The sequence below is a fragment of the Pedococcus sp. P2_E5 genome, assembly GCF_056403895.1.
Map to the genome: position 1 here is coordinate 1 of NZ_JBFUEP010000015.1, position 56210 is coordinate 56210.

The 56210-nt window shown below is 70.8% G+C and carries 56 protein-coding genes (1 of these 56 running past the window's edge); 22 read left to right on the forward strand and 34 right to left on the reverse strand.

All coding sequences use genetic code 11. The features are described from left to right. Positions 1 to 961 (forward strand): 1,4-dihydroxy-2-naphthoate polyprenyltransferase (locus tag AC1DVZ_RS06665; RefSeq protein WP_477617395.1); only part of this gene is annotated, 961 nt, incomplete at its 5' end. A 9-nt stretch (positions 962 to 970) separates the two neighbouring features. Here AC1DVZ_RS06665 and AC1DVZ_RS06670 read toward each other — a convergent pair. Genes AC1DVZ_RS06670 through AC1DVZ_RS06705 form a run of 8 tightly spaced genes read right to left on the reverse strand, consistent with a single transcriptional unit; the run spans position 971 to position 7920 of the window. Then, on the reverse strand, positions 971 to 1267 hold the full coding sequence (locus AC1DVZ_RS06670) for a DUF4229 domain-containing protein (RefSeq protein ID WP_477617396.1): 297 nt from the start codon (positions 1265 to 1267) through the stop codon (positions 971 to 973). A gap of 14 nt (positions 1268 to 1281) precedes the next feature. Further along, positions 1282 to 2277, reverse strand: a complete 996-nt coding sequence (ccsB, locus tag AC1DVZ_RS06675) for a c-type cytochrome biogenesis protein CcsB (protein WP_477617397.1) — start codon at positions 2275 to 2277, stop codon at positions 1282 to 1284. Next, entirely contained in the window at positions 2274 to 3941 is a 1668-nt protein-coding gene (gene resB / locus AC1DVZ_RS06680; RefSeq protein WP_477617398.1) for a cytochrome c biogenesis protein ResB, read from the reverse strand. The genes ccsB and resB overlap by 4 nt, the downstream gene beginning before the upstream one ends. A gap of 1 nt (position 3942) precedes the next feature. Continuing rightward, positions 3943 to 4695: a cytochrome c biogenesis CcdA family protein gene (locus AC1DVZ_RS06685; protein ID WP_477617399.1), complete on the reverse strand. Its 753-nt coding sequence runs from the start codon at positions 4693 to 4695 to the stop codon at positions 3943 to 3945. Positions 4696 to 4728: 33 nt separating this feature from the next. Then, positions 4729 to 5331 (reverse strand): TlpA family protein disulfide reductase, encoded by a 603-nt coding sequence (locus AC1DVZ_RS06690; RefSeq protein ID WP_477617400.1) that lies wholly within the window; start codon positions 5329 to 5331, stop codon positions 4729 to 4731. After that, positions 5328 to 5942, reverse strand: a complete 615-nt coding sequence (locus AC1DVZ_RS06695; protein WP_477617467.1) for a histidine phosphatase family protein — start codon at positions 5940 to 5942, stop codon at positions 5328 to 5330. Before AC1DVZ_RS06695 ends, AC1DVZ_RS06690 begins: the two co-directional genes overlap by 4 nt. 32 nt (positions 5943 to 5974) lie before the next feature. Continuing rightward, complete coding sequence (gene hemL / locus AC1DVZ_RS06700; protein WP_477617401.1) at positions 5975 to 7318, reverse strand: glutamate-1-semialdehyde 2,1-aminomutase; 1344 nt, start codon at positions 7316 to 7318, stop codon at positions 5975 to 5977. 44 nt (positions 7319 to 7362) lie between these two features. After that, positions 7363 to 7920 (reverse strand): MarR family winged helix-turn-helix transcriptional regulator, encoded by a 558-nt coding sequence (locus AC1DVZ_RS06705; RefSeq protein WP_477617402.1) that lies wholly within the window; start codon positions 7918 to 7920, stop codon positions 7363 to 7365. 116 nt (positions 7921 to 8036) lie between these two features. Here AC1DVZ_RS06705 and AC1DVZ_RS06710 point away from each other — a divergent pair, with 116 nt between their 5' ends. Further along, a complete protein-coding gene (locus AC1DVZ_RS06710; RefSeq protein WP_477617403.1) occupies positions 8037 to 8570 on the forward strand; it encodes a YceI family protein in 534 nt (177 codons plus the stop codon). Between the two features lie 240 nt (positions 8571 to 8810). Here AC1DVZ_RS06710 and hemB read toward each other — a convergent pair whose 3' ends face one another. The 6 genes from hemB to AC1DVZ_RS06740 form a co-directional block, all read right to left on the reverse strand. Beyond that, positions 8811 to 9806, reverse strand: a complete 996-nt coding sequence (hemB, locus tag AC1DVZ_RS06715) for a porphobilinogen synthase (protein WP_477617404.1) — start codon at positions 9804 to 9806, stop codon at positions 8811 to 8813. Positions 9807 to 9815: 9 nt separating this feature from the next. Beyond that, positions 9816 to 11456, reverse strand: coding sequence for a bifunctional uroporphyrinogen-III C-methyltransferase/uroporphyrinogen-III synthase (locus AC1DVZ_RS06720; protein WP_477617405.1), 1641 nt, complete (start codon positions 11454 to 11456; stop codon positions 9816 to 9818). Further along, on the reverse strand, positions 11453 to 12556 hold the full coding sequence (hemC, locus tag AC1DVZ_RS06725; protein ID WP_477617406.1) for a hydroxymethylbilane synthase: 1104 nt from the start codon (positions 12554 to 12556) through the stop codon (positions 11453 to 11455). The genes AC1DVZ_RS06720 and hemC overlap by 4 nt, the downstream gene beginning before the upstream one ends. Further along, positions 12553 to 13863, reverse strand: a complete 1311-nt coding sequence (locus AC1DVZ_RS06730; RefSeq protein WP_477617407.1) for a glutamyl-tRNA reductase — start codon at positions 13861 to 13863, stop codon at positions 12553 to 12555. Before AC1DVZ_RS06730 ends, hemC begins: the two co-directional genes overlap by 4 nt. Then, positions 13860 to 14576 carry a redox-sensing transcriptional repressor Rex gene (locus tag AC1DVZ_RS06735; protein ID WP_477617408.1) on the reverse strand — a complete coding sequence of 239 codons (717 nt, stop codon included), beginning with the start codon at positions 14574 to 14576 and terminating at the stop codon, positions 13860 to 13862. The genes AC1DVZ_RS06730 and AC1DVZ_RS06735 overlap by 4 nt, the downstream gene beginning before the upstream one ends. 136 nt (positions 14577 to 14712) lie before the next feature. Then, positions 14713 to 14985 carry a glutaredoxin family protein gene (locus AC1DVZ_RS06740; RefSeq protein WP_477617409.1) on the reverse strand — a complete coding sequence of 91 codons (273 nt, stop codon included), beginning with the start codon at positions 14983 to 14985 and terminating at the stop codon, positions 14713 to 14715. 140 nt (positions 14986 to 15125) lie between these two features. Between AC1DVZ_RS06740 and AC1DVZ_RS06745 the strand changes: the two genes are divergently transcribed. The 3 genes from AC1DVZ_RS06745 to AC1DVZ_RS06755 all read left to right on the forward strand — a co-directional run bounded on the left by AC1DVZ_RS06745 (position 15126) and on the right by AC1DVZ_RS06755 (position 18267). Beyond that, entirely contained in the window at positions 15126 to 15935 is an 810-nt protein-coding gene (locus AC1DVZ_RS06745; RefSeq protein WP_477617410.1) for an HAD family hydrolase, read from the forward strand. 289 nt (positions 15936 to 16224) lie between these two features. Further along, positions 16225 to 16941, forward strand: coding sequence for a sigma-70 family RNA polymerase sigma factor (locus AC1DVZ_RS06750; RefSeq protein WP_477617411.1), 717 nt, complete (start codon positions 16225 to 16227; stop codon positions 16939 to 16941). A gap of 159 nt (positions 16942 to 17100) precedes the next feature. Further along, on the forward strand, positions 17101 to 18267 hold the full coding sequence (locus AC1DVZ_RS06755; protein WP_477617412.1) for a DUF5667 domain-containing protein: 1167 nt from the start codon (positions 17101 to 17103) through the stop codon (positions 18265 to 18267). Between the two features lie 23 nt (positions 18268 to 18290). On the opposite strand, the gene AC1DVZ_RS06760 is transcribed toward AC1DVZ_RS06755, so the two are convergent. The 3 genes from AC1DVZ_RS06760 to AC1DVZ_RS06770 form a co-directional block, all read right to left on the reverse strand. Beyond that, the gene (locus AC1DVZ_RS06760; protein WP_477617413.1) at positions 18291 to 19673 is read right to left on the reverse strand and encodes a lysophospholipid acyltransferase family protein; all 1383 of its coding nucleotides are present in this window, start codon (positions 19671 to 19673) and stop codon (positions 18291 to 18293) included. Continuing rightward, positions 19673 to 20722, reverse strand: coding sequence for an NAD-dependent epimerase/dehydratase family protein (locus AC1DVZ_RS06765; RefSeq protein WP_477617414.1), 1050 nt, complete (start codon positions 20720 to 20722; stop codon positions 19673 to 19675). The genes AC1DVZ_RS06760 and AC1DVZ_RS06765 overlap by 1 nt, the downstream gene beginning before the upstream one ends. Positions 20723 to 20962: 240 nt before the next feature. Then, a complete protein-coding gene (locus AC1DVZ_RS06770) occupies positions 20963 to 21061 on the reverse strand; it encodes a 30S ribosomal protein bS22 (protein ID WP_003792170.1) in 99 nt (32 codons plus the stop codon). Positions 21062 to 21324: 263 nt separating this feature from the next. Here AC1DVZ_RS06770 and AC1DVZ_RS06775 point away from each other — a divergent pair, with 263 nt between their 5' ends. Then, positions 21325 to 24561, forward strand: a complete 3237-nt coding sequence (locus tag AC1DVZ_RS06775; RefSeq protein ID WP_477617415.1) for a M36 family metallopeptidase — start codon at positions 21325 to 21327, stop codon at positions 24559 to 24561. Positions 24562 to 24644: 83 nt separating this feature from the next. Here the strand turns inward: AC1DVZ_RS06775 and AC1DVZ_RS06780 are convergent, their stop codons facing one another. Both AC1DVZ_RS06780 and AC1DVZ_RS06785 read right to left on the reverse strand, forming a co-directional pair. Next, positions 24645 to 24845 (reverse strand): helix-turn-helix domain-containing protein, encoded by a 201-nt coding sequence (locus AC1DVZ_RS06780; RefSeq protein WP_056915613.1) that lies wholly within the window; start codon positions 24843 to 24845, stop codon positions 24645 to 24647. A gap of 194 nt (positions 24846 to 25039) precedes the next feature. Next, the gene (locus tag AC1DVZ_RS06785) at positions 25040 to 26236 is read right to left on the reverse strand and encodes an acetoin utilization protein AcuC (RefSeq protein ID WP_477617416.1); all 1197 of its coding nucleotides are present in this window, start codon (positions 26234 to 26236) and stop codon (positions 25040 to 25042) included. An 88-nt stretch (positions 26237 to 26324) separates the two neighbouring features. Between AC1DVZ_RS06785 and AC1DVZ_RS06790 the strand changes: the two genes are divergently transcribed. Continuing rightward, positions 26325 to 27008: a potassium channel family protein gene (locus tag AC1DVZ_RS06790; protein ID WP_477617417.1), complete on the forward strand. Its 684-nt coding sequence runs from the start codon at positions 26325 to 26327 to the stop codon at positions 27006 to 27008. A gap of 68 nt (positions 27009 to 27076) precedes the next feature. Here the strand turns inward: AC1DVZ_RS06790 and AC1DVZ_RS06795 are convergent, their stop codons facing one another. The 8 genes from AC1DVZ_RS06795 to AC1DVZ_RS06830 all read right to left on the reverse strand — a co-directional run bounded on the left by AC1DVZ_RS06795 (position 27077) and on the right by AC1DVZ_RS06830 (position 33799). Continuing rightward, positions 27077 to 27613 (reverse strand): N-acetyltransferase family protein, encoded by a 537-nt coding sequence (locus tag AC1DVZ_RS06795; RefSeq protein ID WP_477617418.1) that lies wholly within the window; start codon positions 27611 to 27613, stop codon positions 27077 to 27079. 162 nt (positions 27614 to 27775) lie between these two features. Beyond that, positions 27776 to 28582, reverse strand: coding sequence for a pyrroline-5-carboxylate reductase (proC, locus tag AC1DVZ_RS06800; RefSeq protein WP_477617419.1), 807 nt, complete (start codon positions 28580 to 28582; stop codon positions 27776 to 27778). Positions 28583 to 28618: 36 nt separating this feature from the next. Then, positions 28619 to 29569 carry a proline dehydrogenase family protein gene (locus tag AC1DVZ_RS06805; protein WP_477617420.1) on the reverse strand — a complete coding sequence of 317 codons (951 nt, stop codon included), beginning with the start codon at positions 29567 to 29569 and terminating at the stop codon, positions 28619 to 28621. A 139-nt stretch (positions 29570 to 29708) separates the two neighbouring features. Beyond that, a complete protein-coding gene (locus AC1DVZ_RS06810; RefSeq protein ID WP_477617421.1) occupies positions 29709 to 30443 on the reverse strand; it encodes an ABC transporter permease in 735 nt (244 codons plus the stop codon). Then, entirely contained in the window at positions 30440 to 31165 is a 726-nt protein-coding gene (locus AC1DVZ_RS06815) for an ABC transporter ATP-binding protein (protein WP_477617422.1), read from the reverse strand. Before AC1DVZ_RS06815 ends, AC1DVZ_RS06810 begins: the two co-directional genes overlap by 4 nt. A 275-nt stretch (positions 31166 to 31440) precedes the next feature. After that, positions 31441 to 32034, reverse strand: a complete 594-nt coding sequence (locus AC1DVZ_RS06820) for a TetR/AcrR family transcriptional regulator (RefSeq protein ID WP_477617423.1) — start codon at positions 32032 to 32034, stop codon at positions 31441 to 31443. Beyond that, on the reverse strand, positions 32031 to 32849 hold the full coding sequence (locus AC1DVZ_RS06825; protein ID WP_477617424.1) for a sugar phosphate isomerase/epimerase family protein: 819 nt from the start codon (positions 32847 to 32849) through the stop codon (positions 32031 to 32033). Before AC1DVZ_RS06825 ends, AC1DVZ_RS06820 begins: the two co-directional genes overlap by 4 nt. 23 nt (positions 32850 to 32872) lie before the next feature. Continuing rightward, on the reverse strand, positions 32873 to 33799 hold the full coding sequence (locus tag AC1DVZ_RS06830) for a Ppx/GppA phosphatase family protein (RefSeq protein ID WP_477617425.1): 927 nt from the start codon (positions 33797 to 33799) through the stop codon (positions 32873 to 32875). Positions 33800 to 33932: 133 nt separating this feature from the next. On the opposite strand from AC1DVZ_RS06830, the gene AC1DVZ_RS06835 reads away from it, so the two are divergent. From AC1DVZ_RS06835 to AC1DVZ_RS06880, 10 genes are all read left to right on the forward strand, one after another. After that, positions 33933 to 34439, forward strand: a complete 507-nt coding sequence (locus AC1DVZ_RS06835) for a hypothetical protein (protein ID WP_477617426.1) — start codon at positions 33933 to 33935, stop codon at positions 34437 to 34439. Positions 34440 to 34442: 3 nt separating this feature from the next. Continuing rightward, entirely contained in the window at positions 34443 to 35111 is a 669-nt protein-coding gene (locus AC1DVZ_RS06840; protein WP_477617427.1) for a matrixin family metalloprotease, read from the forward strand. An 8-nt stretch (positions 35112 to 35119) separates the two neighbouring features. Continuing rightward, the gene (locus tag AC1DVZ_RS06845) at positions 35120 to 36166 is read left to right on the forward strand and encodes a HEAT repeat domain-containing protein (RefSeq protein WP_477617428.1); all 1047 of its coding nucleotides are present in this window, start codon (positions 35120 to 35122) and stop codon (positions 36164 to 36166) included. A 165-nt stretch (positions 36167 to 36331) separates the two neighbouring features. Continuing rightward, positions 36332 to 37132, forward strand: coding sequence for a DUF3109 family protein (locus AC1DVZ_RS06850; protein WP_477617429.1), 801 nt, complete (start codon positions 36332 to 36334; stop codon positions 37130 to 37132). Then, positions 37129 to 37848: a class I SAM-dependent methyltransferase gene (locus AC1DVZ_RS06855; RefSeq protein ID WP_477617430.1), complete on the forward strand. Its 720-nt coding sequence runs from the start codon at positions 37129 to 37131 to the stop codon at positions 37846 to 37848. Before AC1DVZ_RS06850 ends, AC1DVZ_RS06855 begins: the two co-directional genes overlap by 4 nt. Positions 37849 to 37963: 115 nt before the next feature. Then, a complete protein-coding gene (locus AC1DVZ_RS06860; RefSeq protein WP_477617431.1) occupies positions 37964 to 38392 on the forward strand; it encodes an SRPBCC family protein in 429 nt (142 codons plus the stop codon). A 105-nt stretch (positions 38393 to 38497) separates the two neighbouring features. Continuing rightward, entirely contained in the window at positions 38498 to 39883 is a 1386-nt protein-coding gene (gene radA, locus AC1DVZ_RS06865) for a DNA repair protein RadA (RefSeq protein ID WP_477617432.1), read from the forward strand. A 44-nt stretch (positions 39884 to 39927) separates the two neighbouring features. Continuing rightward, the gene (gene disA, locus AC1DVZ_RS06870) at positions 39928 to 41004 is read left to right on the forward strand and encodes a DNA integrity scanning diadenylate cyclase DisA (protein ID WP_477617433.1); all 1077 of its coding nucleotides are present in this window, start codon (positions 39928 to 39930) and stop codon (positions 41002 to 41004) included. Beyond that, positions 41001 to 41903, forward strand: coding sequence for an HhH-GPD family protein (locus tag AC1DVZ_RS06875; protein WP_477617434.1), 903 nt, complete (start codon positions 41001 to 41003; stop codon positions 41901 to 41903). Before disA ends, AC1DVZ_RS06875 begins: the two co-directional genes overlap by 4 nt. Positions 41904 to 41910: 7 nt before the next feature. After that, the gene (locus AC1DVZ_RS06880; RefSeq protein ID WP_477617435.1) at positions 41911 to 43449 is read left to right on the forward strand and encodes an MFS transporter; all 1539 of its coding nucleotides are present in this window, start codon (positions 41911 to 41913) and stop codon (positions 43447 to 43449) included. 64 nt (positions 43450 to 43513) lie between these two features. On the opposite strand, the gene AC1DVZ_RS06885 is transcribed toward AC1DVZ_RS06880, so the two are convergent. The 5 genes from AC1DVZ_RS06885 to paaK form a co-directional block, all read right to left on the reverse strand. Beyond that, a complete protein-coding gene (locus AC1DVZ_RS06885) occupies positions 43514 to 44044 on the reverse strand; it encodes an amino-acid N-acetyltransferase (protein WP_477617436.1) in 531 nt (176 codons plus the stop codon). Between the two features lie 22 nt (positions 44045 to 44066). Continuing rightward, positions 44067 to 45239 (reverse strand): LCP family protein, encoded by a 1173-nt coding sequence (locus AC1DVZ_RS06890; protein WP_477617437.1) that lies wholly within the window; start codon positions 45237 to 45239, stop codon positions 44067 to 44069. 115 nt (positions 45240 to 45354) lie between these two features. Continuing rightward, the gene (locus tag AC1DVZ_RS06895) at positions 45355 to 47877 is read right to left on the reverse strand and encodes an ATP-dependent Clp protease ATP-binding subunit (RefSeq protein ID WP_477617438.1); all 2523 of its coding nucleotides are present in this window, start codon (positions 47875 to 47877) and stop codon (positions 45355 to 45357) included. Positions 47878 to 48141: 264 nt separating this feature from the next. Beyond that, entirely contained in the window at positions 48142 to 48654 is a 513-nt protein-coding gene (locus tag AC1DVZ_RS06900) for a hypothetical protein (protein WP_477617439.1), read from the reverse strand. A 97-nt stretch (positions 48655 to 48751) separates the two neighbouring features. Beyond that, complete coding sequence (gene paaK, locus AC1DVZ_RS06905) at positions 48752 to 50029, reverse strand: phenylacetate--CoA ligase PaaK (RefSeq protein ID WP_477617440.1); 1278 nt, start codon at positions 50027 to 50029, stop codon at positions 48752 to 48754. Positions 50030 to 50252: 223 nt separating this feature from the next. Between paaK and AC1DVZ_RS06910 the strand changes: the two genes are divergently transcribed. Genes AC1DVZ_RS06910 through AC1DVZ_RS06930 form a run of 5 tightly spaced genes read left to right on the forward strand, consistent with a single transcriptional unit; the run spans position 50253 to position 55222 of the window. Continuing rightward, the gene (locus tag AC1DVZ_RS06910) at positions 50253 to 51098 is read left to right on the forward strand and encodes a S1C family serine protease (RefSeq protein ID WP_477617441.1); all 846 of its coding nucleotides are present in this window, start codon (positions 50253 to 50255) and stop codon (positions 51096 to 51098) included. 59 nt (positions 51099 to 51157) lie between these two features. Then, positions 51158 to 52201, forward strand: a complete 1044-nt coding sequence (locus tag AC1DVZ_RS06915) for an AAA family ATPase (RefSeq protein ID WP_477617442.1) — start codon at positions 51158 to 51160, stop codon at positions 52199 to 52201. Next, positions 52180 to 53121 (forward strand): DUF58 domain-containing protein, encoded by a 942-nt coding sequence (locus AC1DVZ_RS06920; protein ID WP_477617443.1) that lies wholly within the window; start codon positions 52180 to 52182, stop codon positions 53119 to 53121. Before AC1DVZ_RS06915 ends, AC1DVZ_RS06920 begins: the two co-directional genes overlap by 22 nt. After that, on the forward strand, positions 53118 to 54104 hold the full coding sequence (locus AC1DVZ_RS06925) for a VWA domain-containing protein (RefSeq protein WP_477617444.1): 987 nt from the start codon (positions 53118 to 53120) through the stop codon (positions 54102 to 54104). The genes AC1DVZ_RS06920 and AC1DVZ_RS06925 overlap by 4 nt, the downstream gene beginning before the upstream one ends. Before the next feature lie 2 nt (positions 54105 to 54106). Continuing rightward, a complete protein-coding gene (locus AC1DVZ_RS06930; protein WP_477617445.1) occupies positions 54107 to 55222 on the forward strand; it encodes a VWA domain-containing protein in 1116 nt (371 codons plus the stop codon). A 25-nt stretch (positions 55223 to 55247) separates the two neighbouring features. Here the strand turns inward: AC1DVZ_RS06930 and AC1DVZ_RS06935 are convergent, their stop codons facing one another. Then, positions 55248 to 56075, reverse strand: a complete 828-nt coding sequence (locus tag AC1DVZ_RS06935) for an Fpg/Nei family DNA glycosylase (protein WP_477617446.1) — start codon at positions 56073 to 56075, stop codon at positions 55248 to 55250. Between the two features lie 33 nt (positions 56076 to 56108). Further along, positions 56109 to 56210, reverse strand: partial view of a non-homologous end joining protein Ku gene (gene ku / locus AC1DVZ_RS06940; RefSeq protein WP_477617447.1) — the end only. Its footprint extends 765 nt past the window's final position; 102 of the gene's 867 nt are visible here — the last part of the coding sequence; the start codon falls outside the window, past its right edge; it ends in the stop codon at positions 56109 to 56111.

Consider the following 56210-nt stretch of genomic DNA (forward strand, 5'->3'; position numbering starts at 1 on the left):
GCCCAGCACCGCCCTGCCGCACCACCGACGCTGCCGGCACCCACCCACCCTGCCCGCACCCACCGCGAGTGAGAACACCACCCGAATGGCCACCCTGAACCAGTGGATCGCCGGCGCGCGCCCGCGTACCCTCCCCGCCGCCATCGCCCCCGTCGTCGCCGGCACTGCCGCAGCCATCCCGCTCGACAAGGCCAGCTTCGGCCTGGCCCTGCTCGCGGTCCTCGTGTCGCTCGGCCTGCAGGTCGGGGTCAACTACGCGAACGACTACTCCGACGGCATCCGCGGCACCGACGGCGAGCGGGTCGGCCCGGTCCGGCTCGTCGGCCAGCACCTCGCGGACCCGAGCAACGTCAAGCTCATGGCGTTCTCGTTCTTCGGCGCCGCCGCCCTGGTCGGGCTCGCGCTGGTGGCCATCACGGAGGCGTGGATCATGATCCCGCTCGGGGCGCTGGCCGTCGTCGCCGCCTGGAAGTACACCGGCGGCGACAACCCGTACGGCTACCGCGGCCTCGGCGAGCTCTACGTCTTCCTCTTCTTCGGCCTGATGGCCACCCTCGGCACGCTCTACACGCAGGCCCACCGGCTCACCTGGACGGGTCTGGCGTGCGCCGTCGGGGTGGGCGCGATCGCCACGGCCATCCTGGTCGCCAACAACCTGCGCGACATCCCCACCGACCGCGAGAGCGGCAAGCTGACCCTGGCCGTCCGGCTGGGTGACCGCGGCACCCGCGCCTTCTACGTCCTGCTGCTGGTGGTCGCCGCGGTGGCACTGCTGGCCGTCGGGCGCGACTACCCGTGGGCGCTGCTGGGGCTCCTCGCCTTCGGCATCGTCGGCAAGCCGCTCAAGTCCCTGCTGTCCGGTGCCACCGGGCGCGACCTCGTGCCGGTGCTCGCCGCGACCGGCCTCTTCGAGATCGGGTATGCCGTGCTGCTGGCTGTCGGGATCGCCGTCAGCCACTAGCCAGTCGGGTCAGCGGTACTCGGCAGGTCCGCGTTCGTCCTCGGCGTCCTCGGCCTCTTCATCGGCACCGTGCACGGCAGGTTTGCCCGCCTGCTTGGCCTCGACGCGACGCTGCAGGCGCTCGGCGATCGCCGTGGTGCCCTCCTCGCGGAACCGGGCGAGCACGAAGAAGGACAGCACCATCGAGATCAGCGCGCTGAGGACGAGCAGCATCCACTGCTGGTCCTGGTCACGCAGCCCGAGCAGCCACAGCAGCGACAGCACGCCGAAGAAGATGAGCAGGCGAAGGACGGAGTAGCGAAGCATGTGGTGATGAATCCTTACAGGCCTGAGTAGGAGTGCTGGCCGACGAAGAAGACGTTCACGACGGCGAAGTTGACGATGATGCAGGCGTAGCCGGCCAGGGCGATGTAGGACGCCGTCTGGCGGGTGATGCCGCTGGTCGCCCGCGAGTGGAGGTAGGCCGCGTAGACGACGAAGATCACGAAGGTCCAGACCTCCTTGGGATCCCAGTTCCAGTACGACGCCCACGCCTGGCGGGCCCAGATGGCGCCGGCGATGAGGGTGAAGGTCCACAGCGGGAACGCCACGATGTGCAGGCTGTAGGCCGTCCGCTCGATGGACGCGGTCTCCGGGAACCGGTCCAGCACACTGGCCCGGCCCGACCGCTCGAAGGCGTCCTTGAGCAGGTAGACGACGCTCAGCGCGGCCCCGATGGTGAAGACCGCGGTGGCGAGGGTGGCCACGGTGACGTGGATGACCAGCCAGTAGCTGCGCAGGGACGGCATCAGCTCGGCTGCCTCGGTGTACCAGACCGCTACGGCCATCCCGAGGATGAGGAGCACCGGACCGGTGATGAACAGCCCGAGCCAGCGCAGGTCACGCCGCGTGGACCAGATCGAGTACGCCAGCACGGTGAACATCGAGCCCATCACGGCGAACTCGAACATGTTGCCCAACGGCCAGCGGTGCACCGCGAGGCCGCGCAGCAGCACCGAGAGGACGAGCAGGAAGCCGCCCAGCCACGTCGTGCTCGAGGCAATGCCTGCCGCGGTGAGCGCCCGCCGCGACAGCTCGTCCTCGGTATGCCGCGTGGGCGCGACCGGAGCCCCGGCACCGCCGCCGCTACCGGCGCCGGCCGCCACCAGCTCGCTGTCGCGGTCGCCGACCAGGGCCGGGCTGTCGTCACGGCCACGGTCTCGGGCGGGGAGCAGGGCTGCCAGGTAGATGGCGTGGCACACCATCGCGATGGTGAAGACCGCCATCGCCGAGTAGAGGCTCAGGTTGGCGTAACCGGCCAGGCTCTCGTTGGTCATCCTCGTGCGTCCAATCTGCTGTCCAGCTCGGGTTCAGGCGCCGCGTCGGTGTTCACGTCGGGTTCCGGGTCGGTGCCCCTGGTGCGCTCTGCGTCGGCATCGGCGTCGGCGTCGGTGTCGAATCTGGTGCCCAGGGTCGCGACGAGCCGGTCCACCACGTCCTGGAGTCCCTCGTCGTCGCCCTTGGCGAGGCCGCCGACGGCTACCACGGTACGACCCGGCACCGTGGCGGGGGAAACCCGCACGAACACCCGTCGCCGCCGGATCACCAGCGAGGCGATCAGGCCGGCCAGGGCGAGCAGGGCGGCTGCCAAGGTGACGAACTTGCCTGGGTCGTGACGGATCGAGAGTCCCGCGAACCGCTCGACGCCGTCGAAGCTGATGCTGCCGCGGCCGCCGGGCAGCTGGTAGGTCTGACCCGGCTCGAGCCAGATCCGCAGCGGGTCACCCTTGTCGTTCCTCAGCTGGGTGAGCTCGGCGATGTCGAGGACGTAGACCGACTGCGGGCGCCCACCGGGGAGCAGGTCACCCTCGTAGGCGGTCAGGGCCAGCGCCGGCTTCTTCGCATCGGGGAAGACCGAGATCGGGCCGCTCTCCTTGTCGATGACGGCCGTGGGCAGGAAGAGGCCGGAGAAGCCGAGCTGGTTGGGCTGGGCCCCCGTGACCTTGATGACCCCGACGGACGTGTAGTTGTTGTCCCTCGCCAGGAACGGCGTCGCGCCGTGGTAGATGCTGGTGCCCTTGGCATCCCTCACCGTCACGACGGGGGCGTAGCCGTTGCCCAGCAGGAAGACCCCGGCGCCGTTCATCTCCAGCGGGTGGTTGACCTTGATCGTCGACTTCTCCGCCGGGGCACCGGGAGTCGCCTTGGTCGTGACGTGCGCCGTGAAGTCGCGCGGCTGGCCGAACTGCCCGCGACCGGTGACGGTCTCCTCGAAGGTCGCGTCCAGCTGGTCGACCGTGAGCTGGAACGGCGACAGGCTGGTCGGGTCGACCAGGGGGCCGGGACTGAAGGTGTCGTAGTTCCCGAGCGTGTTGGCGAACGACTCCCCGACCGGGACGATCACGTCCCCCTTCCAGCCGAACAGGTGCCCGATCGCGACGCCGATGATCACGAAGATCAGCGCCAGGTGGAAGACGAGGTTGCCCGTCTCCTTGAGGTAGCCCTTCTCGGCGCTGACCGAGGTCTCGTCGTGGTTGACGGTGCGGAACCGCTTGCCCCGCAACACGTCCCGTGCCGCGTCGATGACCGCGTCGGGCGTGCCGGCCACCTCGACCGTGCCACTGGCGGGCAGACGGGCGGGCCGGGCCGGCGCCTTGGGCGGTGAGGACCTCATGGCCTTCCAGTGCACCTTGCTCCGAGGCAGGACACACCCGACGAGCGAGATGAACAGCAGCAGGTAGATCGCGGCGAACCACGGGGACGCGTAGACCTCGAAGAAGCCGAGCTTGTCCAGCCAGCGCCCCGCGTCGGGGTGGTCCGCGATGTACTGCGCCGTCCGGGCGGCGTCGATGCTGCGTTGCGGCCAGATGGAGCCGGGGAGCGCCGCGATCGCGAGCAGGAGCAGCAGGAACAGCGCCGTGCGCATGCTCGTGATCTGCCGCCACATCCAGCGCAGCCAGCCGACCAGGCCCAGTCGTGGCTGGGTGATGGAGTCGGTCACCTCAGATCACCGTCCGGAACCCGGCGACCAGCGTGGTCTGCACGTGGCGGGTGATCGACTCCCAGAGCCCGGTCACGAGCAGGATCCCGACGACGAACAACAGTGCACCACCAAAGAGCTGTATGCCGCGCTGCCGCTTGCGCAGGAACGCGGAGACCCGGCCGAAGCGTTCGTAGCCCGCGGCGATGAGCAGGAAGGGGAGGCCGAGGCCCAGCGAGTAGACCAGCGCCAGGACGATCCCCCGGGTCACCGCCGACTGGTTGTCCGTCGCGGCGGCGAGCACCATCACGGCGCCCAGGGTGGGACCGGTGCAGGGCGCCCAGCCCAGGCCGAAGACGGCCCCGAGCAGTGGCGCCCCGGCGAGCCCGGACGCTGGACGGCGGTGCAGCTTGAGCTCGCGCTGGGAACCCGCACCGATGAACACCAGGGCCATGAGGATGACGATCACCCCACCGACCCGCATCAGCACCTCGCGGTGCCGGATCAGGCTGGCGCCGATCCCGGCGATCACCACGGTGGTCACCAGGAACACCACCGTGAACCCGAGGACGAACAGCAGGGCACCGAGCACCATCCGGTGCCGCTTGCGCTCCGCCAGCGACTCGTCGGACAGTCCCGTGACGTAGCCGAGGAAGCCCGGGACGAGGGGCAGCACGCAGGGCGACGCGAACGACACCAGACCGGCGAGGAGGGCGACCGCCATCGCCACCGGCAGGGCGCCGGAGGTCACTGCGTTCGCCGCGTCAGCACTCATCGGAAGTCAGTCACCAGTCACAGTCAGAGGGGTCTACTGCTCGGCCAGGACGTCGTCGACCAGCCCGGTGAGGGTCGACGCCTTCACTTCGCCGCTGACGCGGGCGGCGATGCGTCCGGTGCGGTCGAGCACGAGCGTGGTGGGCGGTGCGGTGACCTTGCCCTGCAGCGCGAGGATGGTCAGCCCGGCCGGGTCGTCGAGGGACGGGAACGGGATGCCCCACCGTTTCGCCGTCGCCCGACCCGAGTCGGCGTTGTCGCGGTAGTTGATGCCCATGAACGCAACCGGCTTGTCGGCCGCGGCGATCTGCTCGGCAGCCTTCCTCAGCTCGGGGGCCTCGCTCTGGCAGGGCGGGCACCACGAGGCCCAGACGTTGAGCACGGCGACCTTGCCCACCACGTCCTGCGACGACCACTGCTGGTTGTCGAGGGTCGTGCCGGTCAGGACGACCGGCTTCTGGCGCTTGGCCGCAGGGATCGTCTCGAAAGCGCCGTCCTGGGAGACATAGCCCTGCTGGTTGCCCGACTTCGCCTGCCCCGCAATGGAGTTGGGGTCGTCGCTGCACGCGGACAGCCCCACGACGAGCAGGGGCGCCGCGAGCAGCACGGCCGCACGCGGCATACGCTCGCGGGTCATCCGGTGCCGCCGTGGGACTGGGCGAGGAGCGAGGCGGCCGGCTCGGAGTAGGTGATCGACTCGAGCTCGTCGCCGACGTACGTGAGGGTGTTGAGGGAGGCGAGGCGGCACTCGCGTTTGCGCGGGTCGTGCCACAACCGCTTGCCCATCAGCGCGTTGCGAGCGGTCCAGATCGGCAGCTGGTGGGACACGATGACGGCCTCGTGGCCGCGCGCGGCGTTCCTGGCGTCGGCGATCGCGGCGGACATCCGCTCGGCGATCTCGGCGTAGGCCTCACCCCACGACGGACGCAGCGGGTTGACCAGCTTGGACCAGTGAGCGGGGCGGACGAAGTCCAGCGGCTTCATCTCGCCGACCCGCTCGCCCTCGAAGGAGTTGGCCGCCTCGATCACGCGGTCGTCCGTGGTGATCGGTATGCCGTGTGCCTCGGCGACCGGTGTGGCCGTCTCCTGCGCGCGCAGCAGGGAGGACGCGACGACGTGGGTGACGTCGTGGTCGGCGAGGTGGTCGGCGACGGTGCGCGCCATCTCGTGACCGAGGTCGGAGAGGTGGTAACCGTCGAGCCGTCCGTAGAGGACGCCGTCGGGGTTGTGCACCTCCCCGTGGCGCATGAGGTGCACCACGGTGCGGTCGGTTGAGGTGATCACGAGTCGATTGTCGCAAACGCCTCGGCAGCGGCCGACGCCGCTGCCGGGATCGCCGCCAGCACCCGGTCGACGGCCGCCTCGTCGTGGGCTCCGCTGACGAACCAGGACTCGAACGCGCTCGGGGGCAGGTAGACCCCCTGGCTCAGCATCGAGTGGAAGAACGCCGCGAACGCCGGGACGTGCTGGGCCCTGGCCTCGTCGTAGTCGGTCACCTGGCCGTCACGGAAGAAGAGACTGAACATGCTCCCTGCTCGCTGGACGACGTGCGGGACGCCCGCTGCCCCGAGGTGCTCATGGAGGCCTGCCGTGAGCGAGTCGGCCACCTCGTCGAGCCGGGCGTACAGGGCGGGTGTGCACTGCCGGAGGGTGGCCAGCCCGGCGGCGGTCGCGACCGGGTTTCCGGAGAGGGTGCCCGCCTGGTAGACCGGCCCGACCGGCGCGAGCAGCGCCATCACGTCGGCCCGTCCGCCGAAGGCGGCGGCCGGGAAGCCGCCACCCATGACCTTGCCGAAGGTGAACAGGTCGGGTGCGCCGCCGGCATACCCCTGCTCCCCCGCCTCGAGGCCGAACCACCCGGCCTCGCTGCACCGGAAGCCCGTCATCACCTCGTCGGAGATGAGGAGCGCGCCGTGGGCGGCAGTGATGCGACGCAGCCCCTCGGTGAAGCCCGGGGCGGGTGGGACGACGCCCATGTTGCCGGGGGACGCCTCGGTGATCAGGGCTGCGATCTCGGTGCCACGCTCGGCGAAGGCGGCCTCCACGGCGTCGAGGTCGTTGAACGGCAGCACGATCGTCTCGGCGGCCATCTCCTTGGGCACGCCGGCCGAGTCGGGCAGCGCGAAGGTCGCGACGCCCGAGCCGGCCTGAGCCAGGAGGGAGTCGACGTGACCGTGGTAGCAGCCGGCGAACTTCACGACGAGGGAACGACCCGTGTAGCCGCGCGCCAGCCGGATGGCGCTCATCGTCGCCTCGGTGCCGCTGGAGACCAGGCGCACCTGTTCGACGGGAGCCACCCGGCGGACGATCTCCTCGCCGAGGGCGACCTCGTTCTCCGACGGGGTGCCGAAGGAGAAGCCCTTGGCCGCGGCCTCGCTGACCGCCCGCTGGACCTCCGGGTGGCCGTGGCCGAGGATCATCGGCCCCCACGAGCAGACCAGGTCGACGTACTCACGACCGTCGGCGTCGGTGAGGTAGGGCCCCTGGCCGGACACCATGAACCGCGGCGTCCCACCCACGGCCCGGAAGGCGCGGACCGGCGAGTTCACGCCACCGGGCGTCACGGCCAGGGCTCGCTCGAGGAGCGCCTGCGAGGCCGGTGCGTCGAAGGGGTATGCCGTCATGGGGCCAGTGTCCCAGCCGGACCTGAGTGCCTGCGCCCCTGGGGTCAGGCGGTGCCGACGCGCCGGGCGTCCACCTGGGTCTGGGCCTCGTGGGCCACGGCTTCGCGGGCCACCGCGGGGTGCTCACCCTCAGCGCCGCCCGGCGCCAGGGCCGCCCGGATCGCGTCCATCGCCTCTCCCAGGGCCTTGAACAGCGGCGCCGGGACGGGGTCGATGACCGAGCGCCGGACACTGGCGACGTGCACCCGGGCCATGTCCTGCACGGCCTGCCACCCGGTGTCCGTGAGCACCAGCTCCACACCTCGCCTGTCGTCGAGGCAGGACTCGCGCACCACCCAGCCGCGCTTCTCGAGGCGGGAGGCCGTGTGGGTCAGGCGGGACCGCGACTGCACGACGAGGTCGGCCAGGCTCGACATGCGCAGTCGGCGGCCGGGGCTCTCGGACAGCATCGAGATGATCTCGTACTCGGTCAGCTGGACGCCGTGCGACTGCAGGTCACGGTCGAGGGCCTCCTCGATCAGGCGACTCCCCCGCAAATAGGCACGCCAAGCCCGCTGTTCGTCGTCGCTGAGCCACTGCGGCTCACCGGTGGGAGTGCTCATGAGCGTGAAGTATGTCATCTCGCAAGATAGTTGAAATATAAATGAGGTCTGCTATGTTCGAAGAGATGAAGCGTTCGGGAACTGCCCGGTCGCACCCACCACCACAGGAGACCCCCATGGCAACCATCAACGACCTCCCCACCGGCACCTGGACCGTCGACGCCTCGCACAGCGAGATCGGCTTCGTCGCCCGTCACCTCATGGTCACGAAGGTCCGCGGCCAGTTCAAGGACTTCGAGGGCACCGTCAAGGTCGGCGACGACATCACCGACTCCCAGGTGACCGCCGTGGCCCAGATCGCCTCCGTCGACACCGGCTCCGCCGACCGCGACGCCCACCTCAAGTCCGGCGACTTCTTCGACGCCGAGACCAACCCGACCATGAGCTTCACCTCGACCGAGGTCACCCCGGACTCGCTCACCGGCGACCTGACGATCAAGGGCGTGACCAAGCCGGTCACCTTCGACCTGGACTTCACCGGTCTGGCCACCGACCCGTGGGGCAACGAGAAGGCCGGCTTCGAGGCCTCCACCGAGATCAACCGCAAGGACTGGGGCCTGGGCTGGAACGTCGCCCTCGAGGGTGGCGGCGTGCTCGTCTCCGAGAAGGTCAAGCTCAACCTGGACATCCAGCTGACCAAGGCCGCCTGACCCAGCACCCAGCGACACCGAGCCCGGCACAGGGCTCACACAGACTGACGAACGGGCCGGTTCGGGGGAACCGGCCCGTTCGTCATGTCTGATCCCACTTCTGGCCACCCATGCCGCACGTCGGCGTCGAATCCGGCTGGGCGTGCCGCACCAGTGGCCAGAAGTGCGGGGAGGGGCTTGACGGGTATGCCGAGTGGAGGCAGTCCCGCGCGCACGTGCCGGGTATGCCGCGTGGCTGGGTCAGGGGCGCAGGAGGCGGGCCGCGTCGATCGCGAAGTAGGTCAGGATGATCCGGGCCCCGGCGCGGCGGATGTTGAGTAGCGACTCCATCATCGCCCGATCGCGGTCGATCCAGCCATGGGCCGCGGCCGCCTCGACCATCGAGTACTCCCCCGAGATCTGGTAGGCCGCCACCGGCACCGTCGACACCGCCGCGGCAGCCGCCACGATGTCGAGGTGGGGCCCGGCCGGCTTCACCATCACGATGTCGGCGCCCTCGGCGATGTCGAGCTCGAGCTCGCGCAGCGCCTCGGTCGCGTTGGCCGGGTCCTGCTGGTAGGTCGCCCGGTCGCCGACGAGCGAGGACTGGACGGCCTCGCGGAACGGGCCGTACAAACCCGAGGTGTACTTCACGGCGTACGCGAGGAGGACGGTGTCGGTGAAGCCCTCCGCATCGAGGGCCGCCCGGACGTGGGCGACCTGGCCGTCCATCATCCCCGAGAGCCCGAGCACGTGGGCGCCGGCGCGGGCCTGCGCGAGGCCCATCGCGGCATACCGCTCGAGCGTGGCGTCGTTGTCGACCCTGCCGCTGGCGTCGAGGACGCCGCAGTGGCCGTGGTCGGTGAACTCGTCGAGGCACAGGTCGGCCATCACGACGAGCCGGTCGCCCACCGCGTCGGCGACGGCTCGAAGCGCCAGGTTGAGGATGCCGTCCGGGTCGTCGGCGCCCGAACCCACAGCGTCCTTGGACGTCGGCACGCCGAACAGCATGAGCCCGCCGAGCCCCGCGTCCGCCGCCTCGCGGGCAGCGACGACCAGCGACTCCAGCGTGTGCTGGACGACGCCGGGCATCGCCGAGATCGGCTGGGGTGCGTCGATGCCTTCGCGCACGAAGACAGGCAGCACGAGCTCGGCCGGGTCCAGCCTCGTCTCGGCCACGAGCCGCCGCATGGCCGGCGACTGCCGCAGCCGACGGGGCCGGATCACCGGCCCCGTCGAGTGCGCGTGGTCAACCATGCGGGACGACTACTTCGCCCGGCGGCGTGACGCCGACTTCTTCGCGCTGGGACGCACGACGGGCTCGCCCGCCTCCGCCGCGGCAGCTGCCAGCCCCAGGCCGTAGTCCGCGAGCGCGTCGACCAGCGAGTCGGACGACGCCTCGGGCGCGAGGACGTCGACCCGCAGGCCGTGCTCCTCGGCCGTCTTGGCCGTCGCCGGGCCGATGCAGGCGATCACCGTGGACGGGTGCGGCTTGCCGGCGATGCCGACGAGGTTGCGCACCGTCGAGGACGACGTGAAGACGGCAGCGTCGAACTGTCCACCCTTGATGGCCTCACGGATGTGGGCGGCCGGCGGAGCGGCGCGCACCGTGCGGTATGCCGTGACGTCGTCCACCTCCCAGCCCATCTCCTGCAGGCCGGCGACGAGGGTGTCGGTGGCGATGTCGGCGCGCGGGAGGAAGACCCGGTTGATGGGGTCGAGCACCTCGTCGAACGGCGGCCACTCCTCGAGCAACCCGTTGGCGGACATCTCACCGGACGGCACGAGGTCAGGCACGATGCCCCACTCACGCAGCGCGGCGGCGGTCACGCCACCGACGGCAGCGATCTTGAGTCCGGCGAAGGCACGGGCGTCGAGCCCGAACTCCTCGAACTTCTCCCGCACGGCCTTCACGGCGTTGACCGAGGTGAACCCGATCCACTCGTAACGACCGGTGACCAGGCCCTTGACCGCACGCTCCATCTGCTGGGGGGTGCGCGGCGGCTCGACCGAGATCGTCGGGACGACCTCGGCGGTCGCGCCGAAGGACTCCAGCCGGGCAATGGTCGAGCCGGACTGCTCCTTGGTGCGGGGCACCAGGACGTTCCAGCCGAACAGCGGCTTGGTCTCGAACCAGGACAGGTTCTCGCGCATCGCCACCGTCGTGCCCACCACGGCCAGGGCGGGGAACTCCAGGGTCTTCATGACCTTGGCGACCTCACCCAGGGTGGTGACGCGGGTGGCCTGCCGGATCGTCGTGCCACGCTCGGTGAGGGCCACCGGGCTGTTGGCCGACCGACCCGCGGCCAGCAGCTTGGCGAGTGCGACGCCGAGGTCGTCAGGCTGGCCGAGCAGGACCACGGTGACGGAGTCGGCCACCGAGGTCGACCAGTCGACGTGCCGGTCGTTGGCGGAGATCACGTGCACGGCCGGCGAGCTGCTCGAGGTCAGCGGGATGCCCGCGTAGGCAGGGACGGCCGAGACCGCGCTCACGCCGGGGACGATGTCGAAGCCGATGCCGGCCTTCTGGCACGCGAGGGCTTCCTCGGCGAGGCCGTTGAAGGTGCCCGGGTCGCCGTCCATGAGCCGGACGACCAGGCCGCCGCTGGCGGACTTGGCGGCCTTGACGACGAGCTTGGCCCTCATGGCGTGGGTTAGTGGCTGCCCGTGCTCGCCGTGGCCGGCGTCGATGATCTCGACGTCCGCGCGGCAGTAGCGGGCAACGACGTCCTCACGAGCCACCTGGTCGATGACGACCACGTCGGCTGCGGCGAGGAACTCCAGGGACCGCACCGTCATGAGTCCGGAGTCGCCGGGGCCGGCGCCGACGAAGGCGACGCGTCCCGGGACCCGGCTCTGACGAGGGGTCTGGTGGGTGGTGGGCTGGGTCGAGCGCGTGGGGCTCACAGTGCACGCTCCGTGCTGTCGTGTTCGGGTATGCGGTCGGTGCTGCTCTCGGGGCCGGCGAGCGGATCGGGTCCGGTCGCCCCGGGTGGGTCTGGCGGCGGCGCCTCGGGAAGGCGGCTCGCTGGACCGTCGCCGGACGGCGTCGGTCGGGCAGGGGGGCGGTCCGCGGGTCCCTGCAGGAGGTCGGCGCCGTCCTCGAGCAGCACGGCGGCGAGCCGTCGGCCGAGGGCCTCACCGTCGTCCACGCCGCCCACGAGGGACCGGCGCAGGTCGAACGACCCGTCGACGGCACCCACGAAGGCCCGCAGGGACAGCTCGAGCCCGTCCTCACCCTCGACGATCTCGGCGAGTGCTCCGACAGGTGCCGAGCAGCCTGCCTCGAGCGCCGCGAGCACAGCACGCTCAGCGGTCACGCACGCGCGGGTGTCGGGGTCGTCGAGGACCGCGACCGCGTCGCGGGTGGTTTCGTCGTCGGCCCGGCACTCCACGGCCAGTGCGCCCTGGCCGGGGGCCGGCAGCATCTGGAGGGGGTCGATGGCCTCCGCGACGTCCGCCAGCCGCCCGAGCCGGGCCAGCCCCGCGCGCGCCAGCACGACACCGTCGAGGGCGCCGTCCCTGACCAGACCGATGCGGGTGTCGACGTTGCCGCGGATGTCCTTGAACGACAGCCCGAGTCCGAGGGCCGCGAGCTGGGCGACGCGGCGCGGCGAACCGGTGCCGACGACCGCACCCTCGCCGAGCTCACCCAGGGTGCGACCACCGGAGGAGACGAGCACGTCGCGCGGGTCCTCACGGACCGGGAGGGCCGCCACGACCAGGCCGGGCTCGGGCGTGGTCGGCAGGTCCTTGAGCGAGTGCACGGCGAGGTCGACCTCGCCCGCGAGCAGGGCCCGCCGCAGCGCGGCGGCGAACACCCCGGTCCCTCCCATCGAGGCGAGCGAGGCGGTCGAGGTGTCTCCCTCGGTGACGATCTCGACCAGCTCGACGGCATGGCCTCGGGCGCGCAGCTGGTCGGCCACCCAGGTGGACTGGGTGGTGGCCAGGGGGCTGCGGCGGGTGCCGAGACGCAGGGCGAGGGGTGCGGCGGCAGGTGCGCTCACGGCATACCTCCACGCTCGGGCGGGGGCACCGACGCGGTGACGGCTTCGCCGGGGCGCAGGTCGAACAGGTCGCGCAGGGCCTGCGCGTAGTCGGCGCCCTCACCGCCCACGGCGCGTTCCTTCATGCGGACGGTGGGCGTGTGCAGCAGCTTCTCGACGATCCGGTGGACAGCGAGCTGGACCTCGGCACGGGTGACGTCGTCGAGGTCGGGGAGCCGCTGGTCGAGCCGGTTCAGCTCGCCCGCGACGACGTCGGCGGCGTGCGACCGCAGCGCGGCCACGGTCGGCGCGACCGTCTCCGCCGCCCGCGAGGTGAGGTATGCCGCGACCTCACCGATGACGAGGTCCGCCACCTCACGCACCTGCGGCGGGGTCTGGCCGCCGGAGAGCTCCTCGCCCAGCGCACCCAGACCCGCGAGGGTCACCCCGCTCAGCGAGGCGACCTCGGGGGCGACGTCATGGGGAAGGGCGAGGTCGATGTAGGCCTGCGGGCGTCCGGCGCGGGCCACCTGGGCGTCCCCTGCCGTCGCGAGGTCGACGACCACGCCGGTCGACCCGGTGCACGAGATGACGACGTCGGCGCCGGCGAGGGCGGCAGAGAGGTCGTCGAGCGGTCGGGCGGAGCCGCCGGTGCGCTCCGCCAGGCGGATCGCCTTGGCCAGCGTCCGGTTGACGATGGTGAGTCCTGCGGCGCCGCGGCGCGAGACGGTCGTGGCGGCCAGCGAGCTCATGCCGCCGGCACCCACGACGAGGACCTTCAGCCCGGCCAGGGATCCCAGCTCACGTTCGGCGCGGGCCAGTCCCGCCTCGACGAGGGAGACGCTCACGGCGTCGATCCCGGTCTCGGTGTGGGCGCGCTTGCCGACCCGGAGCGCCTGCTGGAAAAGGGTGTTGAGCGCGGGGCCGGCATGTCCGGCCTTCTGCGACTCGCGCAGGGCGGTGCGCATCTGACCCAGGATCTGGGCCTCACCCACCGCCATCGAGTCCAGACCGCAGGCCACCGTGAACGCGTGCGCGATCGCCCGGTCCTCGTAGTGCACGTAGAGGTGCTCGTGCAGCTCGTCGCGACCCACGCCGGTGACCTCGGTCAGCGCGTCCGAGATGTCGGTGACCGCGCCGTGGAAGGTCATCGACTCGGCATAGACCTCGGTGCGGTTGCACGTGGACACGACGATCGCCTCGGTGAGGTTCTCGCGGCCGGTGAGGCTGGCGGCGAGCGCACGGCGTCGGTCGGCGTCGAGCGACATGGCCTCGAGCAGGGGCAGCGGCGCGGTGTGGTGGGACAGGCCCAGGATGACCAGGCTCATCGGCCGACCGCCTGCGCGACGTGGTCGAGCGCGCCGTCGGCGACGTGGTCGAGCGCGCCCTCGGCCGCGAGCGCCCTGCGCTGCTCGTGGAAGGCGAGGATCTGCAGCTCGGTCGAGAGGTCGACCTTGCGGACGTCGACGTCCTCGGGCACGACGAGCACGCACGGGGCGAAGTTGAGGATCGAGCGCACCCCGACGGCCACGAGCTGGTCGGCGACGTCCTGCGCCGAGGCGGCGGGCGTCGCGATGACACCGATGGCCAGGCCCTGGTCGGCCACCAGCGACCCGAGGGCGTCCATGGGCTGCACGGTGATCCCGGCGATCTCCTGCCCCAGCAGGGCGTCGTCCTGGTCGAGCAGCGCGACGACGCGGAACCCGCGCGTGGCGAAGCCGCTGTAGGCCGCGAGCGCGTGTCCGAGGTTTCCCATGCCGATGATGGCGACGGGCCAGTCCTGGGTGAGGCCGAGCTCGCGGGAGATCTGGTAGGCGAGGTGGTCGACCTCGTAGCCGACCCCGCGCACGCCGTAGGACCCGAGGTGGGACAGGTCCTTGCGGAGCTTGGCACTGCGGACTCCGGCAGCGGAGGCCAGCTCCTCGGAGGACACCGACGTGATCCCGCGCTCCGCGAAGCCGGTCAGGGCGCGGAGGTACTCGGGTAGCCGTGCGACCGTGGCGTCGGGAATACCCCGACGGGCGCTCGGGTCGGCAGACACAGTCTCTTCCGGCTCCTTCTCATCACGGGCAGTCCGCGCCTGGCTGGAGCGGATGGGAGCCTCGCCAGATTACGCTTTTGTGAACGGATGCACAAAGTCACAAGCGACCGTCTCACCAAGCACGTGAGCCACGTCACTACGTGCTCGTGAGCGCGCTCCTCAGCCGGGTCTCGTCGACCCGCCAGTAGTCGTGCTGGCGCCCGTCCACGAAGGTGACCGGGATCTGCTCCCAGTACTGCTCCTTCAGCGCGGGGTCGTCCTCGATCGACAACTCCGCCCAGCCCACGCCGAGCTCGGCGGCAACCCGCTCGATGACGGCCCGCGCCTCCTCGCACAGATGGCACCCGGGCTTGCTGACCAGGGTGATGCGGGGGGCGGCCGGGGAGTCTTCGGTGGAGTCGAGGGACACACCGTCAGCGTATGCCGGGTGGTCGCCTTCCCCGGCACCGCACGAGGGGAGGCATGACGGAAGCAGGCGACGCGCTGTGCACTGCCCCAGACGTCTGGGGCAATGCACAGTCTCCTCGCCGCCACCCTAGGCTGGCCGGCATGACCGAGCGGGCCCGCGAGCTGGACCAGGCGCTCACCATCCCGCGAGACCCGACCGCCGCCGCGTTCTTCGACGTCGACAACACGGTGATGCGGGGAGCGAGCATCTGGCACCTGGCACTCGGCCTGTGGCGCCGGGACTTCTTCACCGTGCGCGACGTGAGCGCCATGGCCTGGAAACAGCTCCGCTTCGCCGCCCTCGGGGAGAACCTGCAGCACGTCGAGCAGATCCGGGAGCAGGCGCTGGGTTTCATTGCCGGCCACTCGGTCGCCGAGATCGGCGCCATCGGTGAGGAGATCTTCGACGAGGCGATGCACGACAAGATCTGGCCGGGCACCCAGGCGCTGACCCGCATGCACCTCGACGACGGCCAGGAGGTCTGGCTGGTCACGGCGACGCCGGTGGAGGTGGCCCAGGTGATCGCCGACCGCCTGGGTCTGACCGGGGCACTGGGTACGGTCGCCGAGTCGGTCGACGGCATCTACACCGGTCGCCTATCGGGCGAACCCCTGCACGGGGTCGCCAAGGCGACGGCGATCGAGGCGCTGGCTGCCGAACGTGGTTTCGACCTGAGCCGGTGCGCGGCCTACTCCGACTCCGCCAACGACATCCCCATGCTGTCCCTCGTGGGCCACCCGTGCGCGGTCAACCCGGACGGCGCCCTGCGAGACCACGCCAGGGCCAACGGCTGGACGGTCCGCGACTACCGCACCGGGCGGCGAGCAGCCAAGGTCGGCGTCCAGGCGGTGGCCGCCACCGCGCTGGCCGGGGCCCTGGCAGCTGCCGCGACCCGCCGCCGCTCGCGCTAGCGGCGCGCCCCGACGCCCCGACGCCCCACCCGCCCCACGAGACCTCCTGGGCACCGCGGCATACCGGGATGTCACGGGATGTGTCGCAGGTCTCCTGACAATCTGGCCGATATCGGGGAAACTGTCGGTTCAGGAGGCCCTCATCCGGATTCGTGCACCACGCAGCGCCGCGAGACGACTCGCGGTCCCTCGTCCTGCCCTCCGGGCCGGTCGACCTGCTGGTGTCAACGGTCCGCTCTGGGCAACGAGCCGCCCGGCCCTCGGTTACGCCACGGCGGGCGACCACGGCATGGGAGCAGCCACCGCGGACTTCCTCGGCACGCTGCGGGTGCTGCTGAGCCTCGCTGGAGACGCGGGCACGACAGGCACGGCCGGCACCCTCTCCGGCGGTGGCCACGGGGGCGCCGGCGGCGGTTCGGCGGCGCGCGCCGGTTTCGGGCCGGGCGAGGCCCCCCAGGACTTCGAACGGATCTCGGCGCTGGTCGAGCTCGCCCAGCGTGGCGACGCCGAGGCGTTCGGCATGCTCTACGAACGCTACGTCGACGTCGTCTACCGCTATGTCTACGTGCGGGTGGGCGGCAAGCAGCTGGCCGAGGACATCACCTCCGAGACCTTCCTGCGGGCGCTGCGCCGGATGGACTCCTTCTCCTGGCAGGGCCGCGACATCGCGGCCTGGTTCATCACCATCGCCCGGAACCTGATCACCGACAACRCCAAGTCGGCGCGCTTCCGCATGGAGGTCACCACCGCCGACATGCTCGACGCCGACCGTCGCGTGGACGCACCCGACCAGGAGGTGCTCGACCGACTGCGCGACCAGCGCCTCCTCGCCGCCGTCAAGGGCCTCAAGCCCGAGCAGGCCGAGTGCGTCGTGCTCCGGTTCCTGCAGGGCCTGACCCTCGCGGAGACCGCGAAGGTCCTGGGCAAGTCCGAGGGCGCCGTCAAGCAGCTCCAGCTCCGCGCCGTGCGCGCCCTGCACCGGGAGCTCGCCGATGTCGACATCTGAAACCCGCGAGTTTCGCTACGTGGCGACGCGTAACTTCCGGCGTTGCCGCTCGTTCTCAGCACGACACCATGACCGGGACATCATGACCGGGGACACCGGGAGCACCACCACCGGGAACATCGCAGGGAACATCGCAGGGCTGGGGAGGGAGAAGCCGACATGCCATTGCTGAACCGTTCGGCAGACCGTTTCCAGCGCGCCCTCGAGGGCGAGCGCATCACCGACGCCCACCTCGTCGAGCTCGTCGAGACCAGCCGCCATCTCGTGGACCTCGTCCCGACCATCCCGGCGCCGGACGCCGTCTTCGTCACGACCCTGCGCGACCGGCTGATGGTCGAAGCCGCGCGGATGCCCGCACCGAGCCCGGTCGCCGCCAGGGCCGCGGCCGCCCGTCGTGCCGCCTCCCGGAACACCCCTGTCGTGGTCCTGGTGGGCCGTGGCCTCCCCCGCCTGGTCGCCGGCGCCGCCGCCTCGGCGCTGCTCGTCGGTGGCATCGTCGGCGCGGTCTCCCGCAGCGCCGTGCCCGGCGACGCGCTGTACCCCGTGAAGAGCTGGCTCGACGGTGTGGCCGTCCGGCTCGCCGACAACGACTTCGACCGCGGCCAGACCTACCTGTCCCAGGCCCAGGGACACATCTCCGACGCCCGTGAGCTGTCCGAGCTCGAGCGCGAGGACCCCACCGACGTCAACGTCGCGCTGGAGGGAGCCATCGACACGGTGCGCAAGGGGCGGCAGGCTCTCGACACCTCGTATGCCGCGACCGGCAACCCCCAGTCCCTGATCGCCATGCACGACTTCACCGAGCGGGCCCTCCCGCAGATCGACGCCCTCAAGGCGGAGGTGCCCGCCGCATCGCAGCTGACGCTCGGCCAGCTCGAGGCCCTGCTGCGTGACACGCAGGAGAGCACCTCGCGGCGGATCGCCGCGTGCGGCAGCGCCTGCAGCGACAACCTCTCGTCGACGCTCGGCCCGAGCTCGCTGCCCGGTGCCGCGACCACCTCGGGCCCGTCCGGGTCACCCACCGGCGGCGCGTCCGGTGGCATCACCGTGCCCAGCACGGCCGTCACCGCGCCCGGGGGCGGCGTGCTGCCCGGCGGCTCGAGCAGCTCCGGAGCGGTCGTCGGCGGCGGCAGTGCCAGCCTGTCGACGGGTGGCGCGAGCGTGGGCCTGCCGACCGTGAGCGCTTCCGTCCCGGGAGTGCCCTCGGCCACTGCCACGGTGCCACTGCCGTCGGCTTCGCTCGGCACCGGGGGCGCCAGCGCCACGGTCCCGAGCAGCACCCTCGGCCCGGTCACGTTGCCCGGCGCCACCGTCACGCTCCCCTGATCCAGCCCTGAGGCCAGGCCGCGTCAGAAGAAGACGGACCGCCGCTGCATGAGCAGGGAGTAGAGCGTCTGCTGGATCGTCTCGCGCACCTGGTCGGTGAGGTCGAAGACGAGCATCGGGTCGTCGGCGGCGTTCGGCCCCAGGTCAGCGGTCTCCACCGGCGCCCCGAACTCGATGATCCACTTGCTGGGCAACGGGATCAGGCCCAGCGGGCCGAGCAGCGGCCAGGTGGGCGTGATCGGCGCATAGGGAGCCCCGAGCAGTCGGGCCACGGTCTTCATGTTGCCGATGATCGGATAGATCTCCTCGGCGCCGACGATCGAGCACGGGATGATCGGCGCGCCCGTCTTGAGCGCGGCGGAGACGAAGCCGCCTCGCCCGAACCGCTGGAGCTTGTAGCGCTCGCTGAACGGTTTGCCGACCCCCTTGAAGCCCTCCGGCCAGACCCCGCACAGCTCGCCGCTGGACAGCAGCCGCTCGGCATCGGGGTTCGCGGCCAGCGTCGAACCCGACTTGCGGGCCACCTGCCCGACGACCGGCGTCTGGAAGACCAGGTCGGCGCCCAGCATCCGCAGGTGGCGGTGCGCCGGGTGCTCGTCGTGGACCGCGACCTGGGTCATCAGCGAGTCCATCGCAATGGTGCCGGAGTGGTTGGCCACGACCAGGCCGCCACCCTCGGCGGGGATGTTCTCGATGCCGCGGACCTCGACGCGGAACCAGGACCGGTAGAGGGGTCGCAGGACGGGCAGGTAGAAGTGCCTCGTGAAGTCCTCGTCGAAGCCGAACTCGTCGACGGTGTAGTCGCCCGTCACCCGCCGACGCACGAACGACAGCAGCGACGCGATGTGGCGCTCGACGTCGTCGGACGAGATCCCCGCCACCTCCGAGGCCACCCGTACCGCGGCGATGCCCGCGGTCAGCAGCTCCTCGACGCCCGGCGCGATGCTCCGCGAGGCAGCCGGTTCCGCAACGTCCACCGGCACGACGGTCTCGTCGGTGACCGCCTTGAGCGTGCGCACCTTCGCCTCGGCGGTATGCCGGGTGCTCGCGGTGCCGGCTCCGGTCACCTCCCGCGGGGGCCGGGTGGGCTTGGCGGGCTTGGCGGGGCGGGTGGTGCGCCCGCCGGAACGGGAAACCGCCTTGCGGGTGGGGATCGCCTTGGCCACCGGCCGTGGCCGGTGTTTGCCGCTGGCCGTCGTCGGCGTGGTCGCCGAGGCGACAGCTGCGGGTGCGGGTGAAGGCGCGGGTGCGGTCGCGGGTGCCGCTGCGGGGCTTGCCGGGTCTGCCGACGCGAGCAGGGGTGTGCTGCGACGCTTGGCGCGCTCGCCCGACGCGCGTGCGGCGCCCGCCGCGAGAGCACTCTTGCGGGCGGTGGGTTTCGCCGAGTTCTTGGGTGTCGCGGCCATCAGTCATTCCTCCCTGCAGCCCACACGTGGCTGATCGCGCCGGCGGCACTCTCCGCGGCGCCGGTGACGGCCGACCCGAACAGCCCCGCCCCCGGGATCGCTGAGCCGACCCCCTGCGCATAGTCCGCGAAGGCCGCGCGGGTCGTGTAGTCCGGCTCGTACCCCAGCACCTCACGCATCCGTCGGGTGTCCAACCCGCGGCCGTAGGCCAGGAACTGGATCTGGTCGCTGCTGAAGTCGGCGAGTCCGGACCGTTTGACCAGGTTGCCGAAGATCCCGGCCGCGGGCATCGGGACGGGGATGATCGGTCGACCGGCCATGCCGGCCGCCTGGCTCACGGTGATGACGCCGTCGCCGGCGATGTTGGTGATGCCCGTGCTCGGCCCCGTCGTGGCGAGCAGCAGCGAGCCGATGGCGTCGCTCTCGTGCACGAACTGCAGGCGGGCGTCGTAGCCGAAGGGCACCGGCACGACCGGCAGGGCGAAGTAGTCGGTCAGGGACGTTCGGATGCCGCGGCCGATGATGTTGGCGAAGCGCAGCATGGAGATCTCCACGTCGGGACGGCGACGCGAGAAGCCGCGGACGTAGCCCTCGACCTCGACCGAGTCCTTGCCGAATCCCGCTCTGGGCAACGACTTCGGGCCCATGTCCTCGGTGAACATGGCCGGGTCGCGCGGGCTGGAACCGTAGATGGCCGCGGACGACTTCACGACGAGGCGCTTGATGCTCGACGCCTTCTGGCACGCAGCGAGGAGCTGCATCGTGCCGATGACGTTGATCTCCTTCTGCGACGTCCGGCCACCGGCGTGGGTCGGCGTGGCGATGACGTTCATGTGCACGACGGTGTCGACCTCGGACTGCGCGATGATCTTGCCGATCATCGGGTTCCGGATGTCGGCGCGGACGAACTCGGCCCGGCCGATGTCCCCCGGCGGCGGGATGACGTCGACGCCGATGACGCGCTTGACCGTGGGGTCCTGGGTCAGGGCCCTGGCGAACTGCCCGCCGAGGTAGCGCGAGACACCCGTCACGAGGACGACCTCAGCCACGATCCCTCCCGGTGGGTCCGATGGGCGCGAGGCTCGCGACCCGTCCCAACCCTACCGAGAGCCGTGCCGCTGCCGACGGGCGTGCGCCGTTCGTGGACGCGTGCCTCGTCACACTTTTCGCCGATCGCACTCTGTGGCCCCCTCACACGGACAGACGCCGTCCCACGGACAGACGCTGTCACCTGGACAGACGCTGTCACCTGGACAGACAAAAGGCCCCCGCTCAGCGGGGGCCCTCGATCACTTCTTGTTGCGACGCTGGTGGCGCGTCTTGCGAAGGAGCTTGCGGTGCTTCTTCTTCGCCATGCGCTTGCGGCGCTTCTTGATGACAGAGCCCATGGTGTCCTCTTGATCGTGGTCGGTGTTGCCGGACGGGGCAACGAACCAACGCACCACGCCGAACTGTGGACGTCACTCTAGCGGCCCGCGACCCCGCAACCCAAACCCGCTTCCCCGCAGGCCAGCCCGACGGGCCCGTGGCGGGGACCCGCCACCACGACGTCGCCAGCCCGCCGTGACTTGCCAGTAACCCCTTGCAGGGACCTGTCGTTGTCATGCCACCCGGGCCAGCGAGGGCCCGCAGAGCGCAGGAGACGTCGACCATGTCCCGTAAGCACCCCGCTGTCCGACCACTGGGAATCGGGGTGTGCCTGCTGACCGCAGCCGCCACCGCCCTCCCGTTGTCCACAGCGTCAGCCGCCCTTCCCGCTGCACCGGTCCTCCCCGCCCTCGGGGACACCGTCGACGCCCTCACGAAGACCCTGGACACCCGGGTGGTGAAGGACTCCGTGGTGCCCACGACGTCGGCACGCACCGCCGCGTCCGCGATGATCGCCAAGGCCGGCAGCGGCACCCGCGCCACCTGGGACGAGCGATTCGGCACGCTGCGCTCGGTGCGCACCGACGGCTACCTCACCCCGGCGTCCAGCGGCTCGGCCGTGGACGTCGCCCGCGGCTGGCTGCGCACCAACGCCGCGGCCTTCGGGCTCAGCACCGCCCAGGTCGACGCGCTCGCCGTGGTCCGCGACCACGCGCTGCCCACCACGGGCACGCACGTCGTGGACTTCGTACAGACCGCCGACGGAGTCGCCGCTGCGCGCGGCGGGCGCCTGAACGTCGCGGTCACCCAGGACGGCAGGGTGCTCTCGTATGCCGGCGACCCCACGCCGGGCGCGAACCTCACCGGCGGCTGGGTGCTCGGCGAGGCAGCTGCCCTGCTCAAGGTTGCGGGCGGGCTCGCCCCCGGCGTGGCCTACGCCCCCAAGGCGAGCGGCAGCCAGGCCGGCTACACCACCTATGCGGCCGGACCCTTCGGCGGACCGTCGTACGTCAAGAAGGTGACGTTCGGGACCAAGGCCGGTCCCGTCGCGGCCTACAAGGTCTACTTCATCAAGAGCCCGCAGGAAGCGTGGGAGGTCGTCGTCGACGGCACCACCGGGCGCACCCTCTACCGGACCTCGGTCGTCGACTTCGAGGGCGACCCGCAGGGCACGGTCTACGACAACTACCCGGGCGCGGCAAAAGGCGGCCAGCCACGGCAGCAGTCGTTCGGGCCGACGACGCAGTCGCCCAAGGGCTGGGTCGACCCCACAGGGCTGCTCGGCACCGGCGTCACGACCTACGGCAACAACGCCGACACCTATGCCAACTGGTCCAACTTCATCGGACCCGTGGACAACGCCCCGCGTCCCGTCGCCCCGACCGGGAACTTCAGCTACACCTACACGAACCAGTGGGCCGCCACCAAGGGCCAGACGGTTCCGCCGTCCTACGCCGAGGACCTCAACCCCGCGGCGACCAACCTGTTCTTCCAGCACAACCGGATCCACGACGAGTACTACGCCCTCGGGTTCACCGAGACCGCTGGCAACTTCCAGCTCGACAACGGCAGCAACGGCGGTAACGGCGGTGACCCGATCCGCGGTTTGGTCCAGGCTGGTGCCGCCTCCGGTGGCAGCCCGACCTACACGGGCCGCGACAACGCCTACATGCTGACCCTCGACGACGGGATCCCGCCGTGGAGCGGCATGTTCCTGTGGGAGCCCATCGACGACGCGTTCGAGGGCCCCTACCGCGACGGCTCGTTCGACATGAGCGTGATCCAGCACGAGTACACCCACGGCCTCTCGAACCGCTACGTCGCGGGCGGCAGCGCGCTCGGCTCGCAGCAGGCGGGTTCGATGGGTGAGGGCTGGTCCGACTGGTACGCCCTCAACCACGGGTTCAAGGCCGGGCTGCTCACCCAGCCGATCGTCGGCGACTACGTCACCGGCAACCCCACGCGGGGCATCCGCAACTGGAACTACGACCAGAACCCCACCACGTTCGGCGACATCGGCTACGACCTGACCGGTCCCGAGGTGCACGCCGATGGCGAGATCTGGACCGCCACCCTGTGGGACCTGCGCAAGGCGCTGGTGGCGCGCTACGGCGCCACCCAGGGAGCCGAGGTGGCGGCACGCCTGGTCACCGACGGCATGCCCCTGACCGCCCCGGACCCGAGCTTCCTCGACGCCCGTGACGGCATCCTCTCCGCGGACCTCGACCGGTACCACGGTGACAACACCGACCTCATCTGGTCGGTCTTCGCCAAGCGCGGGGCGGGCGCCAGTGCCCACTCCGACACCGGCGACGACACCGACCCGACCCCCGGGTTCGACCACCCGGTGGCGGCCAGGAACGGCACCGTGGCGCTGACGCTCGTCAACGCGACCACGGGTCAGCCGATCAACAACGCCAAGGTGATCCTCGGTCGCTTCGAGGCCCGGGTCACCCCACTTGTTCGCACCGGCTCCGCGGGCGGTGCCAGCGTCAAGGCGCTCGCCGGCACCTACCCGCTGACCATCCAGGCACCGGGGTTCGGCGTCCAGACCATCGACACCTTCGCGGTGACCGCCGGACGCAACACGGCCAAGACGATCAAGCTCGCCCCCAACCTGGCCTCCACGGCCGCGGGTGCCCAGGTCGTCAACGTCTCCAGTGAGGACGACGGAGCCCCCGCGAAGTTCGCCTTCGACGACACCGCCGCGTCGGTGTGGTCCACGAAGCCGGGCGCCACGGCATACAACGCAGGTCCGAACCAGCGCGTGACTGTGAAGCTGGCGGCCCCTGCCACGGTGAGCAGCCTGCGCGTGAGCGCGTTCAAGGCCACCAACGCCTCGCGCTTCGTCGCCCTCAAGGACTTCACGGTCCAGACGTCGACCGACGGCGTCAGCTGGACGACGGCCCGCACCGGTGGCTTCGCGTATGCCGCGCCGCGGCCCACCGCGCCCGACCTCAACTTCGCGACGTTCTCACTGGCCAAGCCGGTGAAGGCCGGTTACGTCCGGTTCTTCATCGACTCGGTGCAGGGCGACACGACGACGTCGGCCCAGGTGGCGGACATCGAGGTCTTCGGGGCCGGGGCGAGCGTCGCCAACGGCTCGGTCACGCCGGACCCGGCGTACACCGACTCGGGCACGATCGTCGCGCCCAACCCCGCAGCCGGTGACCCGACCGGTCTGCAGAACGTGTTCGGCGTGACGGGCACCGAGATGAACACCGCGTGCACGTTCCCGCCGGCCAGCCAGGGCGCTGACGGCTGGGTGACGAAGTTCCCGCTCGGGTTCTCCGACGGGCTGCACTCGGTCTCGGTCAAGGGCACCAGCGACGCTGATGATGCAGCGGGTCACGATCTCGACCTGTACTTCCTCGACAGTGCCTGCCAGCTCACCGGGTCGGTGGCCACGTCGGCTGCCGACGAGTCGGCGGTCATCCCGCCCGGCTCGGTCTACCTGGTGACGCAGCTCTACACCGGGGCGAACGTGGTGGTGGACGTCACCGCGGTCGACAACCGCTGACGGCCGCTCCCCACCCGCCAACGGACAGGGTGGGCCGGGACTTCTCGTCCCGGCCCACCCTGTCGTCGTGCGGTCAGCACCAATCAGGCGGTGTCGACGTAGGACGTGCGCAGGTACTTGTGCACGGCGTCCTCCGGAACCCGGAAGGACCGTCCCACGCGAATGGCGGGAAGCTCTCCAGCGTGCACCATGCGGTACACCGTCATCTTCGACACGCGCATGATCGAGGCCACCTCGGCAACGGTCAGGAACCGCACCTCGGCGAGCTGTCGCTCGTTGGACATGATTACCTCGATCTTCTACACGCGCGCATCGCCGGCTTCCCGTCCGGCGGACCTCTACGCTCGTGCAGAAGGAACTGTAGGGGCTGATGTGACTCGTGGGGAAGCCAACTGAGAAAACTCGTTGGACTTGTCCAGTCGACACGCCGCAGCAGGCCTGTGAATCACAGCGGTGTCACTCCCCCGGATGGTCGCCGTCAGTCGAACCAGACGTCCAGGCCGTGCAGCCCGAAGACCGCCTCGCGGGTCGCCATGACGGCCCGGTCCACCTCGTCGTGGGGGTTGTAGCCCATGTCCCAGGGCTGGTGCCAGATCGGACCGTCGGCAGGGTCGAGGTCGCCCATCCGGCGTGGACCCTCGCGGCCGAAGGCCTGTCGCACGTGGTCGAGCCAGTCCTGCGGCACCTGCTCGGTCAGCGGGATCGGCCGGTGCGCAGCGATGGCGGTCAGGTGCGTCCACGTCCTCGGCACGACCTGGACCAGCTCGTAGCCGCCGCCCCCCAGGGCTACCCAGCGGCCGTCGCAGACCTCGTGGGACAGCCGGTGCAGCGACTCCGCGGCCACCCGCTGGGCGTCCACCGACAGGGCCAGGTGGGCCAACGGGTCCTGGGCGTGGGTGTCGCAACCGTGCTGGGTGACCAGGACGTCGGGCTTGAAGGCCCGCACCAGGGGCAGCGCCGTGGAGTGGAGCGCGCGCAGCCAGGCCGAGTCGCCCGTGCCGGGCGGCAGCGCGACGTTGACCGACTCACCCTGGGCCTTCGGGCCGCCGATGTCGCCCGCGAAGCCGGTGCCGGGGAACAGTGCCCGGCCGGACTCGTGCAGCGAGATCGTCAGCACCCTGGGGTCGTCCCAGAAGATGCGCTCGACGCCGTCACCGTGGTGCACGTCGATGTCGACGTACGCGACGCGCTGGGCACCGTGGTCGAGCAGCCACTGGATGCCCACGGCGATGTCGTTGTAGATGCAGAAGCCCGCGGCGTTGCCGGCCATCGCATGGTGCAGCCCGCCACAGAAGTTCACGCCGTGCTGCGTGCGCCCCTCCCAGACGTCGGCACACACCTGGCGGGTGCCCTCGACCACCCGTGCACTCGCGTCGTGCATGCCGGGAAAGGCCGGGTCGTCGTCGGTGCCGAGACCGTAGGCCGGATCGGCCGACGCCGGGTCGGCCGAGGCCGCCTTGACCGCAGCCACGTAGTCGGCGGTGTGCACCGTGGCCAGGACGTCGTCGCCCGGAACCTCCGGCGAGAAGACCTCCACGTCGTCGGGATCGAACACGCCGAACGCGTCGCAGAGCCGGGCCGTCAGGTCGAGACGGACCGGGTTCATGGGATGACCCGGCCCGAAGTTGTAGGCGGTGAAGCCGGGATCCCAGACCACCCGCAGCTGTGAGGGCATGGCCCGACGCTACCGGGGATCGGGCGATCGCGGACAGCGCGGTCCCACCTGCAGGGACGCGCTAGCGTGGGAGGTCTCACCATCCCCGATGCCGCGGAGGACCGCAGTGGCGAAGAAGCTCTACGAGGACGACGTGCTGGTCATCGGCCTCGGCCGGTTCGGCGGCGCAGTGGCGATCGAGCTGCAGCGGCTCGGGCACCACGTCGTGGCGGTCGAGCGTGACCCCCAGCTGGCAGAGTCCTTCCTCGGCAAGGTGACCCGCATCGTCCAGGCCGACGCGAGCCAGCCCCAGTCGGTGGCCAACCTCAAGGCGCGCAGCTTCCAGATCGCGGTGGTCGGCATCGGGTCCTCGGTCGAGGCGTCGGTGCTGTGCGCGATGAACCTCGTGGACGCCGAGATCCCGATGATCTGGGCCAAGGCGCTCTCGCCCGAGCACGCCCGCATCCTCGACCGCATCGGCGTCCACCACGTCATCTCCCCCGAGGTCGACAGCGGCCGCCGCGTCGCACACCTGCTCAACGGCAAGCTGATGGACTACATCGAGTTCGACGACGGGTTCGCGATCGTCAAGATGAAGCCGCCTCAGGAGGCGATCGGGTTCACCCTGAAACAGAGCGCGATCCGCAGCAAGTACGGCGTGACCGTCGTGGGCGTGAAGGCGCCGGGCAGCGACTTCACCTATGCCGTCCCCGAGACCAAGGTGACGGCTCACGACACCCTGATCGTCAGCGGCCCGACCGACCTGCTCGACCGCCTCGCCGCACGCCCCTGACCAGCCGCAGTCCACAAGAGCCACGGTGAGGTGTGCCGCGTGGCCGGCCACGCGGCATACCTCTCCGCTCAGAGGCTGGGGACCCCGCGGTCCTCGCCGAGCGGAAGCACCATGGCGACCTCGTCCTCGGCGTCGTCGTCACCCTTGACCCGCATCGGTCGGCGGCTGTCGGTGGGGCGGAAGCCGAAGCCACTGGCGAAGGCCACTGCGCGGCCGTTGTCCACGCCCACCCAGTAGGCGAGGTGACTGCGGCCCTGACGCCGTGCGGCATCCGCCCCGGCCTGGACCAGCTCGGTCGCGACGCCTGTGCCTCGGGCCGCGGGGGCCACCCAGAGCCCGAACAGCTCCGCCACCTTGTCGTTCTCCTTCTCACCTTCCTGGCGGGCCTGGCCGACGCTCGCCACGCCCACCGGCGTGCCGTCCTGCTCGGCAAGCAGGCGCTGGGAACGGCGCATCCGGTTGCGCCAGAAGTCTTCCTCGTAACCGCGTTCCTCCTCGGCGCTCGCCACGAACGCGTCGGGCGAGTCCTCGAGGGCGCTGAGCCGCACCGATCGGTACTGCTCCCACTCGTCCTCGCCCAGTGACCTCACGGTGATGTCGCTCATGGCCCCACTCTCGCACGATCCGCGCGGGTTCGGTCAGGTGGATTGCTGGGTGTTCACCCATAGCCCGCTGGGAGTTCCGCGAGGGCGCACGCCATCTCGAACTCGCCCGGCTGGGGCCGGTGCGGGCTGGCTCGTCGGAGCCCGGGAGGGGTCGGCGACCGCTCAGTCGTTGCCCGAGGCGAGCTCGTGCGAGCGGTTGGCGGCCGCCTCCATGGCCGTGATGAAGGCGGCCCGCACCTTGTGGTCGTCGAGCTGGCGCAGCGCGGCGGCGGTCGTGCCGCCGGGCGAGGTCACCTGCTCCCGCAGGACGGTGGGGTGCTGGCCGGTCTCGCGCATCATCGTCGCTGCACCGAAGAGCGTCTGGACGACGAGCTCGGTGGCGGTCGGACGAGGCAGCCCGAGCACCACACCCGCCTCGATCATCGCCTCGACGACGTAGAAGATGTAGGCGGGTCCGCTGCCGCTGATGGCGGTGACGGCGTCCTGGTGCTTCTCGGCGACCTGTACGACGCGACCGCACGAGCGCAACAGGTCGGCAGCCTCCTCCAGGTGTGCCGCGTCGGCGCTGCGGCCGGGGCTCACGGCGGCCATTCCCTGGTCGACCAGGGCAGGCGTGTTCGGCATGACGCGGACGACCGCGACCCCCGCAGGGAGCCGATGCTCGAGGTAGGCCGTGGGGATACCCGCGGCGAGGCTCACCACGAGGTTGCCGGGCGAGACGTGGTCGCGGATCTCCTCGACGAGGCCGCCCATGTCCTGCGGCTTGACGACGAGGACCAGGGTGTCGGCGGCCTCCGCCGCCTCGATGTTGGACATGGCACGCACGCCGTAGCGCTCGGCCAGGAGGTCGGCCCGGTCCGGCCGACGAGCGGTCACGATGAGCTCGTCCGCGCTGCGACCCGACCGGATCAGCCCGGACAGCAGCGTCTCGCCCATCACGCCGGCCCCGAGGATTGCGACAGTTCCCATGACGGCAGTCTTCCAGTCGTCGCGGGTCCGTGCGCCTCAGTTCTTGGTGGCGAGACCGCGCAGGAAGAACATCGTGTTGGCGGGGCGCTCGGCCATCCGGCGCATGAGGTAGCCGTACCACTCCTCGCCATAGGGGATGTAGACCCGCATCTGGTTGCCCCGGTCGGCGATCCGCTTCTGCTCCTCGGGCCGGATCCCGTAGAGCATCTGGTACTCATAGCTGTCCGCGTCGCGCTTGTGGTGCGACGCCAGCGCACCGGCGATCTCGACCAGCCGCGGGTCGTGGCTGGCCACCATCGGGTAGCCGTCGCCCGCCATGAGGATCTTCAGGCAGCGCACGTAGTTCTGGTCGACGTCCGAGCTGCTCTGGTACGCAACGGATTCCGGCTCCTTGTAGGCGCCCTTGCACAGGCGGACGCGACTGCCCTCGTGGGCGAGGTCGCGGCAGTCCGCCTCGCTGCGGTGCAGGTAGGACTGGATCACGGCACCGACCCAAGGGAAGTCTTCGCGCAGCTCGCGCAGCGACTCCAGGGTGGCATCGGTCGTCGTGTGGTCCTCCATGTCGAGGGTCACCGTCGTGCCGGCGTTCGCCGCCGCCTGGCAGATCTCGCGGGCGTGGTCCAGGGCGATCTTGTGGCCGTCGCCGGGGAGGTACTGGCCCAGGGCGGACAGCTTCAGGCTGACCTCGCCCATGCCGTGCTGGGACAGGTCTGCGTCCGCGAGCGCCTTGAGCAGCTCGATGTAGTGGTCGCGGGTCCGGATCGCCTGGGTGAGGTCGGCGGTGTCCTCCCCGAGGTAGTCGATCGTCGCCAGCCGGTTGGTGGCGCGCAGCTCGGCGGTCGCGCTGACGGCGTCCGCGGTGCGGTCGCCCGGGACGAACCGCCTGACCACGCTGCGGCTCACCGGCGCCTTCTCGATCGTCTGTCGCACAGCACCGCTCTTGGAGAGCTGGAGCAGGCTGTTGCGCAGCAGGTCACTGGCGTCCACGTGGGTCCTTCCAACCGGTGGCCGCGGAGGTCACGGCCGCCGACAAGGCTAACCGCCATCCAGCAGGTATGCCGCGTCGCGGGGTCCGGGCCCCCTCACCGGGGCCGACCGCAGCCTTCGCCTGCGGCGGCCGCACCGCTCAGGCGGTGCGTCTGCGCAGGGTGAGGCTGCCGAGGACCAGTGCGACCAGCACCCACAGCCCGATGACGGCCGCGTCACCGGCCACGTCGGCGCCCGGGCTGGCACTGGACGTCACGGACTTCATGGCGTCCACGGCATACGAGAGGGGCAGCACGTCCGAGAGCCAGCGCAGGACGTCGGGGAGGCCGTCGCGTGCCACGAGCAGTCCGCACAGCAGGAACTGCGGCAGCACGAAGGCCGGCATGAACTGCACGGCCTGGAACTCGGTGCGCGCGAAGCCGCTGGCGAGCAGACCCAGCGCCGTCCCGAGCAACGCGTCGAGCACGGCCACCACCACGAGCTGCCACGCCGGTCCGGCGACGTCGAGGCCGCACACGTAGACCGCGAAGGCCGTCGCGATGAGCGCCTGCAGGATCGCCATCACACCGAAGGCGAGGGCGTAGCCGAACATGAAGTCGCCCTTGCCCATCGGCGTGGTCAGCAGCCGCTCGAGGGTCCCGGAGGTCCGCTCGCGCAGGGTCGCGACGCTCGTGACGATGAACATCACCACGAAGGGGAACACCCCGAGCAGCGGTGCCCCGAGGCCGTCGAAGACGGGGGTGCCGTTGAAGATCCAGGCCAGCAGCCCGATCAGCACGCACGGGACGACGAGCATCAGCCCGATGGTCCGGTGGTCGGCACGCAGCTGGGCCAGGACCCGGCCGGCCGTGACGAGGGTGCGGTGGGCGTTCATCGGGCGGTCTCCTCGGCGCGGTCGATCAGGGACAGGAAGGCGTGCTCGGCGTCGTCGGTGCCGGTGCGGGCGAGCAGCGCGGGCAGCGTGTCGTCGGCCATGATCCGGCCCTCACGCAGCAGGAGGAGTCGGTCGCAGCGACTCGCCTCGTCCATCACGTGGCTCGACACGAGCAGCGAACGCCCTTGACCCGCAAGGCGTTTGAACAGCTCCCACAGGTCCCGTCGCAGCACCGGATCGAGGCCGACGGTGGGTTCGTCGAGGACCAGCAGCTGGGGGTCGCCGACGAGCGCGGCCGCCAGCGACACGCGCGACCGCTGTCCCCCGGACAGGCGGCCCACCAGGGAGTCTGCGTGGCTGGTGAGGTCGACCGCCTCGATGGCTTCGTCGGCCGCCGACGTGGGGGCGCCCAGGATGCTGGCGAAGTAGCGGACGTTGGCTCGCACGGACAGGTCGTCGTAGACGCTCGGGGTCTGGGTGACGTAGCCGATCCGGTGGCGAAGCGACGGCGAGCCGGCGGGCTCCCCCAGCACCGTGACCTCGCCGGACTCGACGATCTGGACCCCCACGATCGCCCGGATCAGGGTCGACTTGCCGCTGCCACTGGGCCCGAGCAGGCCGACGACCTGGCCGGCCGGGACCGCCATGGTCAGGTCGGGCAACACCTCACGACCGCCGCGCACCACGCGGAGGTTCGTGATCTCGATGGCGTTTTTCATCATGCGATGAATATAGCGCTGCTCCCCCGCCGGGACAAGACCCCTCCACCACCCAGCTCCCCGACCCTTCAAGCAACCTTTGCTAGCAAAGGTTGCTTGCTGGTGGACAGGTTGCACCCTGTCCACCATCCACTTTCCTTTGCTAGCAAAGGTTGCTCGGGGAGCCTGGGTTGTCGGTGGGTATGCCGCGTGGTCGGGTTTGCGGGGTTGTGTGGTCGGGTTTGCGGGGTTGTGTGGTCGGGGTTGCGGGGTTGTGGGGGCTTACCGGGGTTCTGGGGTTACGGGGCCAGGTAGCGCTGGATCGTGGGGCCCACCAGGGCGGCCAGCTCGTCGTGCCCGGCGTCCACCACGGCCGGGAACTCGACGATGTAGCGCATCATCGCCAGCCCCACCATCTGGGACGCCGCCAGGCCCGCCCGCAGCTCGAGATCGGCCGGCCGGTCGCCGTCGGCGGACAGCGCCCGCAGCACCCTGCCGAAGACCTCCCTGGTCAGGAACTCGCGCAGCATCCGGGTCGCCTCCTCGTGGCTGACCGCAGCCCGCATGAGGGCCTGGAAGCGTTGGCGACCGTCCTCGGAGTCCCACACCGCGAGGAAGGTCCGCACCAGCGCCTCGCCCACCTGGTCACGAGGTCCCTCCACCACGGCGCTGATCAGCGCTGCCGGGTCGGCAGGGATGTCCATCACGGCCGCGAACAGCTGTGCCTTGCCGCCGAAGTAGTGGTGCACCAGGGCCGGGTCGACGGCGGCGCGGCGTGCGATGCCGCGCAGCGACGTGCCGTCGTAGCCCTGGTCGGCGAAGTCGACCCGGGCGGCCTCGACGATGGCCTGCCTCGTGTCCACGCCCCCGGGGCGGCGGCCGCGTGGGCTCATGACGCGCCGACCGTCGACGCGGTCGCGAGGTGCAGCCGCGCGAAGGCCAAGGACTCGGCGAGGTCGACCTCTCGCTGCTCCTGGGTGAGCTTGCGCGTCCCCACCTCGACAACGACGGAGCCCGAGAACTGTTGCACCGCAAGCATCTCGAGGAACTCGGCGCAGGGTTGGGTACCGCGTCCGGGGACGAGGTGCTCGTCCTTGAGCGAGCCCAGCCCGTCGGCGAGGTGGACGTGGGCGAGGCGCGGGCCGAGGGCTGCGGCCATGGCCATGGCGTCGGAGCCGGCCGTCGACGTGTGCGAGAGGTCGAGGGTCACGTTGTCGTAGGCCTGCGGCACCGGGTCCCAGTGGGGCAGGTAGGCCTCGAACTCCCGCTGCCGGGCGCGCCAGGGAAACATGTTCTCGACGGCCAGGGCCACTCCGGTCTCGTGCTCGCGCATCGCCACCCCTTCGACGAAGTCGCCGGCGTACTCCTTCTGCCACCGGAACGGCGGGTGCAGCACCACGGTGGAGGCACCCACCTCCTGGGCCAGGGCGATCGAGTTGTCGACCTTGGTCCACGGGTCGGGTCCCCAGATGCGCTGGGTCAGCAGGAGCGTGGGTGCGTGCACCGACACGACGGGTATGCCGTGCAGCCGGGACAGCGCCGCGAGCGCACCGGCCTCCTGCGAGACGGGGTCGGTCCAGACCATTACCTCGACGGCGTCGTAGCCGAGCCGCGCTGCCGTGGCGAAGGCCGACGCACAGGTGTCCGGGTAGACCGAGGCGGTCGAGAGGGCCACCGTGGCTCCTGGGATCGACACGGCTTCGGCCATGCACCGAGCCTACCCAGCGCGGGTCAGCGCATCGCGTCGAGTCGGCTGAGGATGACGCCCTCGCGCAGGGCCCAGGGGCAGATCTCGAGGCGCTCCAGACCGAGCAGGTCCATCGCCGCCTCGGCCACGAGGGCACCCGCCAGCAGCTGGCGCGAGCGACTGGCCGAGACGCCCGACAGCCGCTCCCGCTGGTGGGAGGTCATGCCGCCCAGGTCAGCCACCAGCGAGGCGAGCGCACCGCGCTCGAGGCTGCGCGCGGCATACGGACCGTCACTGCTCGGCGCCGCGCCCGTGACGCGGGCGAGCGAACGCATCGTCTTGGAGGTGCCGACGGCACGGTCGGCGGTCCCGGCCTTGGCCAGCGGGCGCATGGCCGCGGCGAGACGCAACCGGATCGCCCGGCGCGCCTCCCTGACCACCTCCGCCGTCGGTGGGTCACCCGGGAGCAGGTCACGGGTCAGCCGCCCCGCGCCGAGCGGGAGGGAGACGGCGGCGTCCGGGTCCTCGTCCATGCCGGCCGCGAGCTCGAGCGACCCGCCACCGATGTCGACCACGAGCAGCGTGCCGCTCGACCAGCCGAACCACCGGCGCACGGCCAGGAACGTGAGACGCGCCTCGTCCTCGCCGGAGAGAACCTGCAGGGCCACGCCGGTCGCCGCGCGCACCCGGGAGAGCACGTCCTCGCCGTTCGGCGCCTCGCGAGTCGCACTGGTGGCGAAGGCCATCACCTCTTCGACGCCCTGGTCCTCCGCGACCGTGAGGCATTCGCCGATGAACGCGATCAGGGCGGCCTCGCCCGACTCGGCGATGTCACCGCCGTCGGTGACGTGTTCGGAGAGCCGCAGCTCGATCTTGTGGGAGGTGGCGGGCAGGGGCTGGGCCCCGCGGTGTGCGTCGACGACGAGCAGGTGGACGGTGTTGGAGCCGATGTCGATGACCCCGAGGCGCATGGCTGCACGGTATCGGCTGGGGCCGCACGTCAATGGGACTGTTCACCGCGGAGGTATCACGGAGGCAGGGTGAAGCCTCCTTGCCTGCGGGGACGGGGCCGTCGGGGCCTCGTCGAACAGGGGGGAACACACGATGGATGCAGACCTGCGTCTGGACGGAAACACCACGACCGCCCAGGGGGACGTCTTCAAGACGACCGCCGCCGACGTCGTCATCGACGCGCCGAGCCGTCGCTCGAGCGGCGCCGGCCAGCGCCGCGCGATCGTGCACGACTTCACCGACGGCATGACCCTCAACTGGGACTCCGACTACCCCGGTGGGGTCACMGTCGAGGGGTTCCGGCTGACCTGTCACCAGGCCGACGTGGTGCTCGACCACGCGGCGCGGCGCAAGACCTCCACGCCGTGGCGCCGGGCGCTCGTGCACGACTTCGACGACGGCCTGACGATCAACTGGGCACACGACTACCCGGGCGGCGTCACCATCAACGGGCCGGTCAAGATCAACGGGGCAGTCGTCGTCAACGGGACGCTGACGGTCAAGAGCCCGTTCGGTCGCCTCAGCCTCGAGGACACGCTGGCCCGCTACAGCGACCTGATCAAGAACCTCGACGCCAAGGTCAAGAAGCTCGAGGGCTGACCGGTGACCAGTCTTCGCCAACGCGCCGCCTGCATCGGCATCGCGACGTCGCCGCTCTCGGTGCGCCGCGACTTCATGGGGCAGCTGACCAACTCGGTCCCCGTGTCGCTCAAGACCCAGCTGGACCGGCTCGGGAGCAAGTTCGTCCACGTGAACTGCATCCAGGTCGGGTCCGACCAGTTCACCTTCAACGACGCGGTGGAGATCGACCGCGCCGTCGCCAAGACCCGGGACCTGTATGCCGGTGCCGGCCGGTCGATGGGTGTGGGGCGGATCCAGCACTTCGTCATCTCGACCGGCGACGCCGGCGGCCGGGACGTCATCAACTCCGACGGCGAGGCCGAGACCCTCACCGACGAGTGGACCGTGCCCAACGACGCGCTGGACCTGTTCTTCGTGCGGATGTACGTCGGCAGCACGGCGGGCCTGTCCCGTGTCGACGGTCCGTGCGACAAGAACGCCAAGGGGATGGACGGCAGCGTCGTCGAGATGAACGCGGGCGGCGGGGTCTCGGACTTCGCCACCGCGCACGAGCTGGGTCACTACCTGGGCCTCAGCCACCGCAACAACTCCACGGCGCTGATGAACCCGACGATCCCCAACGGGGGCGTCATCACCACGTCCGAAGCCGACAACATGCGGGACCACTGCCGCATGAAGAACCCCTGCTAGGAGGCGACATGTCAGTCATCATCGGGTCCCGCAAGGACCGCACCGTGTCGGGGGCCATCGCGGCTCTCGCCGGCAAACCCACCACCCTGAGCCCAGGGGCAGCGATCGCCATCCTGTCCGAGGCCGCCGCCGCGGGCCCGGACAAGGTCGCCGGGCGACGGGCCACCAACGCCCTGGCCAAGGTGGTCTCGGAGCACGGTGAACCGCAGGTGCGGGTCGCCGCCGCCAAGGGCCTGGGACAGGTGCACTCCGCGACCTCGGTCCGCGCCCTGCGCAAGGTGGTCGACCAGGCCCAGGACGGCCAGCTCATCGCGGCTGCGTCCGCAAGCCTGACCAACCTGGGCACTCGCACCGACGTCCGGCGGCTGAGGTCGGCGAGCGAGCGGGCGGACTGGCCACACGCCAGCACGCGGGCCAGCGCCTCGGCGCGCCTGCTCGCCCACCGGGTGGGAGCGGCCGTCGACCCGGCCGACCCCCGCCAGCAGCTCACCGGCGAGACCGCACCGGTGCTTCCGGTGACGGCTCGGCTCAAGACCCGCATCAAGCCGGTCGAGATGCCGGTCGCCCGCAAGGCCGCCACCGCCGACCTGCCCTGGCGGTCGCTGGTGCCCGAGGGTGCTGCGCCCGTGGGTGCGTTCAGCTGTGGGGACCGCACGCACGTCGTGCTCGCCGGGAAGGACCCCGAGTCGCTGGCGTCGGCGCCGGGTATCGCGGGCACGCTGCTCGGCGTCAACGAGTCGATGGGCACGACCTTCGTCCGCTGGGTCGTCCTGACCCGGCCCGACGGAGACGGCCTGGCAGTCACCGTGGCGCGGCCGACCGGTGAGGTCGGCTTCGTGGGTCGGGGCACGATCGTCGACGGCGCGCTGTCGGTGACCGTCGACGCGGTCGACGCCCCGGGAGCCACCGCGGCGCACGTCACGGTGTCACTCGTGAGGGGCAAGCTGGAGGTCGACGGCCGCACCGAGAAGGGCATCACGACCCAGCGTCGGCAGCCGGCGCCCGTGCCCCTGCAGTTCGACCCCTCCGGTCCGGTGACCGCACCGATCGGCTGAAGGTCTGTGCCCGGGAGGCGGGGCGGCGCCTCCCGGGCATGCGGTCCGGCGCCTCCCGGGCATGCAGTCCTCCGCCTCCCCACCGTGCCGTCCGCCGCCTCCCTGGCGCGACCGGCATACGGGCCACGACCAGAGCGGGGCACCGCGCGACGTAAGGTTGCGAATGTGCCTGAGACCCCGCTCGACACCGCCCGCATCTGGGTGGAGTTCACCGATCCCGCCGACACGGAGCAACGGTTCCGCTGCGACCTGACCTGGCTGACGTCGAGCTGGACCTGCATCTTCGGCAACGGCTGCCAGGGGATCTACGCCGGCCGACCGGACGACGGCTGCTGCACCCTGGGCGCCCACTTCACCGACGACGACGACGTCCAGCGGGTGAAGAAGGTCGTCAAGGAGCTCGGCGAGGACGAGTGGCAGCTGCACCCCGGCTCGACCAAGCTCTCCGCCTGGACCGAGAAGGAGGACGACGCCCTCAAGACCAAGGTCGTCGACGGCGCCTGCATCTTCCTCAACCGGCCGGGCTTCCCCGCCGGCGCCGGGTGTGCGCTGCACCAGCACGCCGTCCTCACGGGCAAGGAGCCGCACACCGTCAAGCCGGACGTCTGCTGGCAGCTGCCGATCCGTCGCACCTACCGCAAGGTCGAGATGCCCGACGGGTCGAGCTGGCAGGAGGTCACCATCACCGAGTACGACCGTCGCGGCTGGGGGCCCGGTGGCCACGACCTCGACTGGTACTGCTCGAGCAACCCCGAGGCCCACGTCGGCCGGGAGCCGGTGTTCCGCAGCAACCGCGCCGAGCTGGTCGAGCTGATGGGTGAGGAGGCCTACGGCGAGCTCGAGATCCGCTGCGAGGCCCACCTCGCGAGCGTGAAGGCTGCCCGGAACGCCTACTCCCGCAAGATGCTTCCCCTCCTGGTGCATCCGGCGACGCTGGCTGCCCAAGAGGCCCGCAAGTCCCGATGAGCTCGACACTGGAGCCGCCCGACCCGCTGCCCGAGCCGACACGCAGCCCCAACATCTGGGACTTCCCCGACGTCTACGAGATGGAGAACCTCGGCGTCGACCGCGCCGGGCTCATCGAGGCCGCGATGGCGTCGCTTCACCCGTTCGCCGGCGCCGACCTGGTCGACGTCGGTTGCGGGACCGGCTTCCACCTGCCTCGGTTCGCCTCCCTCGGGTGCGCGAGCGTGGTCGGCGTGGAGCCGCACCCACCACTGGTTTCCCTTGCCGAGCAACGCATTTCAGGTATGCCGGAGGTGGGGGTCCTCGAGGGTGCCGCCCAGTCCCTGCCGCTGGCCGACGCCTCCATGGACATCGCCCACGCCAGGTGGGCCTACTTCTTCGGCGCCGGCTGCGAACCCGGCCTGCGCGAGCTGGAGCGGGTCCTGCGACCGGGCGGCACGGCATACGTCATCGACAACGACGCCACCCGCTCGACCTTCGGCCGGTGGTTCACGCGCGCGAACCCCTCCTACGATCCCGTTGCGGTGGAACGTTTCTGGGCACGCCAGGGGTGGTCACGCGAGCGGCTGGTGATCGACTGGGAGTTCGACTCGCGCGAGGACTTCGAGTCGGTGGTGCGGATCGAGTTCCCCGAGACGGCTGCGGAGGGCATCCTCGCGGAGCACGACGGCACCGGGGTCGACTACGCCGTCAGCCTGTGGTGGCGCCAGTTCTGAGCGTGACGGCGAGGTGATGGTGCGGTGACGGGTCGGTGACGGAKGGTCTGGACACCGGCGCCGCTGCGGGACAGGGTGGGAGGAACCGGACACCCCGGACCACCCAGGAGGCACCATGACCGACCACGTCGCCACCGCCGGCACCACCATCGACGCCGACCCGGACAGGGTCTGGCAGGCGATGACCGAACCCAGGCTCGTCGCCGAGTACATGATGGGAAGCGAGGTCGCCAGCGACTGGCAGCCCGGCAGCCCGATCACGTGGACCGGGGAGTGGGAGGGCAAGCCCTACCAGGACAAGGGCGAGGTCCTCCAGGCCGAGCCCGGACGGCTCCTGGAGGTCACCCACTACAGCCCGATGACCGGGGACGAGGACATCCCGGAGAACTACCACCGGGTCCGCTACGAGCTGTCGCCGGCCGGCGAGGGCACGGCGGTGCAGCTCACCCAGGACGGCTGCGACAGCCCCGAGCAGGCCGAGCAGTTCTCGCAGAACTGGCAGGGCATGCTCGACGGCCTCAAGAAGGTCGCCGAAGGCCACTGATCCACGGTCGCCGGAGGTCACTGACCCGCTGGCAGGACCCGACACCGGCGGCGACGTGCCTGCCGGTCCGCCGGGCTGTCGGCGCCGCGCCGTAGGTTGTCGTCCATGGCAGTGAAGACGACGACCAGGTCGAGCGGTTTCCGCTGCTCCGAGTGCGGCTGGACCGCGGTCAAGTGGGTCGGCCGGTGCGGGGAGTGCCAGTCCTGGGGCAGCGTCAGCGAGATCGGCGCCGTCACCGTGCGCACGACCGCGGCCACCCGCGTGGAGCGGCCCGCCGTGCCCATCGGGCAGGTCGACGCCCGCCGCGCCGAGGCCGTCAGCACCGGGGTCAGCGAGTTCGACCGGGTCCTGGGAGGCGGACTCGTGCCGGGGGCGGTGGTGCTCGTGGCGGGCGAGCCCGGCATCGGCAAGTCGACACTGCTGCTCGACGTCGCCGCCCGCGCGGCCAGGTCCGGCGACGGCCGCACCGTCCTCTACGTCACCGGCGAGGAGTCCGCGGCCCAGGTGCGGATGCGGGCCGAGCGGATCGAGGCGATGGCCTCCTCGCTGTTCCTCGCCGCCGAGACCGACCTCGCGACGGTGCTCGGTCAGATCGATGCGGTGCAGCCCGACCTCGTCATCGTCGACTCGGTGCAGACCATCTCCAGTGGCGACGTCGAGGGGTCTGCCGGCAACGTCACCCAGGTCCGTGAGGTCGCGGCCTCGCTGATCCAGGTGGCCAAGTCACGCGGTATCGCCACCTTGCTGGTCGGCCACGTGACCAAGGACGGGTCGATCGCCGGCCCGCGCGTCCTCGAGCACCTCGTCGACGTGGTCGTGCAGTTCGAGGGCGACCGACACTCCCGCCTGCGGCTCGTGCGCGCGGTCAAGAACCGCTACGGCCCCACCGACGAGGTCGGCTGCTTCGACCTGTCCGACGTGGGCATCGTCGGGCTGGCCGACCCCAGCGGGCTCTTCCTGTCGCGGGGCACCCTCAGCGTGCCCGGCACCTGCGTGACGGTGACCCTCGAGGGTCGCCGGCCGCTGATGACCGAGGTCCAGGCGCTGGTCGCCAAGAGCGAGATCCCCACACCCCGGCGTGCCACCAGCGGGTTGGACTCGGCCCGGGTGGCGATGATCATCGCGGTGCTGGCCAAGCGGGCGCAGGCCCCGATCGGCAACGCCGACGTCTACCTCTCCACGGTGGGGGGTGTGCGGCTCACCGAGCCGGCCTCCGACCTGGCGATCGCCCTCGCGGTGGCCAGCGCGGTCAAGGACCAGCCGCTGCCCGACCACGCCATCGCCTTCGGCGAGCTGGGGCTGGCGGGCGAGATCAGGCCGGTGACCGGCATACCCCGTCGCCTGGCGGAGGCTGGGCGACTGGGATTCCGCACCGCCTACGTCCCGTCGGGCGTCCTCGGCACGGCTCCGACGCCTGAGGGCATGCAGGTGATCGAGTGCGACGACATTCGGACCGCGGTGCGCGCGGCGCTGCAGCCCGTGCACAGTTAGACTCGCGCCAGACCGACGCCAGCGGCACCAAAGGGGTTTGACCAGTGGATCTTCGCGAGGATGAGGTGCTGCGCGCCACCCTCGCCGCCGTGGCACCGGGCACCGAGCTGCGTGACGGTCTGGAACGCATCCTGAGGGGGCGCACCGGTGCGCTGATCGTCCTCGGTCACGACCGCACCGTGGAGCAGCTGTCCACCGGTGGTTTCCCGCTCGACGTCGAGTTCTCGGCGACCCGGCTGCGCGAGCTGGCCAAGATGGACGGTGGCATCGTCCTCGACCGCGAGGCCTCGCGCATCCTGCGGGCCGCCACCCAGCTCGTCCCCGACCCCTCGATCGAGACGAGCGAGTCGGGCACCCGCCACCGCACGGCGGAGCGCGTCGCCAAGCAGACCGGCTACCCCGTCATCTCGGTGAGCCAGTCGATGCGGATCGTCGCCATCTACGTCGACGGCCGCCGCCACGTCCTCGAGGACTCCAGCGCGATCCTGTCCCGCGCCAACCAGGCCCTGCAGACCCTCGAGCGCTACAAGTCGCGCCTCGACGAGGTCACCGGCACCCTCTCGGCCCTCGAGATCGAGGACCTCGTCACCGTCCGCGACGTCGCCAGCGTGCTCCAGCGCCTCGAGATGGTGCGCCGGATCCGCGACGAGATCTCCGGCTACGTCATCGAGCTGGGGGTCGACGGACGCCTGCTCACCCTCCAGCTGGAGGAGCTGACCGGTGGCCTCGGCAACGACCGCGAGCTCGTCATCCGCGACTACCTCCCGGTCACCAAGACCGACCTGACGCTCGACGAGGCGATGGCCGCCCTCGAGGAGCTCACCTCCACCGAGCTGCTCGACCTGTCGGCCGGGGCCAAGGCCGTCGGGTTCGCCGTCGGTGGCGACTCGCTCGACTCGGCGGTGAGCCCGTGCGGCTACCGCCTGCTGACCAAGGTGCCCCGCCTCCCCGGCGCCATCGTCGACCGCCTGGTCGAGCACTTCGGCAGCCTCCAGAAGCTGCTGGCCGCCAACCTCGAGGAGCTCATGGACGTCGAGGGCGTCGGCGAGGGTCGCGCCCGCGCCGTCCGCGAGGGCCTGTCCCGCTTGGCCGAGTCGAGCATCCTCGAACGCTACGTGTGATCACCGGCGCCGCTCCTGAGCACCTGCACCACCGGGTGCTGGAGTGGTACGCCGTGTCCGCCCGCGACCTGCCGTGGCGCCGGCCCGACGCCACACCGTGGAGCATCTTCGTCTCCGAGATCATGCTCCAGCAGACTCCGGTGGCCCGCGTGGAGCCGGTCTGGCACCAGTGGCTGTCGCGATGGCCCACCCCGGCCGCTCTGGCCACCGACGCACCGGGCAAGGCAGTCCGTGCCTGGGGGCGGCTGGGCTACCCCCGCCGGGCGCTGCGGTTGCACGCCGCCGCCGTGGCGATGACCGAGCACCATGACGGCGCCGTCCCCTCGACCGAGGCAGAGCTCCTGGCCCTGCCGGGGGTCGGCACCTACACCGCCGCCGCGGTCGCCACCTTCGCGTTCGGCGAGCGGACCACCGTCGTCGACACCAACGTGCGCCGCGTGCTGGCCCGTGTCGTGGCGGGCGAGGAGTATGCCGCGCCGTCACCGACCAGGGCCGAGCTCACCGTCGCCGCCGGCCTGGTGCCGGTGGACGCCGCCGAGGCCCGCACGTGGAGCGTGGCGGTGATGGAGCTCGGCGCCCTCGTCTGCAGCGCCCGCTCACCCCGCTGCTCGGACTGTCCCGTCGCGGACCTGTGCGCGTGGCAGGTGGCCGGCCGCCCGGCATACCGAGGTCCGGCCCGCAAGGGCCAGGCCTGGGAGGGCACTGACCGCCAGCTGCGTGGCGCGCTGCTCGCGGTGCTGCGGGCGAGCGACACGGCCGTGCCTCGCTCCGCCCTCGAGGCGTTGTCAGACAACGAGATCCAGCGCGAGCGGTGCCTCGACTCACTGGTCGCGGACGGTCTGGTCGAGCCCCTCGCGGGCGGTCGCTACCAGCTGCCCGCATCGCGCGAGGCGAGCTGAGACCTCGATGCCACCCAGCGAGGAGGACGGGCCGGGACGGGGCGGCGTCGGCGGCGGCTCCGCGTCTGCCGACGGCCCGGGCCGGGGCGACTCAGGCGCGGCCAACGGCCCGGCCGGCGCCGGGTCGAGCACGGGCCCGAGCGCCGGGAGGCGAGCCGCCCACGCCCTGCGCATCGGCGCATCGCGCACCGGGCGGGTCGTCGGCCGTGGCACCGTGGCGGGGGTCAGGCTGGCTGGTCGGGGCAGCAAGGCAGGTGCCCGCAGGGCGCGGGCCTACACGCACTCGGCCGGTGCGGGCGAGAGCGGCCTCGCGCGCCTCGTGGAGCTGCACTTCGTCAACCTCATGGGCGACGCCGCGCTCACCGTTTCGCTCGCCGGGACGATCTTTGCCATCCCGACCGACGAGGCACGCGGTCAGGTGGCGCAGTTCCTCGTCCTCACGATGGCTCCCTTCGCCCTGCTCGCGCCCTTCATCGGCCCGCTGCTCGACCGGTTCCGGCACGGCCGCCGCTGGGCCATCGGCACCACCCTCGCCCTGCGGGCCTTCCTCTGCTGGGTGTTGGCCGGCGCCGTCGCCAACGACTCGCCGTGGCTCTTCCCCGCGGCCCTGGGGTGCCTCGTCGCCTCGAAGGCGTACGGCGTGACGCGGGCCTCGGCGGTGCCACGGCTGCTGCCGCCCGGGTTCAGCCTGGTCAACGCCAACTCCCGCAACGCCCTGGCCGGGGTGGCCGGCATGGCGGTCGGAGGCGGACTCGCCGGTGCCGCAGCCCGGGTGGGACCCGAGTGGTCGCTGCGGCTGGCCTTCCTCATCTACGTCGTGGGCACCGTCCTCGCCATCCGGCTGCCGTCGCGGGTGGACTCGAGCAGCGGCGAGCAGGACATCGAGGACTCCGGACCGGTGCCCATCGGCCGGCGCGACGGCCGGAAGCTGGGGCTGTTCGAGCGACTGCGGGCACGGGTGGCGGCCCTTCCGGTCCCCGTGCTGACCGCCCTCTGCAGTGCGGTGGGCGCCCGGCTGCTCACCGGGTTCCTCACGCTGTTCATGGCTTTCCTCATGCGCGAGCACCCCTTGCCGGGCCACAGCGGGACGTTCGTGCTGGCCCTCGTCGTGGGAGCCGCAGGCGCCGGCAACGCCCTGGGCACCGTCATCGGCAACGCCCTGAGCCGACTACGACCCGACCTGATCATCGCGGTGGCCCTGATCGCCGACGTGGCAGTCGCCCTGGCTGCGGCCCTGTTCTACTCCCTGACGGCCCTGCTCGTCCTCGGACTGGTGGCGGGGCTCGGTGCGCAGCTCATCAAGCTGAGCAGCGACGCCGTCGTGCAGCGTGACATCGAGGAGTCGGTGCGCACCCGCGTGTTCGCCTGGTCCGAGACGGTGCTGCAGATCGCGTGGGTCGTCGGTGGCGGGATCGGCATCGCACTGCCGTTGATCCCCCGGCTCGGGTTCGGGGTGATCTCCGGTCTCCTGCTGCTCGTCCTGGCCGCCTCGGTGCGGATCAGGATGAGCCGCCACCACCGCCTCCAGCGGGTCCCCCCTGCCTGATTCGATGTAAACGCGCCCGGGAATCCTCGGCGCGTTTACATCGAACGGGCGAAGAGGCGGGGGGTCAGAGGGTGCGAAGCATCCTGGTGTTGCCCAGCGTGTTCGGCTTGACCCGCTCGAGGTCCAGGAACTCCGCGACACCCTCATCGTAGGACCGCACCAGCTCCGCGTAGACATCCGGCTCGACGGCCTGCCCCTCGATGGCCTCGAACCCGTGCCGGGTGAAGAAGTCGACCTCGAAGGTGAGACAGAACAACCTCTGCACCCCGAGCTCGCGGGCATCGGCCATCAGGGCTTCCAACAACATCGACCCCACGCCGTTGCCCTTGGCCTCGGGGCGGACCGCCAGCGTGCGGATCTCGGCGAGGTCCTCCCACATCACGTGGAGCGCGCCACACCCGACGACCACGCCGTCGAGCTCTGCCACGCGGAACTGCTGGAGCGCCTCGTAGTAGGTCACCGCGTCCTTGGAGACGAGAACGCGCGAGTCGGCGTGCGGCCGGACGATCTCCCGGATCGTCCGGATGTCACTGGTGCGGGCCGCCCGGACGGTGACCGATCCGGCGCCCAGAACGGGTGTCCCGGGCTCAGGCACCGGTCCAGCCGTCTCAGCGGCCTCAGGCACCGAGAGCGCCGTTCTTCATGTCCGCGAAGATGCTCCTGGCAGGGCCGCCCAGCAGGACGACCGACTGGCCTTCCCGGGTGCCGACCGCGCCGGGCACCACCTTGTTGGGGACCTTGGCCGCGTTGGAGAGGTAGAGGCTGGCCGACAGGTTGAGCACCTCGGACACGCTCAGGTCGGTGCTCAGGTGGGGGCCCATCTTGGACAGGAGCCCCGCCAGTGCGCCCGGGCCTGCCTTCTGGGCCATCACCATGCCGGCCCGGATGATCGCACCCTGGTTCGCGGAGCGGCCGAAGTCACCGTTGGGCAGGTGCTTGCGCTCCCTGGCGAGGGCCAGTGCGTGCGTGGCGTCCAGCTTGTTGGCCCCGGCCTTCATGATCGCCAGGCCGTCCACGCTCTTGAGCGCCTTGGCCGCAACGAAGACGATTCCGCCGAGACTCCTGACCATCCCGCGGAAGCCCTTGAACCCGGTGATGACGTAGCCGTCGATCTGCACCCCCGAGGTACGTTCGACCGTCCTGACCTGTCCGTTGACGCCGCCGAAGACCAGGGCGGCGTTGATCTTGCCGCTGCCGCCTCCGGGCATGGGCACCCAGGAGTCACGCGGGATGCCGACGATGCCACCGACACCCTTCGTCGCGTTCACCCCGATGATGTGGAGGGCGTCCGCCCGGCACTTGGTCACCGGCTGCGGATTGCGGGCGTCCGACCCGATGGCGAGGATCCGCATGGTCGGGAACGCCGGCCGCGCGACCTTCAGCGAGGGCCACCAGCCCCCGACGACGGTCCAGCCGGACTTGGCCTTGACGAGCAGGGTGACGTCCTTGCCCTGCACGACCGTGGCGATGGGCGTGCCCTGCCACGTGCCGGTCGACCCGGTCACCGCGACCGGGGCGGTGCGAGGCGTGCGCTTGGCGAGCGCCGTCGCGATGGTCGGCGCACCGGTTGCAGGCTTGCCACCGAGATAGAGGGCGGTCATCGTCGCGAGCAGGTCAGCGGGCAGGTTGGCCCCCGTGACCTTCGCACGAGTCGGTGTCGGCGCAGGGGTCGTCGTGGCGCTGGAGGGCCAGGGGGCAGCAGGCTTGTCCTTCGAGCACGCGGCGAGGGTCAGGGGCGCGGCGAGAAGACCGACGAGGACCGAACGGCGGGGCAGGGGGGAGTGAGACACGCGCTCCAGAGTAAGCGCTCTCCCCGCGACTTCGAGAACTCGCCATGCACAAAGCCGGGGTATGCCGCGTGGTGACCACGCGGCATACCCCGGCTCGTGTCTCGGGTGGGATCCCTCAGCTGGCGTCGGCGGAGTCCGCCACCGTCTGCACCACCGGCAGCTCGATGCTGCCGGGGTGCGGCGTGCCGACGAAGGTGAACGTGCCGTTCTTGGTGTCACCTTCGGCTCCGACGAGCACGAGCTCGCCGGCCTTGAGCTCGCCGTAGAGGATCTTCTCGGACAGGACGTCCTCGATCTCGCGCTGGATGGTGCGACGCAGCGGTCGTGCACCGAGCACGGGGTCGTAGCCCTTGAGGGCCAGCACGTTCTTGGCCTCGATGGTGAGCTCGATGCCCATGTCCTTGTCCTTGAGCCGCTTGTCCAGCTTGGCGATCTCGAGGTCGACGATGGCGACGATCTCGTCCCGCGTGAGCTGCGGGAAGACGATGATGTCGTCCACGCGGTTGAGGAACTCGGGGCGGAAGTGCTGCTTGAGCTCGTCGGTGACCTTGTTCTTCATCCGGTCGTAGCCGCTCTGGGTCTCGGCACCGGCCGAGAAGCCGAGCGAGCCCTTGGTGATGTCGCGGGTGCCGAGGTTGGTCGTCATGATGATGACGGTGTTCTTGAAGTCGACCATCCGGCCCTGGGAGTCGGTGAGGCGGCCGTCCTCGAGCACCTGCAACAGGGTGTTGAAGATGTCGGGGTGGGCCTTCTCGACCTCGTCGAACAGCACGACGGAGAACGGCTTGCGGCGGACCTTCTCGGTGAGCTGGCCACCCTCTTCGTAGCCGACGTAGCCGGGAGGCGAACCGAAAAGCCTTGAGACCGTGTGCTTCTCGGAGAACTCCGACATGTCGAGCTGGATGAGGCTGTCCTCGTCACCGAAGAGGAACTCGGCGAGCGTCTTGGCGAGCTCGGTCTTGCCGACACCGGTCGGTCCGGCGAAGATGAACGAGCCACCGGGACGACGCGGGTCCTTCAGACCGGCGCGGGTGCGACGGATCGCCTGGGACATCGCCTTGATGGCGTCGTCCATGCCGACGACGCGCTTGTGCAGCTCGTCCTCCATGTGGAGCAGTCGGCTGGACTCCTCCTCGGTGAGCTTGAAGACCGGGATGCCGGTGCTGGCAGCCAGGACCTCGGCGATGAGCTCCTCGTCGACCTCGGCCACGACGTCCATGTCGCCGGACTTCCACTGGGTCTCGCGCTCTGCCTTGGCCTGGAGCAGCTTCTTCTCGTCGTCACGCAGGTGCGCGGCCTTCTCGAAGTCCTGGCCGTCGATGGCCGACTCCTTCTCCAGCCGCACGGCCGCGATCTTCTCGTCGAACTCGCGCAGGTCCGGCGGAGCGGTCATCCGGCGGATGCGCAACCGCGCGCCCGCCTCGTCGATGAGGTCGATCGCCTTGTCCGGGAGGAAGCGGTCGTTGATGTAGCGGTCGGCGAGGTTGGCCGCCGAGACGAGGGCGCCGTCGGTGATGGACACCCGGTGGTGGGCCTCGTAGCGGTCGCGCAGGCCCTTGAGGATCTCGATCGCGTGGCTGAGCGTGGGCTCGGCCACCTGGATCGGCTGGAACCGGCGCTCGAGGGCCGAGTCCTTCTCGATGTGCTTGCGGTACTCGTCGAGCGTGGTGGCCCCGATGGTCTGGAGCTCACCGCGGGCCAGCATCGGCTTGAGGATGCTGGCGGCGTCGATCGCGCCCTCGGCGGCACCCGCACCCACCAGGGTGTGGATCTCGTCGATGAACAGGATGATGTCGCCGCGGGTGCGGATCTCCTTGAGGACCTTCTTCAGCCGCTCCTCGAAGTCACCGCGGTAGCGGCTGCCGGCCACGAGCGCGCCGAGGTCGAGGGTGTAGAGCTGCTTGTCCTTGAGGGTCTCGGGCACCTCGCCCTTGACGATGTCCTGGGCCAGTCCCTCGACGACAGCGGTCTTGCCGACGCCGGGCTCACCGATGAGGACGGGGTTGTTCTTGGTGCGGCGGGACAGCACCTGCATGACCCGCTCGATCTCCTTCTCACGCCCGATGACAGGGTCGAGCTTGCCCTCGCGGGCTGCCATCGTGAGGTTGCGGCCGAACTGGTCGAGGACGAGCGAACCCGCAGGAGTCCCCTCCTGCTGCACGCTGCCTGCCAGGCCGGCGCCGGAGCCACCTTCCTTGCCCTGGTAGCCGGAGATGAGCTGGATCACCTGCTGGCGCACGCGGTTCAGGTCGGCGCCCAGCTTGACGAGGACCTGGGCGGCGACGCCCTCGCCCTCGCGGATCAGGCCGAGCAGGATGTGCTCGGTGCCGATGTAGTTGTGGCCGAGCTGCAGCGCCTCGCGCAGGCTCAGCTCGAGGACCTTCTTCGCCCGGGGCGTGAAGGGAATGTGGCCGCTCGGGGCCTGCTGGCCCTGGCCGATGATCTCCTGCACCTGCTCGCGGACCGACTCCAGCGAGATGCCGAGGCTCTCCAGAGCCTTGGAGGCGACGCCTTCACCCTCGTGGATGAGACCGAGYAGGATGTGCTCCGTGCCGATGTAGTTGTGGTTGAGCATGCGCGCTTCCTCCTGCGCAAGCACGACCACCCGACGGGCCCGGTCGGTGAACCGTTCAAACATCTTCTGCTCCTGCCTATCGAGATCACCTCGATGCTATCCGTGCTGCGAGGTCCCGGCGTACGCCTTTCGGGTACCGATACTGGATCGGGACGAAACAGTTCCTCTGACACGACTCGTTGGGGGGAACGTGGGGCGTTCCTCCCCTGTTCCCTTCCCTGAGCGCACTCCGCTCATGTTCGCCGTGGGCGGACGAACGGTCGGTATGCCGCGGGGTGCACCACGCGGCACGCCTCGTCTTCGAGACGGGGCGCCGGGTGGCCGGGTTCAGGCGGCTGGGCCCTTCTTGCGGACCTCGTCGACGTGCGCCATCGCCTCACGCAGCTCCCCGAGCCAGCTGTCGGACTTGTCGGCCACGAGCTTGACGCACCAGGCGAGCGCCTCGGACCGGCTCCTGGCCACCCCCGCCTCGACGAGGGTGTCGAGCACCTTGCGCTCCGGTTGCCGCAGCCGGGTCATGACGGGAGCGGCGAGATGGGTGAACAGCGCCTCGGTCTCGCCCACCCGCACACCCCACGAGACCTTGCGGCCGCTGAGGTGCTCGAGCTCGCGGGCGATCTCGATGCGCCGCTCGCGGGTGTCCTCCCGGAAGGACTTGATCCGGCCGCGCGCCGCGATGGCGCGGTCGGTGTCGTCGACGTCGCCGTCCTGCGTGGGTTCGGCGAGGGTGCCGATGATGATGAGCTCGTCGCGGTCGCGGGTGACCTCGACGGGGCCGGTGAACCAGTCGGTCGGGAGGCGGCCGGCCAGCCACGCCTCGGCGGTTGTCTTCGTTGCCATGTAATCATGATTACACCATTACAGGCTGGGTGGAACGGCTGTCCGCTGTCGGCGAACGCCCGGCGTCCGGCCCGCCGCAACCCTCGGCGGCGCCTTCTCAGCGCGGGCGTTGGTCGCTGATCCGCTTCGCCTTGCCGAGCGACCGCTCGAGGGCGTGCGGCGCGAGCACGTCGACGCGGATCGTCACGCCGACCCGGTCCTTGACCCGCTTCTGCAGGTCGCGGGCCATCCGGGCACGGTCGTCCTCCGTGGAGGTGTCGGACGCCGCCTCCACCTGCACCGTGAGCTCGTCCATCCGACCGGGCCGGGTCAGCACGCACAGGTAGTGCGGCGTCAGGCCGTCGACGGTGAGCAGGTGCTCCTCGATCTGGGAGGGGAACACGTTGACCCCGCGCACGATCATCATGTCGTCGCTGCGACCGGTGATCTTGGCCATCCGCCGGAACTGGGGGTAGGCCGTGCCGGGCAGCAACGTGGTCAGGTCCCGGGTCCGGTAACGCACCACCGGCATCGCCTGCTTGGTCAGCGACGTGAAGACCAGCTCACCATCCTGCCCGTCGGGAAGCACCTCGCCCGTCACAGGGTCGACGACCTCGGGGTAGAAGTGGTCCTCCCAGATGTGCAGGCCGTCCTGGGTCAGCCCCGACTCCTGCGACACCCCCGGCCCGATGACCTCGGAGAGTCCGTAGATGTCGACCGCCCGGATGTTGCTGCGTCGCTGGACCTCCTCGCGCATCTGCTCGGTCCACGGCTCGGCCCCGAAGATCCCGATCTCGAGCGAGGTCTGCCTGGGATCGATCCCCTGCCTGTCCATCTCGTCGAGGATGGCCAGGAAGTAGGAAGGCGTGACCATGACGACCCGCGGCTGGAAGTCCTGGATCAGCTGGACCTGACGTTCGGTCATGCCACCGCTGACGGGCACCACCGTGCAGCCCAGCCGCTCGGCTCCGTAGTGCGCGCCCAGCCCACCGGTGAACAGCCCGTAGCCGTAGACGACGTGCAGCAGGTCGCCCGGGCGCCCGCCGGCGGCCTCGATCGACCGCGCCATCACCTCCGCCCACATGTCGATGTCGTCGCGGGTGTAGCCCACGACGGTCGGCTTTCCTGTCGTGCCGCTCGAGGCGTGCACCCGCACGACCTGCTCGCGCGGCACCGCGAACATCCCGAAGGGGTAGTTGTCGCGCAGGTCCGCCTTGGCCGTGAACGGGAACCGCGCCAGGTCGGCCAGCTCGTGCAGGTCCTCGGGTCGCACCCCCGCCGCGTCGAAGGCGGCCCGGTAGTGGGGCACGTTCCCGTAGGCGTGGGCCAGGCTCCAGCGCATCCGGTCCAGCTGGAGCGCGCGCAGCTCATCGACCGTGGAGACGACGTTGTCCATGCCCGGCAATCTACGACCGCTTCACCGGCGCGAGGTATGCCGCGTCGTCCAGCCTGCACCGAGGACACGACACGCCGCGCACCCAGGCCTGCAGCTCGCCGGACGGCGGCGTGTCGTGTCCTCGGACGGGGCGTCCCCGTGCCGAACCTGAGAGTTGGCCGTGAATCCCCGACTTACGTATCGCCGCGCGGGGATCGGACGTACGCTGCCAAAGGTGGACCGGGTGGGCTCGCCTCTGGTCGTCGAGCCACCTCGAGAGGTGGTCGACGAACCCCCGCGCGTGCGCAGACGCGTCCCCCCGCGGCGGTGGCTGCTCGCGGCGACCGTGGTGGCCCTCCTCTCCGTGGCCGCAGTCGCGGTGACATGGGGACCCGACACCGCACCGATCACTGCCACCGATGTGGACAAGGCGGTCCAGGACGGCATCGCCAAGGCCAAGGAGGACGCCGCCAAGGCACCTCCTGACGCGGCCGCGGCATACCGGGTGGCGTTGCCGTCACTCGTCACGATCGCCACGGAGCGCAACGGCAGCAACGGTGCCGAGAGCGGCGGTGGCGCGGGTGTCGTCGTCAGCGCCGCGGGCGCCGTTCTCACCGCCCTGCACGTGGTCGAGGGGGCGAAGAGCATCGAGGTGACCTTCTCGGACGGCACCTCGTCGAGCGCGAAGGTCGAGGAGCAGGACCCCGCGACCGACATCGCGGTCCTCACCCCGGAGGAGCTCCCCCAGGTGGTCGTCCCCGCGGTGCTGGGCGGCGGTGCACAGGTGGGCGACCCGGTGTTCGCGCTCGGTCATCCCTTGGGCCTCAAGGGATCCCTGTCGGCCGGAGTGGTCTCGGCGCTGGACCGGACGATCGAGGTGGACGCCGACGAGACGCTCAAGGGCCTCATCCAGTTCGACGCCGCCGTGAACCCCGGCAACTCGGGCGGCCCCCTGCTCAACAAGGCGGGACAGGTGGTCGGCATCGTCACCGGTCTTGCCAACCCGTCGCAACAGAACTTCTTCGTCGGCATCGGTTTCGCCGTGCCCATCGCCACCGCCGGCGGCATCGCCGGAAGCCCACCGCAGTAGCCACGCAAAGCCCGCCGTAGTAACCCGCCTCAGTGGCGGATCGCACCCGAGGAGAGCGCATGGATCCGCACCACCCCGAACTCGGCCGGCAGCACCCGCTCGAGCAGGCGCTCTACGAGGTGAAGAAGACCATCGTCGGTCAGGACGTCCTCCTCGAGCGCATGCTCGTCGCGCTGCTGGCTCGCGGCCACCTGCTCGTCGAGGGCGTGCCGGGGCTGGCCAAGACGATGGCGATCAAGACGCTCGCCCAGGCCATCGGGGGCGAGTTCCAGCGGATCCAGTTCACCCCCGACCTCGTCCCCGCCGACGTCATCGGCACCCGCATCTACAACCAGAGGGACGGGGAGTTCCAGGTCTCGCTGGGCCCCGTCTTCGCCAACCTCGTGCTGGCCGACGAGATCAACCGCGCGCCCGCCAAGGTGCAGAGCGCGCTGCTCGAGGTCATGCAGGAGCGCCAGGTCACCATCGGGCGGGAGACGTTCAAGGCGCCGGACCCGTTCCTCGTCATGGCGACCCAGAACCCCATCGAGTCCGAGGGGACCTATGCGCTGCCCGAGGCGCAGGTGGACCGGTTCATGCTCAAGGCTCTCGTCGGATACCCCACCGCCTCAGAGGAGTTCGTCGTGGTCGAGCGGATGACGACGACCTTCGAGGCGGCCCAGCGAGTGCTCGAGCCGGGACAGCTGGTGGAGTTCCAGAAGCGGGCCGACGCCGTCTACGTYGACCCCGCCGTGATCGAGTATGCCGTGCGGCTGGTCGGCGCGACCCGCTCACCCGGAGCAGTGGGTCTGCCCGACCTGGCGCGCTACCTGTCGTTCGGTGCGAGCCCTCGCGCGTCGATCAACCTGGTACTCGCGGGCAAGGCGCTGGCCTTCCTCCGGGGTCGCGACTTCGCCCGCCCCCAGGACGTGCGCGACCTGGCACGCGACGTGATGCGCCATCGGCTGGTGCTGTCCTACGAGGCCCTCGCCGAGGGCATCGCGGCGGACGACCTGCTCGGCCCGATCCTGGACGCGGTGACGATGCCGGACGTGCCCCTGCGCGAACGCCGCCAGCAGCCCCAACCCACCTCCGAGGCGCCATGGGCCGCCGGACCCCGCTGACCCCAGAGCCGGTGGCCCCCGGGCCAGCCGCCTCGGGACCGTTGACCGCCGAGCGCCTGCTCCGGCGGCTCGAGTGGCGCGTCGTGCGTCGTCTCGACGGGCGACTCCAGGGCGACTACCGGACGCTGTTCCGCGGCACGGGTGTGGACTTCACCGACCTGCGCGAGTACGAGCCGGGTGACGACCTGAGGCACATCGACTGGAACGTCACCGCCCGCATGGACACGCCCTACGTCCGTGAGTACGTCGAGGACCGTGAGGTCACGGCATGGCTCCTGCTGGACCGGTCGGCCTCGATGGGCTTCGGACCGGTGGATCGCCAGAAGTCGTTGGTACTGGCCGAGATCGCCACGACGATCGCGCACATCCTGGCGCGCGGTGGCAACCGCATCGGTGCGGCGTTGTTCGACGGGAGCATCGAGACGATCCCTCCGGGGCAGGGTCGCAACCAGGTGCTCCGTATCAGCCAGGCCCTGCTGCGGCCGCCGCCCGGCGTCCGGTCGAAGGACACCACGGACCTCTCCCGACTGCTGCGTGCGGCGCTCGGGCTGGCTCGTCGCCGCTCGTTGCTGGTCATCGTCTCCGACTTCATCACCCAACCGGGCTGGGAGCAGCCGTTGTCACTGCTGGCGCGACGCCATGACGTGGTGGCCATCCAGGTGGTCGACCCGCGGGAGTCCGAGCTCCCCGCGGTGGGGATGGTCTACGTCGAGGATGCCGAGACGGGCGAACAGATCTTCGTCGACACCAACGACCCGGTCTTCCGGGAGCGGCTTGCCGCTGCGGCGGCCGAGCGGCAGGACGCCCTGGTTGCGGCAGCACGTCGGTCGGGCACCGAGATCCACCCTGTCGCCACGGACGACGACCTGGTCAGGGCGCTGGCCCGGATCTCCGAGCTGCGAAGGCGGCGGCGGAGGTGACCTTCGAGTGGCCGATGCTGTTGCTGTCCCTCGTCGCGGTCCCCCTCCTGGTGATCGCGTACCGGGCCCAGCAGCGCCGCCGCGACGAGCGTCGCGCGCACCTGGCGGCCGAGGGGCTGGTCGCTTCCGCTGCGGGGCGCCCCGACCGGTGGCGTCACGTCGCACCCCTGCTCCTGCTCACCGCGCTGACGCTGCTGCTCGCCTCGCTCGCCCGTCCTTCGGCGACGGTGGCCGAGCCACGACGCGAGGGCACCGTCATCCTGGCCTTCGACGTGTCGACGAGCATGGCCGCCAAGGACCTCGCGCCGACGCGGCTCGACGCGGCCAAGGCCGCGGCCCGCACCTTCGTGGCCAAGCAGCCGGCGTCGATCCGCCTGGGCGTCGTGGCCTTCGGGGACTCGGCAGTCATCTCGCAGCAGCCGACCAACGACCGCAACGAGGTACTGGCCGCCATCGACCGGCTGGCGCCCCAGGGCGGCACGGCTCTGGGGCGCGGCATCGTCTCGGCCATCAGCGCGATAGCGGGCAAGCCGATCAGCGTGGACGAGACAGGCCAGGACGGCACTGCTGGGGGCGACGACATCGGCTACTACGGCTCGGCTGCCGTGGTGCTGCTGTCCGACGGCGAGAACACCACCGAACCCGATCCACTCGTCCTGGCCGAGCTCGCTTCCACCGCAGGTGTGCGGATCTTCCCGATCGGGCTCGGCAGTCCCCGGGGCACGGTCCTGGAGGTCGACGGCTTCCAGATCTCGACCCGCCTCGACGAGGCCACCCTCAAGCAGATCGCCGATACCACCGACGGCACCTACTACGCCGCGAGCGACACGGCCGCCCTGGGCAAGGTCTACAGCTCGATCAACCTCACCTGGACCGCACGGACCGAGCGTCGTGAGATCACGTCCTGGTTCGCGGCCGCCGCGGCCGTCCTCCTCCTGCTCGGGGCAGGCGTCTCCGTCGTCCGCTCGGGACGGGTGGTCTAACCATGTCCTTCGCCCTCCCCGGCGCCCTGCTCGGGCTGCTGACCGTCCCGGTCCTCGTCGCGGCATACCTCTGGCAGCTGCGGCGACGCCGCCGCGTGGCCGTCCAGTTCTCCAACGTCGCCCTGATCCGCGCGGCGCTGCCCCGCCAGCGGGTGTGGCGCCGCCACGTGCCGCTTGCCCTCGTGCTCCTCAGCCTGGCCCTGCTCGGTCTCGCGGCGGGCCGTCCGCAAGTGCGCGCGCAGGTGCCGATCTCGAGCTCCGCCGTGATCCTCGCCGTCGACGTGTCGGGATCGATGTGCGCAACGGATGTCACCCCGAATCGCCTTGCGGCAGCTCAGGAAGCGGTGCGTGACTTCATCGACAACCAGGACGGACGCACCCGGATCGGGCTGGTGGTCTTCTCGGGGTTCGCCCAGGTGGCTGTCGCGCCGACGACCAACCACGACGACCTCCTCCACGCCGTCGACGGGCTGACCACCGGAAGGGGCACCACCATCGGCGCGGCGATCCTCAAGTCGATCGACGCGATCGCCGAGATCAACCCCGCCGTCACCCCTGTCGGCACGGGTGACGCCGGCGTCGACGGACCCGACGCACTGACTCCGACACCAACTCCGGGAGCCATCCCTCCGGGATCACCGGAGGTGGAGCGGGCCAAGACCGTTCCCGAGATCGTCGTCCTGCTGACCGACGGCGCCAACACTCGCGGAGTGACGCCGCAGGACGCGGCCGTGCAGGCAGCGGCCCGCGGGGTGCGGGTCTACCCGATCGGCTTCGGCACCACCGAGCCGACCCAGATGGTCTGCACCCGCGACCAGCTCGGGGGAGGGCTGTTCGACGGTCCTCCCGGTGGCTTCGGCGGCGGCCTCGGGCCGGGAGGACGCAACTTCCTCGTCGTGGACGAGGACGCGCTGCAGACGGTCGCGCGGACGACCGGTGGGGAGTACTTCAAGGCGAGCGACGCCGACCAGCTGCAAGGGGTCCTGAACGACCTGCCCAAGCACGTCGACCTGCAGGAGCGCAACGTCGAGATCAGCGTCGCCTTTGCCGGGCTCGCGGCGCTGCTGCTGTTGCTCGGGCTCTGGCTGGCCGGACGCTGGACCGCCCACCCGCAGTGACGACCCGGATCCTCCGGACGAACGGCTAGCGGCGGCGTTGGCAGCGGCCGCACCAGAACAGGTTGCGGCCGGCCACCACCCGGGTGCGGATCCGCGAACCGCAGACCCGGCACGGCTCACCCTGACGGCGGTAGACGTAGGACGTCCGCTCCGCAAGCCGGTCGACCTCGCCCGCCGCGAGCTCGGCCCGGATCTCGTCCACCTGCTCCGCCACGGTCACGATCTTGCCGGTGGCCACCCCCAGGGGCAGCAGGTCGACGAGGTCGAGCCAGATCGCGTCCCACGTCGTGCGGCGGATCTCCTTGCCCGGCCGGAAGGGATCGACCCGCTGACGGAACAGCACCTCGCTGCGGTAGACGTTGCCGATGCCGGCCAACACTGACTGGTCCATCAGCAGCTCGCCGATCGCCTTGCTGCTGCGGGAGAGCTTGCGCCAGGCGATCTCCGGATCTGGTTCCGGGTGAAGGGGATCCGGGCCGAGGCGCGCCATCACCGCCTCCACCAGGTCGGGTGTGATCACGGCACACAGGTTGGGGCCACGGAGGTCGGCGACGTGCTCGTCGGTGGCCAACCGCAACCGGACCTGGCCCACCACGGGCATCTCGCCGGCATACGGGCGGTCGTCGATGGTGAAGGTCCCGATGAGGCCCAGGTGCACGTGCAGCCACGCGTCCTCCTCGAACTCGGCGAACAGGTGCTTGCCCCACGAGGTCGCGTGGACGAAGGTGCGTCCGGACAGCAGCGCGGCGCCGGCCGCGAACTTCCCCTGCGGGCTGCTCACCGTCGGCTGCGTTCCTCGGTATGCCGCGTCGAGGTCACGTGCGAGTGCGAACAGGGTGTGGCCTTCGGGCATGGGCCCATCATGGCCTGCCAGCCGACGTGGGCGTCAGCTGGCCTTCTTGGCGGCCTTCTTGGCCGCCGTCTTCTTGGTGGCGGTCCTGGCGGCCGGCTTCTTCGTGTCGGCGGTGGACTCCCCGCGCGAGGCCTT

Bases quoted from the DNA above. Each gene is read 5' to 3' on its own strand.
- AC1DVZ_RS06770 (WP_003792170.1), bottom strand. From the start codon at position 21,061: ATGGGCTCTGTCATCAAGAAGCGCCGCAAGCGCATGGCGAAGAAGAAG.
- AC1DVZ_RS06780 (WP_056915613.1), bottom strand. From the start codon at position 24,845: ATGTCCAACGAGCGACAGCTCGCCGAGGTGCGGTTCCTGACCGTTGCC.
- AC1DVZ_RS06705 (WP_477617402.1), bottom strand. From the start codon at position 7,920: ATGAGCACTCCCACCGGTGAGCCGCAGTGGCTCAGCGACGACGAACAG.
- AC1DVZ_RS06795 (WP_477617418.1), bottom strand. From the start codon at position 27,613: ATGAGCGACATCACCGTGAGGTCACTGGGCGAGGACGAGTGGGAGCAG.
- AC1DVZ_RS06830 (WP_477617425.1), bottom strand. From the start codon at position 33,799: ATGCGCCTCGGGGTCATCGACATCGGCTCCAACACCGTCCACCTGCTC.
- AC1DVZ_RS06920 (WP_477617443.1), top strand. From the start codon at position 52,180: ATGGGCCGCCGGACCCCGCTGACCCCAGAGCCGGTGGCCCCCGGGCCA.
- AC1DVZ_RS06690 (WP_477617400.1), bottom strand. From the start codon at position 5,331: ATGACCCGCGAGCGTATGCCGCGTGCGGCCGTGCTGCTCGCGGCGCCC.
- AC1DVZ_RS06845 (WP_477617428.1), top strand. From the start codon at position 35,120: ATGTCAGTCATCATCGGGTCCCGCAAGGACCGCACCGTGTCGGGGGCC.
- AC1DVZ_RS06775 (WP_477617415.1), top strand. From the start codon at position 21,325: ATGTCCCGTAAGCACCCCGCTGTCCGACCACTGGGAATCGGGGTGTGC.
- AC1DVZ_RS06825 (WP_477617424.1), bottom strand. From the start codon at position 32,849: ATGGCCGAAGCCGTGTCGATCCCAGGAGCCACGGTGGCCCTCTCGACC.
- AC1DVZ_RS06670 (WP_477617396.1), bottom strand. From the start codon at position 1,267: ATGCTTCGCTACTCCGTCCTTCGCCTGCTCATCTTCTTCGGCGTGCTG.
- AC1DVZ_RS06815 (WP_477617422.1), bottom strand. From the start codon at position 31,165: ATGATGAAAAACGCCATCGAGATCACGAACCTCCGCGTGGTGCGCGGC.
- AC1DVZ_RS06760 (WP_477617413.1), bottom strand. From the start codon at position 19,673: ATGGCCGCGACACCCAAGAACTCGGCGAAACCCACCGCCCGCAAGAGT.
- AC1DVZ_RS06745 (WP_477617410.1), top strand. From the start codon at position 15,126: ATGACCGAGCGGGCCCGCGAGCTGGACCAGGCGCTCACCATCCCGCGA.
- AC1DVZ_RS06930 (WP_477617445.1), top strand. From the start codon at position 54,107: ATGTCCTTCGCCCTCCCCGGCGCCCTGCTCGGGCTGCTGACCGTCCCG.
- paaK (WP_477617440.1), bottom strand. From the start codon at position 50,029: ATGGACAACGTCGTCTCCACGGTCGATGAGCTGCGCGCGCTCCAGCTG.
- AC1DVZ_RS06710 (WP_477617403.1), top strand. From the start codon at position 8,037: ATGGCAACCATCAACGACCTCCCCACCGGCACCTGGACCGTCGACGCC.
- AC1DVZ_RS06900 (WP_477617439.1), bottom strand. From the start codon at position 48,654: ATGGCAACGAAGACAACCGCCGAGGCGTGGCTGGCCGGCCGCCTCCCG.
- AC1DVZ_RS06790 (WP_477617417.1), top strand. From the start codon at position 26,325: ATGCCGCGGAGGACCGCAGTGGCGAAGAAGCTCTACGAGGACGACGTG.
- AC1DVZ_RS06695 (WP_477617467.1), bottom strand. From the start codon at position 5,942: ATGCGCCACGGGGAGGTGCACAACCCCGACGGCGTCCTCTACGGACGG.
- AC1DVZ_RS06860 (WP_477617431.1), top strand. From the start codon at position 37,964: ATGACCGACCACGTCGCCACCGCCGGCACCACCATCGACGCCGACCCG.
- AC1DVZ_RS06820 (WP_477617423.1), bottom strand. From the start codon at position 32,034: ATGAGCCCACGCGGCCGCCGCCCCGGGGGCGTGGACACGAGGCAGGCC.
- AC1DVZ_RS06755 (WP_477617412.1), top strand. From the start codon at position 17,101: ATGCCATTGCTGAACCGTTCGGCAGACCGTTTCCAGCGCGCCCTCGAG.
- hemL (WP_477617401.1), bottom strand. From the start codon at position 7,318: ATGACGGCATACCCCTTCGACGCACCGGCCTCGCAGGCGCTCCTCGAG.
- AC1DVZ_RS06880 (WP_477617435.1), top strand. From the start codon at position 41,911: ATGCCACCCAGCGAGGAGGACGGGCCGGGACGGGGCGGCGTCGGCGGC.
- AC1DVZ_RS06730 (WP_477617407.1), bottom strand. From the start codon at position 13,863: ATGAGCCTGGTCATCCTGGGCCTGTCCCACCACACCGCGCCGCTGCCC.
- AC1DVZ_RS06935 (WP_477617446.1), bottom strand. From the start codon at position 56,075: ATGCCCGAAGGCCACACCCTGTTCGCACTCGCACGTGACCTCGACGCG.
- proC (WP_477617419.1), bottom strand. From the start codon at position 28,582: ATGGGAACTGTCGCAATCCTCGGGGCCGGCGTGATGGGCGAGACGCTG.
- hemB (WP_477617404.1), bottom strand. From the start codon at position 9,806: ATGGTTGACCACGCGCACTCGACGGGGCCGGTGATCCGGCCCCGTCGG.
- AC1DVZ_RS06785 (WP_477617416.1), bottom strand. From the start codon at position 26,236: ATGCCCTCACAGCTGCGGGTGGTCTGGGATCCCGGCTTCACCGCCTAC.
- ccsB (WP_477617397.1), bottom strand. From the start codon at position 2,277: ATGACCAACGAGAGCCTGGCCGGTTACGCCAACCTGAGCCTCTACTCG.
- AC1DVZ_RS06810 (WP_477617421.1), bottom strand. From the start codon at position 30,443: ATGAACGCCCACCGCACCCTCGTCACGGCCGGCCGGGTCCTGGCCCAG.
- AC1DVZ_RS06855 (WP_477617430.1), top strand. From the start codon at position 37,129: ATGAGCTCGACACTGGAGCCGCCCGACCCGCTGCCCGAGCCGACACGC.
- AC1DVZ_RS06685 (WP_477617399.1), bottom strand. From the start codon at position 4,695: ATGAGTGCTGACGCGGCGAACGCAGTGACCTCCGGCGCCCTGCCGGTG.
- radA (WP_477617432.1), top strand. From the start codon at position 38,498: ATGGCAGTGAAGACGACGACCAGGTCGAGCGGTTTCCGCTGCTCCGAG.